Annotated in this window: 50 protein-coding genes, 1 tRNA gene and 6 pseudogenes (2 of these 57 running past the window's edge); 25 read left to right on the forward strand and 32 right to left on the reverse strand. The window is 40.6% G+C overall.

The annotated features are described in order from the left end of the window. A protein-coding gene (hisIE, locus tag WA1_RS04510) for a bifunctional phosphoribosyl-AMP cyclohydrolase/phosphoribosyl-ATP diphosphatase HisIE (RefSeq protein ID WP_017743246.1) crosses the window boundary here: on the reverse strand, positions 1–374 show its 5' portion. 277 nt of this gene lie to the left of the window's left edge; 374 of the gene's 651 nt are visible here — the first part of the coding sequence; the start codon lies at positions 372–374; its stop codon lies beyond the left edge, outside the window. Between the two features lie 168 nt (positions 375–542). Next, positions 543–728, reverse strand: coding sequence for a ChaB family protein (locus WA1_RS04515; RefSeq protein WP_017743245.1), 186 nt, complete (start codon positions 726–728; stop codon positions 543–545). A 103-nt stretch (positions 729–831) separates the two neighbouring features. On the opposite strand from WA1_RS04515, the gene hemL reads away from it, so the two are divergent. Both hemL and WA1_RS04525 read left to right on the forward strand, forming a co-directional pair. Next, complete coding sequence (hemL, locus tag WA1_RS04520) at positions 832–2,130, forward strand: glutamate-1-semialdehyde 2,1-aminomutase (protein WP_017743244.1); 1,299 nt, start codon at positions 832–834, stop codon at positions 2,128–2,130. Between the two features lie 819 nt (positions 2,131–2,949). Next, on the forward strand, positions 2,950–4,566 hold the full coding sequence (locus WA1_RS04525) for a serine/threonine-protein kinase (protein WP_026134632.1): 1,617 nt from the start codon (positions 2,950–2,952) through the stop codon (positions 4,564–4,566). A 664-nt stretch (positions 4,567–5,230) separates the two neighbouring features. Here WA1_RS04525 and WA1_RS62065 read toward each other — a convergent pair. The 3 genes from WA1_RS62065 to recA all read right to left on the reverse strand — a co-directional run bounded on the left by WA1_RS62065 (position 5,231) and on the right by recA (position 8,286). Next, entirely contained in the window at positions 5,231–5,629 is a 399-nt protein-coding gene (locus WA1_RS62065; protein WP_017743242.1) for a hypothetical protein, read from the reverse strand. 27 nt (positions 5,630–5,656) lie between these two features. Beyond that, the gene (locus tag WA1_RS62070; protein WP_017743241.1) at positions 5,657–6,265 is read right to left on the reverse strand and encodes an IS1634 family transposase; all 609 of its coding nucleotides are present in this window, start codon (positions 6,263–6,265) and stop codon (positions 5,657–5,659) included. Positions 6,266–7,200: 935 nt separating this feature from the next. Further along, positions 7,201–8,286 (reverse strand): recombinase RecA, encoded by a 1,086-nt coding sequence (gene recA / locus WA1_RS04535; RefSeq protein ID WP_017743240.1) that lies wholly within the window; start codon positions 8,284–8,286, stop codon positions 7,201–7,203. 274 nt (positions 8,287–8,560) lie between these two features. On the opposite strand from recA, the gene xseA reads away from it, so the two are divergent. Then, the gene (xseA, locus tag WA1_RS04545) at positions 8,561–9,796 is read left to right on the forward strand and encodes an exodeoxyribonuclease VII large subunit (protein WP_017743238.1); all 1,236 of its coding nucleotides are present in this window, start codon (positions 8,561–8,563) and stop codon (positions 9,794–9,796) included. A gap of 37 nt (positions 9,797–9,833) precedes the next feature. After that, positions 9,834–10,046, forward strand: a complete 213-nt coding sequence (gene xseB, locus WA1_RS04550; RefSeq protein ID WP_017743237.1) for an exodeoxyribonuclease VII small subunit — start codon at positions 9,834–9,836, stop codon at positions 10,044–10,046. A gap of 87 nt (positions 10,047–10,133) precedes the next feature. On the opposite strand, the gene WA1_RS04555 is transcribed toward xseB, so the two are convergent. Next, complete coding sequence (locus WA1_RS04555) at positions 10,134–11,834, reverse strand: sensor histidine kinase (RefSeq protein ID WP_017743236.1); 1,701 nt, start codon at positions 11,832–11,834, stop codon at positions 10,134–10,136. A gap of 176 nt (positions 11,835–12,010) precedes the next feature. Between WA1_RS04555 and WA1_RS04560 the strand changes: the two are divergent. The 3 genes and pseudogenes from WA1_RS04560 to WA1_RS56600 form a co-directional block, all read left to right on the forward strand. After that, positions 12,011–12,295, forward strand: a pseudogene (locus WA1_RS04560) (HAD family hydrolase); the annotation flags it as partial. A gap of 376 nt (positions 12,296–12,671) precedes the next feature. Continuing rightward, positions 12,672–16,124 carry a phosphorylase family protein gene (locus WA1_RS04565; RefSeq protein WP_017743234.1) on the forward strand — a complete coding sequence of 1,151 codons (3,453 nt, stop codon included), beginning with the start codon at positions 12,672–12,674 and terminating at the stop codon, positions 16,122–16,124. Positions 16,125–16,258: 134 nt separating this feature from the next. Beyond that, a complete protein-coding gene (locus tag WA1_RS56600) occupies positions 16,259–16,420 on the forward strand; it encodes a hypothetical protein (protein WP_158516594.1) in 162 nt (53 codons plus the stop codon). A gap of 525 nt (positions 16,421–16,945) precedes the next feature. Here WA1_RS56600 and WA1_RS04570 read toward each other — a convergent pair. Further along, on the reverse strand, positions 16,946–17,698 hold the full coding sequence (locus tag WA1_RS04570; protein ID WP_026134631.1) for a sucrose-phosphate phosphatase: 753 nt from the start codon (positions 17,696–17,698) through the stop codon (positions 16,946–16,948). 563 nt (positions 17,699–18,261) lie between these two features. Here WA1_RS04570 and WA1_RS04575 point away from each other — a divergent pair. The 3 genes and pseudogenes from WA1_RS04575 to WA1_RS04585 all read left to right on the forward strand — a co-directional run. After that, a pseudogene (locus tag WA1_RS04575) lies at positions 18,262–18,867 on the forward strand (sucrose-phosphate phosphatase); the annotation flags it as partial. Continuing rightward, entirely contained in the window at positions 18,864–19,499 is a 636-nt protein-coding gene (gene ruvA / locus WA1_RS04580; RefSeq protein ID WP_017743230.1) for a Holliday junction branch migration protein RuvA, read from the forward strand. The pseudogene WA1_RS04575 and the gene ruvA, both read left to right, overlap by 4 nt. Positions 19,500–19,713: 214 nt before the next feature. Next, positions 19,714–19,938: a DUF433 domain-containing protein gene (locus WA1_RS04585; protein ID WP_017743229.1), complete on the forward strand. Its 225-nt coding sequence runs from the start codon at positions 19,714–19,716 to the stop codon at positions 19,936–19,938. A 79-nt stretch (positions 19,939–20,017) separates the two neighbouring features. Here WA1_RS04585 and WA1_RS04590 read toward each other — a convergent pair whose 3' ends face one another. From WA1_RS04590 to WA1_RS04665, 16 genes and pseudogenes are all read right to left on the reverse strand, one after another. Then, entirely contained in the window at positions 20,018–20,431 is a 414-nt protein-coding gene (locus WA1_RS04590; RefSeq protein WP_017743228.1) for a hypothetical protein, read from the reverse strand. Positions 20,432–20,444: 13 nt separating this feature from the next. After that, positions 20,445–20,753, reverse strand: coding sequence for a hypothetical protein (locus WA1_RS04595; protein ID WP_017743227.1), 309 nt, complete (start codon positions 20,751–20,753; stop codon positions 20,445–20,447). 152 nt (positions 20,754–20,905) lie between these two features. After that, entirely contained in the window at positions 20,906–21,238 is a 333-nt protein-coding gene (locus WA1_RS04600; protein ID WP_017743226.1) for an XRE family transcriptional regulator, read from the reverse strand. Next, a complete protein-coding gene (locus WA1_RS04605) occupies positions 21,235–21,594 on the reverse strand; it encodes a type II toxin-antitoxin system RelE/ParE family toxin (protein ID WP_017743225.1) in 360 nt (119 codons plus the stop codon). Before WA1_RS04605 ends, WA1_RS04600 begins: the two co-directional genes overlap by 4 nt. Before the next feature lie 211 nt (positions 21,595–21,805). Then, positions 21,806–23,329 (reverse strand): caspase family protein, encoded by a 1,524-nt coding sequence (locus tag WA1_RS04610; protein ID WP_017743224.1) that lies wholly within the window; start codon positions 23,327–23,329, stop codon positions 21,806–21,808. A 119-nt stretch (positions 23,330–23,448) separates the two neighbouring features. Beyond that, positions 23,449–24,120, reverse strand: a pseudogene (locus WA1_RS04615) (AAA family ATPase); the annotation flags it as partial. A 115-nt stretch (positions 24,121–24,235) separates the two neighbouring features. After that, positions 24,236–25,702 (reverse strand): VMAP-C domain-containing protein, encoded by a 1,467-nt coding sequence (locus WA1_RS04620; protein WP_017743222.1) that lies wholly within the window; start codon positions 25,700–25,702, stop codon positions 24,236–24,238. Between the two features lie 777 nt (positions 25,703–26,479). Next, positions 26,480–28,081, reverse strand: a complete 1,602-nt coding sequence (locus WA1_RS04625) for an SDR family NAD(P)-dependent oxidoreductase (protein WP_017743221.1) — start codon at positions 28,079–28,081, stop codon at positions 26,480–26,482. A gap of 154 nt (positions 28,082–28,235) precedes the next feature. Then, positions 28,236–28,309 (reverse strand) — tRNA-Gly (locus WA1_RS04630). A 31-nt stretch (positions 28,310–28,340) separates the two neighbouring features. Further along, the gene (gene uvrA / locus WA1_RS04635) at positions 28,341–31,238 is read right to left on the reverse strand and encodes an excinuclease ABC subunit UvrA (RefSeq protein ID WP_017743220.1); all 2,898 of its coding nucleotides are present in this window, start codon (positions 31,236–31,238) and stop codon (positions 28,341–28,343) included. 227 nt (positions 31,239–31,465) lie between these two features. Continuing rightward, a complete protein-coding gene (locus WA1_RS04640) occupies positions 31,466–31,909 on the reverse strand; it encodes a PIN domain-containing protein (RefSeq protein WP_017743219.1) in 444 nt (147 codons plus the stop codon). Beyond that, positions 31,909–32,229 (reverse strand): hypothetical protein, encoded by a 321-nt coding sequence (locus WA1_RS04645; protein WP_017743218.1) that lies wholly within the window; start codon positions 32,227–32,229, stop codon positions 31,909–31,911. The genes WA1_RS04640 and WA1_RS04645 overlap by 1 nt, the downstream gene beginning before the upstream one ends. Before the next feature lie 111 nt (positions 32,230–32,340). Continuing rightward, the gene (locus tag WA1_RS04650; RefSeq protein WP_017743217.1) at positions 32,341–33,246 is read right to left on the reverse strand and encodes an alpha/beta fold hydrolase; all 906 of its coding nucleotides are present in this window, start codon (positions 33,244–33,246) and stop codon (positions 32,341–32,343) included. A 46-nt stretch (positions 33,247–33,292) separates the two neighbouring features. Next, the gene (locus WA1_RS04655) at positions 33,293–34,327 is read right to left on the reverse strand and encodes a heme-dependent oxidative N-demethylase family protein (RefSeq protein WP_017743216.1); all 1,035 of its coding nucleotides are present in this window, start codon (positions 34,325–34,327) and stop codon (positions 33,293–33,295) included. Further along, the gene (locus tag WA1_RS04660) at positions 34,328–38,209 is read right to left on the reverse strand and encodes an ATP-binding protein (RefSeq protein WP_017743215.1); all 3,882 of its coding nucleotides are present in this window, start codon (positions 38,207–38,209) and stop codon (positions 34,328–34,330) included. Between the two features lie 233 nt (positions 38,210–38,442). After that, the gene (locus WA1_RS04665) at positions 38,443–39,075 is read right to left on the reverse strand and encodes a GNAT family N-acetyltransferase (RefSeq protein WP_017743214.1); all 633 of its coding nucleotides are present in this window, start codon (positions 39,073–39,075) and stop codon (positions 38,443–38,445) included. 242 nt (positions 39,076–39,317) lie between these two features. Between WA1_RS04665 and WA1_RS04670 the strand changes: the two genes are divergently transcribed. The 3 genes from WA1_RS04670 to WA1_RS04680 all read left to right on the forward strand — a co-directional run bounded on the left by WA1_RS04670 (position 39,318) and on the right by WA1_RS04680 (position 42,128). After that, positions 39,318–40,472, forward strand: coding sequence for an iron-containing alcohol dehydrogenase (locus tag WA1_RS04670; protein WP_017743213.1), 1,155 nt, complete (start codon positions 39,318–39,320; stop codon positions 40,470–40,472). Positions 40,473–40,527: 55 nt separating this feature from the next. Beyond that, positions 40,528–41,145 carry a Uma2 family endonuclease gene (locus tag WA1_RS04675; RefSeq protein WP_026134630.1) on the forward strand — a complete coding sequence of 206 codons (618 nt, stop codon included), beginning with the start codon at positions 40,528–40,530 and terminating at the stop codon, positions 41,143–41,145. 77 nt (positions 41,146–41,222) lie between these two features. Continuing rightward, the gene (locus WA1_RS04680) at positions 41,223–42,128 is read left to right on the forward strand and encodes an NAD-dependent epimerase/dehydratase family protein (protein ID WP_017743211.1); all 906 of its coding nucleotides are present in this window, start codon (positions 41,223–41,225) and stop codon (positions 42,126–42,128) included. Positions 42,129–42,232: 104 nt separating this feature from the next. Here the strand turns inward: WA1_RS04680 and WA1_RS04685 are convergent, their stop codons facing one another. Further along, positions 42,233–43,027, reverse strand: coding sequence for an endonuclease/exonuclease/phosphatase family protein (locus WA1_RS04685; protein ID WP_017743210.1), 795 nt, complete (start codon positions 43,025–43,027; stop codon positions 42,233–42,235). A 198-nt stretch (positions 43,028–43,225) separates the two neighbouring features. On the opposite strand from WA1_RS04685, the gene WA1_RS04690 reads away from it, so the two are divergent. The 4 genes from WA1_RS04690 to trmFO all read left to right on the forward strand — a co-directional run bounded on the left by WA1_RS04690 (position 43,226) and on the right by trmFO (position 46,861). Beyond that, positions 43,226–43,819: a TetR/AcrR family transcriptional regulator gene (locus WA1_RS04690; protein WP_017743209.1), complete on the forward strand. Its 594-nt coding sequence runs from the start codon at positions 43,226–43,228 to the stop codon at positions 43,817–43,819. Between the two features lie 72 nt (positions 43,820–43,891). Further along, positions 43,892–44,695, forward strand: coding sequence for a 3-methyl-2-oxobutanoate hydroxymethyltransferase (gene panB / locus WA1_RS04695; RefSeq protein WP_026134629.1), 804 nt, complete (start codon positions 43,892–43,894; stop codon positions 44,693–44,695). 110 nt (positions 44,696–44,805) lie between these two features. Beyond that, on the forward strand, positions 44,806–45,486 hold the full coding sequence (locus WA1_RS04700; protein WP_017743207.1) for a glutathione S-transferase family protein: 681 nt from the start codon (positions 44,806–44,808) through the stop codon (positions 45,484–45,486). A 61-nt stretch (positions 45,487–45,547) separates the two neighbouring features. Further along, entirely contained in the window at positions 45,548–46,861 is a 1,314-nt protein-coding gene (gene trmFO, locus WA1_RS04705) for an FADH(2)-oxidizing methylenetetrahydrofolate--tRNA-(uracil(54)-C(5))-methyltransferase TrmFO (RefSeq protein ID WP_017743206.1), read from the forward strand. A 32-nt stretch (positions 46,862–46,893) separates the two neighbouring features. On the opposite strand, the gene WA1_RS04710 is transcribed toward trmFO, so the two are convergent. Further along, positions 46,894–47,214, reverse strand: coding sequence for a hypothetical protein (locus tag WA1_RS04710; RefSeq protein ID WP_017743205.1), 321 nt, complete (start codon positions 47,212–47,214; stop codon positions 46,894–46,896). A gap of 301 nt (positions 47,215–47,515) precedes the next feature. Between WA1_RS04710 and WA1_RS04715 the strand changes: the two are divergent. Beyond that, a pseudogene (locus WA1_RS04715) lies at positions 47,516–47,851 on the forward strand (DNA-binding protein); the annotation flags it as partial. Here the strand turns inward: WA1_RS04715 and WA1_RS59380 are convergent. Then, positions 47,847–48,644 (reverse strand): annotated as a pseudogene (locus tag WA1_RS59380) (IS4 family transposase); the annotation flags it as partial. The pseudogenes WA1_RS04715 and WA1_RS59380 overlap by 5 nt on opposite strands. 190 nt (positions 48,645–48,834) lie before the next feature. On the opposite strand from WA1_RS59380, the gene WA1_RS56605 reads away from it, so the two are divergent. Further along, positions 48,835–48,987 carry a hypothetical protein gene (locus WA1_RS56605; protein ID WP_017743202.1) on the forward strand — a complete coding sequence of 51 codons (153 nt, stop codon included), beginning with the start codon at positions 48,835–48,837 and terminating at the stop codon, positions 48,985–48,987. Positions 48,988–49,037: 50 nt separating this feature from the next. On the opposite strand, the gene WA1_RS56610 is transcribed toward WA1_RS56605, so the two are convergent. From WA1_RS56610 to WA1_RS04735, 4 genes are all read right to left on the reverse strand, one after another. Then, a complete protein-coding gene (locus WA1_RS56610) occupies positions 49,038–49,211 on the reverse strand; it encodes a hypothetical protein (protein WP_017743201.1) in 174 nt (57 codons plus the stop codon). A gap of 29 nt (positions 49,212–49,240) precedes the next feature. After that, positions 49,241–49,786 (reverse strand): GNAT family N-acetyltransferase, encoded by a 546-nt coding sequence (locus tag WA1_RS04725; RefSeq protein WP_017743200.1) that lies wholly within the window; start codon positions 49,784–49,786, stop codon positions 49,241–49,243. Between the two features lie 72 nt (positions 49,787–49,858). Beyond that, on the reverse strand, positions 49,859–50,878 hold the full coding sequence (locus WA1_RS04730; RefSeq protein WP_017743199.1) for a CHAT domain-containing protein: 1,020 nt from the start codon (positions 50,876–50,878) through the stop codon (positions 49,859–49,861). Between the two features lie 153 nt (positions 50,879–51,031). Continuing rightward, positions 51,032–51,769, reverse strand: a complete 738-nt coding sequence (locus WA1_RS04735) for a pentapeptide repeat-containing protein (RefSeq protein WP_158516595.1) — start codon at positions 51,767–51,769, stop codon at positions 51,032–51,034. A gap of 100 nt (positions 51,770–51,869) precedes the next feature. On the opposite strand from WA1_RS04735, the gene WA1_RS04740 reads away from it, so the two are divergent. Continuing rightward, positions 51,870–52,277 (forward strand): glycine-rich domain-containing protein, encoded by a 408-nt coding sequence (locus WA1_RS04740; RefSeq protein WP_419183608.1) that lies wholly within the window; start codon positions 51,870–51,872, stop codon positions 52,275–52,277. Between the two features lie 9 nt (positions 52,278–52,286). Here the strand turns inward: WA1_RS04740 and WA1_RS04745 are convergent, their stop codons facing one another. Continuing rightward, on the reverse strand, positions 52,287–54,647 hold the full coding sequence (locus WA1_RS04745; RefSeq protein ID WP_017743196.1) for an AAA family ATPase: 2,361 nt from the start codon (positions 54,645–54,647) through the stop codon (positions 52,287–52,289). Positions 54,648–54,761: 114 nt separating this feature from the next. On the opposite strand from WA1_RS04745, the gene WA1_RS04750 reads away from it, so the two are divergent. From WA1_RS04750 to WA1_RS04760, 3 genes and pseudogenes are all read left to right on the forward strand, one after another. Then, complete coding sequence (locus WA1_RS04750) at positions 54,762–55,019, forward strand: type II toxin-antitoxin system Phd/YefM family antitoxin (RefSeq protein WP_272819066.1); 258 nt, start codon at positions 54,762–54,764, stop codon at positions 55,017–55,019. 189 nt (positions 55,020–55,208) lie between these two features. Then, positions 55,209–55,418: pseudogene (locus tag WA1_RS04755) on the forward strand (type II toxin-antitoxin system HicA family toxin). Between the two features lie 14 nt (positions 55,419–55,432). Beyond that, entirely contained in the window at positions 55,433–55,639 is a 207-nt protein-coding gene (locus tag WA1_RS04760) for a type II toxin-antitoxin system HicB family antitoxin (RefSeq protein WP_017743193.1), read from the forward strand. Between the two features lie 129 nt (positions 55,640–55,768). Here the strand turns inward: WA1_RS04760 and WA1_RS04765 are convergent, their stop codons facing one another. Continuing rightward, the gene (locus WA1_RS04765) at positions 55,769–56,065 is read right to left on the reverse strand and encodes a DUF433 domain-containing protein (protein ID WP_017743192.1); all 297 of its coding nucleotides are present in this window, start codon (positions 56,063–56,065) and stop codon (positions 55,769–55,771) included. A gap of 403 nt (positions 56,066–56,468) precedes the next feature. Between WA1_RS04765 and WA1_RS04770 the strand changes: the two genes are divergently transcribed. Both WA1_RS04770 and WA1_RS04775 read left to right on the forward strand, forming a co-directional pair. Continuing rightward, positions 56,469–56,939, forward strand: coding sequence for a hypothetical protein (locus WA1_RS04770; protein WP_272819067.1), 471 nt, complete (start codon positions 56,469–56,471; stop codon positions 56,937–56,939). Between the two features lie 287 nt (positions 56,940–57,226). Further along, positions 57,227–57,671 carry the beginning of a helix-turn-helix domain-containing protein gene (locus tag WA1_RS04775; protein ID WP_017743189.1) on the forward strand. It continues 470 nt past the right edge of the window, so 445 of the gene's 915 nt are visible here — the first part of the coding sequence; it begins with the start codon at positions 57,227–57,229; its stop codon lies beyond the right edge, outside the window.

Genomic DNA, 57,671 nt, shown 5'->3' on the forward strand with positions numbered 1-57,671 from the left:
CCCGGTGGTGGGACAATTTTCCCATTAACTTGATGAAAGCAACTACGTTCTCCCGTGTGACAGGCAATATCTCCTCTCTGCTCTACACCAACAAGTAGTGCATCACTGTCACAATCATATCGAATACTTTTCACCTTCTGTATATGCCCAGAAGTTTCTCCCTTATGCCAAAATTCTTGTCGAGAACGGCTCCAAAACCAAGTTTCTCCACTTTCCAAAGTCTTTTGTAAGGACTCCCGATTCATCCATGCCATCATCAGAACAGTGCCATCCAAATAGTCCTGAACAATAGCGGGTACTAGTCCTTTTTCGTCGTAATGAATGCTTTCTAAAGGAATGGCATTATATAATGACTTGACATCAGAAGACAACATACCAACTGCTTTTTTCTTCGGTAAATTATAGTTCTTGGCTTCACGATACCATTCAACAGCGCAGTTGGTATGCTTTTTCTAGGCTACTTTTTTCCCTGACTTTAAACAGTACTCCTGTGCAATGAGGATTGTATTACGAATCCCTGGTCACTGGTCACTGGTCACTGCTCAAACGATGTTCCTGTACATTGCCGATTGCATTTTCACTGCACTCAACGCGACTCGGTGAGCTTTTGGTGCTTCACCGTACCAGTGGATCGCCGAGTTAAAAGCAGCTCGGTACAGATCCTGGTATCCCTCAGAAAGGCGAGTGCGAATTTCCAAAGGCAAGTCTTGATTGGACTTGTATAACATATTGTTACTTTCCTGGTTCAGCTATTTTACTACGATAGTAGTTCTAGACAGTGTTTACCCCTATCCTAGGATAGAGCGTTGTTTCCTAATGTAGGTGAGAACCTTGGTAAATACAACAATTAAAACTACAAAATCACAAGAAATCTTTGCCTCTGCCCAAAATTTAATGCCGGGAGGGGTAAGTTCACCCGTGCGAGCTTTTAAATCCGTAGGTGGACAGCCCATCGTTTTTGACCATGTCAAAGGCGCGTACATTTGGGATGTGGATGGTAACCAGTACATTGACTATGTAGGAACATGGGGACCTGCCATCTGCGGACATGCTCACCCTGAAGTGATTGCAGCACTGCATGAAGCATTAGACAAGGGTACAAGCTTCGGTGCGCCAAGCGTGCTGGAAAACGTCTTGGCTGAAATGGTAATTGATGCTGTTCCGAGCATTGAAATGGTAAGATTTGTTAACTCCGGTACAGAAGCTTGTATGGCGGTTCTAAGGCTGATGCGAGCTTTTACCAAACGTGACAAAATTATCAAGTTTGAGGGTTGCTACCACGGTCATGCCGATATGTTTTTAGTAAAAGCAGGCTCTGGTGTAGCAACATTGGGTTTACCCGACTCCCCTGGAGTTCCCAAATCAGTCACCAGTCACACCCTCACAGCGCCTTTCAACGATCTAGAAGCAGTCAAAGCCCTATTTGAGGAAAACCGTGACGAAATTGCTGGTGTGATATTAGAGCCAGTCGTTGGGAATGCTGGTTTCATTACCCCTGATGCTGGCTTTCTAGAAGGATTGCGGGAACTCACCAACGACCACGGGGCATTGTTGGTATTTGATGAGGTGATGACAGGCTTCCGCATTGCTTACGGTGGTGCTCAAGAGAAATTCGGCATTACCCCCGATTTGACAACACTCGGTAAAATTATCGGCGGTGGATTGCCTGTAGGAGCTTATGGCGGTCGCCGAGATATCATGTCAATGGTTGCTCCAGCAGGTCCCATGTACCAAGCAGGAACTCTCTCTGGTAATCCTTTGGCAATGACAGCAGGAATTAAAACGTTGGAATTGTTGCAAAAACCAGGAACTTACGAGTATCTTGACCGAATTACCCAGAAATTATCAAATGGCTTGCTGCAAGTTGCCAAAGAAACAGGTCATGCAGCCTGCGGCAGTCATATCAGCGGTATGTTTGGTTGGTTCTTTACCTCAGGTCCAGTCCACAGCTACGAGGACGCTAAAAAGTCTGACACAGCCAAGTTCGGACGCTTCCATCGCGGTATGTTAGAGCGCGGTGTTTATTTAGCACCATCGCAGTTTGAGGCTGGGTTTACCTCGATCGCTCACACAGAAGAAGATATTGATCGGACACTGCAAGCTTCCCGTGAGGTCATGTCTAGTTTGTAAATTCTAAATTATGAATTATGAATTTTTGATCGTTCATAATTCATAATTTTTTACATTTCCAAGAAATAAATCATCCCAGGAATGTGGGACGGGCCGGGACGCCCGTTCCACAAGAGTGAGGTTGACTCTCGGTTGTGCTAGTTAAAGAATTATTAGCTTAGTAGGGGGATTAGCTTAGTGGCGGGCGGGGACGCCCGCACTACAAGAAATTTTGGGACATTTTTTATTTGGAAGTCCCTATGCGGCTGACTTGTCAAAAAAATAGTAATAGATTATACTAACGCTGTGCGGAGAAAACAAAACCTGCTTTCTCTTTCCTCAGCGCCCTCAGCGTCCTCTGCGGTTCAAAAAACAAGTTCACAAATATAGCGATTCAAGAATCGACGCACGTAGGGGCGCAAGGCCGCCGCGTCCCTAAAATTGGATGTATTTGACACAACTGAAAATTGCTATAGAAAATCAATAGAAAAATATCTATAGCTAAGGAAATATCTGGTCTTTCTTAAAGATAGCAAAAAGAATTTTTTCAATCAAAATAAGAACTTTCCTTTAGAGGAATAATGAAGTTTTGAAAATCCAGAACTTTGACATTTGAATTTTGAAGAAATACACCTTAACAACAAGCGGAGTATAGCTTAGTAGAGACGATCTAGTAGATATTCGTGAGTTTACGATTGCTTCACGCAACACTAGCCCAACTTTAGCAACTCTTCAATAGAAATCCAGAGAAAATGACCTGGCAAAAATGGATTTTGAACCTAATAATGAGATAAGAGTTCAACACTCATCATCATCATTCGTGTAGCGAGTTGACTGTACATGAGCTACTGCATAAATCCCACGTGTTCCAATCCCGAAAATTTAGCATATAGCGACAGGTGTCAGTCTTGTGGCTCGCGACTGCTAATGCGCGATCGCTATCGCATCATTAAAGCCTTAGGTCAGGGTGGTTTCGGTGCAACCTTTTTAGCTGAAGATGAGGCGTTACCGGGAGAACCAAGTTGCGTCATCAAGCAACTGCGTCCTTCAGGGACAGCGCCCCATATCTTGCAAATGGCACGGGAACTTTTCGAGCGAGAAGCTGTTACTTTAGGTCGGATTGGGAACCATCCCCAAATACCCCGCTTGCTGGACTATTTTGAAGACCGCGAACAATTCTACCTAGTTCAGGAATATATCAATGGTCCAACTTTACAGCAGGAGATCAAACGCAATGGAGTTTATAGCGAAGCAGGAGTTAAGCAGTTTTTAAGCGAGCTTTTGCCGTTACTGCAATACATCCACGAACGAAAAGTGATTCACCGCGATATTAAACCGGCAAACATCATTCGTCGTTCTCAAGATTGTAGATTAGTGCTGATCGATTTTGGTGCTGTTAAAAACCAAGTACAAACATTAACAAACCAATCCGAACAGACTGCATTAACGGCATATGCAATTGGCACCCCTGGTTTCGCTCCTCCAGAACAAATGGCAATGCGTCCCGTCTTTGCAAGCGATATTTACGCGCTAGGCGTGACCTGTATTTACTTACTGACTGGCAAATCTCCTAAAGATATAGATTACAATCCCACAACAGGAGAAATGCAGTGGGAACGACTTGTTTACATTAGCGACCACTTAACTGAAGTCCTGCGGAAGATGCTCGAAGTATCAGTTCGCAATCGATACCAGACAGCAGAGGAAGCACTCAGAGCATTAGCACTCGAACCTTACTTAGATAGTTTGGCACAAGGGATGGTGGTGCGATCGCAAACTGGTGTAAAAGAGCGATCCTCGAACCATTTAGAAGAAGAAAAAGTTTTTTCTAACGTTCGTTCTGCTCATACTTCTGGAGGACAAGGAGTAGCACAGATGGCAGCTGCCATTCGAGCCAGAAGAGCCAAAATGCCAGAAGGTACAGGTTTGAATGGAGTCGCAACACAAAGAGTGATGACAATGAAGTCTACCACTCTCGCTAGCAGTCATAGCGGCTCCTCTGGGGATAATAAGTCTCAAACTCCGCGTAAATTGGATACTCAGGGTTTACTTACAGCTTACATGAAAGGGAGAAGAGATTTTGCCCTGTACAATTTAAATCTACTCAACTTGCAAGGTGCTGACTTATCAGGGACTAATTTCCATAGTTCTCAATTACAAAATGTTAATTTTCAAGGAGCTAATCTTAACAGTAGCGATTTTGGACGAGCTAGCCTCAATCGAGCAAATCTTAAAGATTCCAATTTGACAAAGGCATATCTTAATAATGCCGATCTAGAAGGAGCCGATCTTCGGGGAGCAGATCTCAGCTTGGCATACCTCAACGGTGCAAATCTTCGAGGGGCGAATCTGTGTGGAGCTAATTTAACTGGGGCTAAAATTTCTGATGAGCAATTGGCATTAGCGAAAACAAACTGGATGACTGTGCGTCCCAATGGTCGGCGAGGCTTATTGTGATTTTAGATTTTATATTTTCTAATAAGCAAACACCCGGTTTTTGAAAAACTGGGTTTTGCGCCTTGTAAGAAAGCAACATCTATATAGTTATAGCAATCCTAAATCATTCGTGAAAACTTAGATCCCCGACTTCTTTGAGAAGTCGGGGATCTGGACACTACGGGCGACTAATCCCGTGAATTTATCAATAACCTCAAAAATCTGCGACTAGCCTTGCTTTCCTAAGAAAGAATTGCAGTACAGTCTCTTCTCTAGAAATAATATCGGCTGTGCCCTCCATCCCTAATTGCACAGAACACAGTTTTTCACCTTGATATAACCCCCCTTCCGCACCCTAACTGTCACAAACAGTAATTACCGAACAGATTCTTCAAAAGAAAGAATAAAATTATACTGCACTTTGAGAAAGAACAAGTGAGAAAGCGTAAAAACAGGGATTGAACACATTTAGGTCATTCTCAAGAAAAAGCAATAAGAAAAAAATTGTGATTTGCGCTCTGAGATAAGTAAAGCTTTATGGTCACAGAATTAATTGATAATTTGATTTATATATGAAGCTCTGAAATAATCTAATTAGGCATAACTATTGAGAGCTATTATATAAAGCTAAAAATAGCTCAGAAGATAAGTTATCAAAGTGAAAAACAGATTATAGAGAGAAGAGTTAGGTTATGACTTGATAGTAACGATGACAACTTTCGGGAAATAGCTTCAGAATAAAATCTCGTTCTGGTGTCCAATTAGAAACTTTGATTTCTTGATAATAGCTAACAACATGAATTGACTGAAAGTTTTGAAAAATCCACTTTAGCGTGGGATTGTATATAGGTTTTCCTAACTGATTCTTCACCGTTAATTGTGATTCGTATAAAGCCAGTCTTATTTGTCTCTGTGCTAACTTATAAACTAATAAGCATAACCCCATGACCATGGCTAGTGCCTCGATTCTTTCTGGTCTTTTCAGATAAACACTATATAAAGCACAATCTGCCACCATTAAACTCTCGAATTGAACTTGATTTTTATACTCAACAGCAATGTGTCCAAAATATGAAGAATCCACTTGATTCCCGGATGCTGACTTAAAAAATCATGGAATATCTGCATCTCCTGTACATATTAATTCTATTAAAAATTGTTTTAAATCTGGTCTATGATCTCTTGAATATCCATAAGTCACATTTATTGCTTGTTTTGATTTTGACTGCCAATTTTCTTCACCCAGTTCATTCTCTATGTTGGCATTTTCAAATATGACTTCTGGTAAAGGTGTTATGTATTTTCCATGTACGTGTATTGATGACGAATCTAGGTGTGATGTTGTTGTCTGTATTTGAAATTTCTTGACAACATTTAAGCTGACTGCTAAAAATATGCTTTCTAATCCAGTCAGAAACATTTTATCCATGACTCTGCCAAGTTTATCATCATTTAAATATTCCGCTTTGACTCCTGAACCTATCAAATGTTCACAAGGGATTGACTCAAAAAATTTAGGAAACATATATAAAGGTTGAGAAACAAAACCTAATCCATTTAAAATCATAGCTTTCACTACGTGTCCAGCACTTACTTTTTCATCTTCTTCTTTGCCCACAAGATTATTAATAATTTCTACTAATCCTATTTCATCCACTATTCCGGCCACTATCCCTAAATGGTCTAGGTTCTGTATTTTCATCTCTTCAATATTCAACATCACAACAGAATTCTCCCAATTAATTCTGTTTCAATTCTTCTACATTTCTTCTACTAAACTTCAATTTTTCTATTTCTTTTATTTTTCTGACTCCATTCTCAAGTGGAGTCAATTCCCTTGAGAATGGGAATATATCTCTATCACTCTTAGAGCTTAATGCTATTACTTCTCAACTGTTTGATTGAACTCTCTTCTCAAATTAGTTATTTTGTACTATTTTGGTTGTGGTTTTTCGTATGTGACACTTAGGGTGCGGAAGGGAGGTTGTATGGTCGTATTCTAGCAACGAATACTGCCGAGCGGTTTGTTTTCGCACGCCACTTGCTACAACTAGGGAGAATCCCCGCGACGCGGTGACTTTATTTCAAGAGACAAAATGGCACTCTACGATCAGATTGGGACGATAGACCGAAAAATTCCGCCTATTACCCGGAAAAGGGTGATAGCCAGAAAGATTCTTGGTATTTCATAGTGAGCGCTGTTTATTAAACTGTTTGCCGCATGACCTTGATGAACCAAGAAATTCATGACTGCATCGGAAACATTTAACTTAACTTGGATTGTTTTGTACAACTTTTATCACCTCTTCACTATATGTTAGCATAAATGCAAAGACATTGTAAGCGCATTTAGGAAAAATAATTCATTGCAAATTAGGTTGTCAGACAGACGAAAACATAAACTTCTTTTATATGCTGCTCAAAAAGACAAAACTATTACTGGGTTGATTGAGGAGTGGATTGATAGTCTTGTTCTTTCCCATGAAAGAGACACTGCGGACTAAAGTCCTACGAGTCGCGTTTCATCCTCCCCTTAAAAGTTGAGGAATCGACGCTTCTGTATTGTTTTGGTAGAAAAGGGGTTAAAAAGCCCCCTCTCCCAATGGGAGAGGGGGTTGGGGGTGAGGGAAGGCATCTTGCCCGCCCCACAAAAACTTACTCCTCTTCAAATTCCTCGTCTGCATCTTCTTGTTCGTCTTCACTTGGCTTACCAACTGAATTAGCAGAAACAAGAACACCCATTTCTAATTTTTCTCGTACTAGCTGTTTAATCTTTTCAGTCAATTCAGGTTTCTCTTCCATGTACTTGATAGCGTTATCCCGACCTTGGGAGATATTTTCGCCGCTATAACTGTACCAAGCACCCTTACGGATAAGAACTCCAGTTTCTTCAGCCAAGTCTACCAGACAACCTATTGTAGAAATACCTTTGCCAAAGATAATGTCAAATTCTGCAACTCTAAAAGGTGGTGCGACCTTATTTTTAGCGACTTTGACTTTGACACGGTTACCAAATTCTTCAGTGCCTTTTTTCAAGGTTTGAATCCGGCGAATATCCAAGCGTACCGAAGCATAGTATTTTAAAGCATTACCACCAGTTGTTGTTTCTGGGTTGCCATAGGTAACACCAATTTTTTGCCGCAACTGGTTGAGGAAAATAACTGTACAACCAGATTTACCAATATTACCAGTGATTTTACGTAGAGCTTGGCTCATCAATCTTGCTTGAAGACCAACGTGAGCATCACCCATTTCGCCTTCAATTTCAGCACGAGGAACCAATGCTGCTACTGAGTCGATAACCACAATGTCAACCGCAGCAGAACGAACCAATTGGTCAACAATCTCCAAAGCGGCTTCCCCTGTGTCGGGTTGGGATACTAACAAATTGTCGATATCAACACCCAATGCGCCAGCGTAGGTAGGGTCAAGGGCGTGTTCCGCATCAACATAAGCAGCGATACCACCGTTTTTTTGCACTTCAGCAACTGCATGTAGTGCTAACGTCGTTTTACCAGAACTTTCCGGACCGTAAATCTCAATGACCCTTCCCTTGGGGATACCGCCACCCAATGCCAGATCCAGGGTCAGCGCCCCACTGGAAACTGTTTCTACCCGCATACGGGTAGCATCACCCAAGCGCATGATAGTTCCTTTGCCAAAGGTACGCTCAATCTGATTGAGTACCATGTTGAGCGCTTTTTGCTTGCCAGCAGCAGCATCAGTCGTGTTAACAGCCATTCTGAGCCTCTATATTATGGATCTAGGAGTGTAGATTTGGAATTGAAATAGAACAGATATACTATTTTAAACACAAATTGCTAATTTAGTCCTTCTCTGTAAAGAAGCGTGACAAGATTCTAGCGCACTCGTTGCCTTGTTTGGCATAGACAAATAACTAAGTAATAAATTGTATAATATCAATATCAGTAAGCAGTAACCAATCCAAAATCCAAAATCTAAAATCCAAAATCCAAAATCCAAAATCCAAAATCCAAAATCCAAAATCCCCAATATGACTTTTAACCTACCTGACTCTCTCATTCCTGAAACAGCCCTGACAGTGGCAGGATTAACAGATTACATTCGCTTCCTGTTGGAGCAAGATGAGGAATTGCGGCGGGTTTGGGTGACTGGAGAAGTTTCTAGCACTAACAAGCACCGCAGTGGGTTATTTTTTACGCTCCAAGACCAAGAGGCTGTGGCTGCTATTAAGTGTGTGGCGTGGAATGGTCAATTGCCAAAATTGGCACAAATTCCCGTGTCTGGGGAGCAGTTAATTATTTTGGGAAGTCTTAAAGTTTACCGAGAACGGGGAGAGTACCAACTGACTGTTTGGCAGGCTTTTCCTGCTGGTGTTGGTTTGCAGGCACTGCGTTACCAACAAATAAGGCAACGCTTGGAGGCAGAAGGATTATTTGACCCACAAAGAAAGCGATCGCTCCCCACGCATCCCCATACTATCGGCGTTGTCACATCTCCGACGGCTGCGGCTTGGGGTGATATTCAAAAGACTCTCAAACAAAGGTATCCTGGATTACAAGTTTTGTTTTCTCCTGCAATAGTACAGGGTGACCAAGCACCTATGTCTATTATCAAGGCCATTGCACGGGTTGAAAAAGATGGACGTGCAGAGGTGCTCATTTTATCACGGGGTGGGGGTGCGGTGGAGGAATTGGCATGCTTTAATGACGAAAGGGTAGTACGAGCAGTAGCAAATTGTTCGATACCAGTTATTACGGGTATCGGTCATCAAAGAGATGAATCATTGGTAGATTTGGTTGCAGATGCTGCGGTGCATACTCCTACGGCTGCGGCGGAATTGGCTGTGCCATCTCTAGCTGAATTGTACGCCGAACATCAGCAACGAGCGATCGCTTTACAACAAAGCGTGCGTTACTCTTTTGAAAGGGCTGAAAATAAATTACAACAAATGCAAAACCGTTTGCGGCGCTTGCGGTTGGATCGGCAAGTTCAGCAGGACTTTCAAGCTTTAAGTTGGAAGCGCCAGCAATTAATAAGGGCGACAACCGTGCGCCTACAGCGATCGCTACAGTATGTAGAAATGTTACGGCAAAAGTTGGCAACTCTTGACCCGAAAGCTGTCCTGCAGCGTGGTTATGCAGTGGTGCGACTGGAAAATGGTGCGATCGCTCGTTCTGCAATTGAGTTAACTGTGGGACAGGAGTTGTCGGTGCAGTTGGGTCAGGGTGAGGTTAAAGTAAAAGTTGTGGATGTAAATGATTTTTGAACCGCAAAGGCGCAAAGAGCACAAAGGTTAAATAGGAATGGTTAAAGTTACTGATAAAGAAGGTTGGAACTACGAAGCGAAGGTTGCTGAGGTGGAAAGAATTATTGCTCGTATTGAGTCGGGTGATTTGGAGTTGCAGGAGGTGTTTGACCAATTTGCTTCTGCTGTTGAGTATTTGCGTCAGTGTGAGGGTTTTTTGCAAGAACGACAGCAGCAGGTTGAGTTGTTGATTGAGACTTTGCAGGATTAGAGGATTTTGGATTTTGGATTTTGGATTTTGGATTGGGGGATAAGGTAGAATTGTTGTCCTTGTCTCCCCCTCTCCCTTGTCTTGTCTCTAGCCCCTTGGCAATATCACGGTAAATGTGGTGCCTACATCCAGTTGACTTTCTACTGTGATTTGACCTTTGTGTAATTCAACTGCATTTTTAACAATTGCTAATCCCAATCCGGTTCCTGGAAGATGACCCGTGTTGCTACACCTAAAAAAAGAGGTAAATAGTTTGTCTATTTCTTCTTCTGGTATGCCAATTCCTTCATCTTGAATGCGGAAAATGGCACTTGTAAGATCGCAGATTAATTCAAAGTTTATCTGACCTCCTTTTGGGGAGTATTTAATAGCATTTGATAGTAAATTTGTGAAAATATGCCTTAATAGTTTCTCATCCATAACGGGAAGTTCTTCTCTCGTACAACCATAGACACATTGCTCTACAAAATTAATCTGATATTTTTCACCAACACTAAGTTGTAACTGTTCTACTAAATCCAGACAAAAACTAATTAAATCTATAGGCGCTGGGTCAAACTTTAGTTTCCCTGCTTCGGTTTTTCCAAATACTAAAATATCCTCTAATATTTGATTGAGATGTTTGACACTAGATTTAATTTTTTCAAAGTGGCGACGTTTCTTTTCTTCGGGTAATTGTTCGCCGTAATTTTGCAGAAAGTCACAAGATAGCAAAATGGTGGTCAGTGGGGTGCGAAATTCATGGGAAGCGATCGCAATAAACTGTGATTTGAGTTGACTAATTTCTCTTTCTTTTGCTAAAGCTAACCGAGTTTCTTCTGCTTGCTTGCGTTCGGTGATGTCTTGGGCAATCCCGACTCTCCGATAGACTTGTCCGTGATGGTTTTTTACCGGAAAGCTGCTATCCCAAATCCAACGAATTGTCCCATCTGGTTGCACAATTCGGTATTCATTTTGATAAGCACTATAAATATTTTCCTTCATTATGGCAGTGACATGTTCTCTATCTTCTGGATGAATAGCATCTAACCAAGAGTTGGGATTGCTATACAAACTTTCGCAGTTTCGTTGCCATACCTGTTCGTATGCAGGGCTAATATAAAGAATTTCACAACTGCGAAAGTCTCTAATCCAGAAAACTTCTTGAATGTTCTCTGCTAACTGGCGAAATTTCTCCTCACTTTGACGCAGCATTTCCTGTGTTATAAGTTTGGATGTCAGTTCTAGCTGCAACTGAGCATTACTAACTTTTAAGTTTTGTTCTTGCTGAATTAAAGCAGTCACAAGTTGACTGAGAGATGGTGATAAACTGGCAATTTCATCTTGGTCTTTTATAGCAGGAATTTTGACTGGTGTGTTACCTCTGTTGATATAATTAATAGCTTTTGCGATCGCTAACATCGGGTGGGTAATTACCGTTGCTATCAACCAACCCAAAGCTGTAAAAACAGTACCCACTATCATGTTCCAAGTAAATATTTGCTGCTGTAAATACCAGACTGGAATAAAGGCTTCATGAATGTTTTGCCTCATAAGAGTACTAATTATTGGAATGTCTTTGTATCGCTCAAACATTTCTCTGCTTGTCATGTGATAGGCTAATTCTGCTAGCAATTTACCAACATCAAGTTTTACCTGTCCGCTAGCATAATGTCCAACAATGAAACTGGCGAAGATAGCCAGTACAAAAGCAATGCTGCCAATTGTCAATCCTAAGCGGGTTCTTAGGCTATGGCGGGGGTTTAACTTGGCAGCTAAGCGATGCGACAAACTAATAATACTCACCACTATACAACGCTTCTACCTCCACAGACCGAGTCAGAATTTCAGCAAGTTATTCATCTTCCTAGTTTATCTACTCTTTTTTTAAGTACAAGTGCCTAACTTGTCTAGATCGAAAAAGATAAGATTGGTGCCAAAAAGGCATAAACTTTTTTGTGGTAAAGCTGACAAAAGAGGTTGTTGTGGCTAAATTTCTATTCGTAACCGATTTGGACAATACTTTTGTAGGTGATGACAACGCTTTGGATGAGTTGAAGGAGCGTTTACAAAAACACCGTCAGGAATACGGTACAAAGATTGTCTATGCCACAGGGCGCTCGCCCATTTTGTATAGGGAACTCAAAGAAGAAAAGAATCTTTTGGAACCAGATGGTTTAGTGTTAGCTGTGGGAACAGAAATCTATCTTAATGGTGATGACATACCTGATTCGGAGTGGTCTCAACACTTATCTTCCGGATGGAACCGCATTAGTGACAGGTTAAAGTTATGATGCATTTGTCAAGATGCCTGATGACTGAAAAATGTAATAAAAACCGTGGCAGAAAACATCTTTCATAAGATATCCTGAAAAATCAGTAATAGGATTATTTCACTACATAAAATGTACTCAATCTCTAGTAGAAATACTGTTGACAGAAACCATACTATCTCAGCTAGGCCAAATAATGGAACCGTGACCTTATAGTATTGACATGAACGCGATCGCCTAAAGATATTCTAATTCTTAGGGAATGGAAAAGATGTAGAAAGCCAATCAAGGTGGAAAAGATGGATATTGGTGGGCAAAAACCTATAAAACCGTCAAAATATGAAGATAGCAAGTTAAATAAGAGATTTAACATATGCCTTGCGCGGTTATACTGACTGCTATTCCTATAGAGTATATGGCTGTTCGCGCCCATCTGGTTGACCTCCGGGAGGAGACGCATCCCCAGGGAACAATTTATGAGCGCGGAAAATTTATTGCCAACGGTAAAACGTGGGAAGTGGGAATTGTTGAGGTTGGTGCAGGAAATTCAACAGCAGCTGTGGAAGCAGAAAGAGCGATCGCCTACTTCAACCCCAACGTGATCTTTTTTGTTGGGGTGGCGGGTGGTATTAAAGATGTTGCTCTTGGTGACGTGGTAGCCGCAACAAAGGTATACGGTTATGATTCAGGTAAAGCACAACTCAAATTTGAACCCAGACCTGATGTTGGGCTTTCTACGTACAATTTAATACAGCGAGCCAGGGCTGAGGCAAGAAAAACAGACTGGCTGCAAAGATTAAGATCTGGCACAAATACTGCTCCCCGTGTTTTCGTAGCGCCTATCGCCGCCGGAGAAAAGGTGGTTGCTTCAACCCAATCAACTATTTGGAAGTTTCTCCAGTCAAACTATGGGGATGCAGTTGCAGTGGAAATGGAGGGGCGAGGTTTACTGCAAGCGGCTCATGCAAACCAGCAGGTATATGCACTGATTGTGCGTGGTATTTCTGACCTAATTGACAGCAAGAGTGAGGCGGATGCGTCTGGTTCTCAGGAAATTGCTGCACGCCATGCAAGTGCCTTTGCTTTTGAGATTTTGGCAAAGCTTGATGTTAATAGTGCAAGTCATAATTTAGAAAAGGGCATTAAAAACGGAAAACCAGAATTAAGTGAATCAGAGAAATCGATTCAAAACTTGTCAGAGCAGTTTGATAAACTAAAAGACTCAGAACGACAACTGATGTGTGGGCTGGCGCTTGAGTCTGATGAGCATATCGCACTAGAATCTTTTAGAAAAAAACCGATCTGTCATAACTTAGAATGTCAAGATAGTTTGAACCACTTAGTAAATTTAAATTTAATTGAAGAAAAAGAAATTAATTCTACAAAAATATATTCATTGTCGTCTGAAGTCTCTGATTACGTTCAAGAAAAAACTATTACTTATATAAGTGAAGAAATTAGCAAAGGAACTTTTCAAATTTTAAAAAATTATTCAATTTTAACAACAGATGTGGAAAAATTTTTGCAGCCAATTGAACAAAAAATGTTGGCCATGGAGCAATTTAACGGAGATAAAAAAATAATTAGTGACCATTTGTTGAGTTTTTTGAAAAACAAGCAAAATTTAAAAAATAACTATGTAGCAGGTAATATTTTAAATTTGTTATTAAAGTTAAAATTAAGAATAGATTTTAGCAAATGTAATTTATCAAATATTTCTATTTGGCAAGCTGACTTACGAGATGCTGTATTAGCAGCAGTAAATTTTACTAATTCCGATCTGAAAAATTCTATTTTTCTCCAACCTTTAGGTTGTATTCATTCCATCGCGTTTCATTGTGATGGTAGTTATTTTGCTACAGGAGACGCTCATGGCTCAATTCGACTTCAAAATACAGAGAGTTTAAAACTCTACATTTTTAGCAATCCGCAACAAAGCCAAATTTGGTCAGTTGCCTTTAGTCCCAATATTCAACATCAAAAGTTTGCTTGGGGAGCAGAGGACGGAACTGTAGGCTTATGGGAGATTGTACCTGATAGTTCATCAGGTGAACCCACGATTGGCAACATAAAATATTGGCCTCTAAATAGGCGTGTTTTATCAGTAGCATTTAGTTGTGATGGTAGTATTTTAGCAGTAGGCGGAGATGGGGATAATAACGCAATATTTTTACCAGAAATTAGTAATTCAACTAATTCAAAGCAGGGCAAATATTTATCCGCTAGAGATGTAGCTTGTATAACTTTTATTAATCAAAAATTGCTTGCTAGTGGTCATCAAGATGGAAGTATTACGTTATGGGATACGGTTGCTTGTAAAAAACTTAGCACTTTGCCAGAAAAGCATACTGGTACAGTACGCTGTATTGCATTTAATGGTCTTAACACTCTAGCCACCGGAGGTGAAGACGGGAAAGTGTGGTTATGGCATAGTGATGAAACTGATAGGAATCCTCTGAAAGTCTGGCGTTCCCTTTCTCTAGAAGAAATTGAGCAAGTACGAGCAGTAGCATTTAGTCACGATGGAAATACTCTTGCCATTGGATATAGCAATCAAGATAGTCCTGCTGAGTCACGTGAATATAAGATTAGATTGTGGAGTTTAACTCAGGAACAATGGATTGGAACTTTAGACGGTCATAAACATCAGTTAAGGAGTTTAGCATTCTGTCCTCATCCCGACAAATCTAAACTTTTAGTTAGCGGTGGTGATGGTCGTACTATTAAATTTTGGGACACAAGTAAACAAAAGAAAGAGCGCAAGGATTTGAAAGGATATGCCAACCGCATTTGGTCAATAACCTTTAGTCCAGATAGTAAAACCTTTGCTTTTGGAGGTGAAGATAATAAAATTGGGGTTGGAAATTACCACGATTACTCTCGATGGAATAACTGTGACCTCAAGAATAGCGTAATTTACAGCTTGTCCAAACATACAGATTGGGTTTGGTCAGTAGCTTTCAACAAAGATGGGACACTTCTAGCTAGTGGTGATGAAAACGGACAGATTTTTCTGTGGAAGTTGGTCAATCAAAACTGGCAATACTATACTATGTTGAAAGGGCATGGAGAACGCATCCGATGTGTTGTTTTTAGTCCTCTAGAGAACAAATTGGCCGTTGCAGGTAATAGCAAATTAGTTTTTCTTTGGGAGTTAACTGATTTAGACAACCCCGTAAGGCTCAATCAAGTTATCGAGCATAACGATCGAGTGTTATCGCTAGCTTTTAGTCAAGATGGTTGTTATTTAGCTAGTAGCAGTCGAGATAAAACTATCCGTATAATGAATTTAAAAAACAATGATGATACGTTTATTTTAGGAAAGCACGATGGTCAAGCGCATTCTGTTGCTTTTAATCCAAAACGCCACAATGTTCTAGTCAGTGGAGGTTTCGATGAAGAAATAAAATTGTGGGATGTTAATTCTCGACAAGTTATTAGCAGTAGGAAGGCGGAACATAAAATATTCTCTGTTGCCTTTCATTCCAATGGTCAACTTGTTGCTAGCGCTGGACAAAAAGACATTATTAAGCTGTGGAATATAGACTCAATGAATCTCCTTAAGGAGTTTAAAGGACATAAAGGAACTGTAGAGTCTGTAGCTTTCAGCCCTGATGGAAGTAAGCTCCTTAGTAGCAGCCAAGATCAGACTGTAAAAATTTGGGATGCATCACCAGAAAAGGTTTTGGATACATCAACAATCGAGCACATTATTTCTACTTTAGAACTTAACAAACCATATAAAGATATGAATATTTCTGAAATACACAATGTGACACCAAATCAAATTAACATCCTTAAAGAACTAGGCGCTTATGAAGAGTAAAATTTTATAATTGTGTCGTACTAGACTCAATCAAGTTAGAATTGGTAGAGTATGGAAGCTTAATTTTTGAAAAATCTCGAATACTGTAAACCTTCTTCAACTCTAACCACAAACTTAGCTTTGGCGAGGTAACGATGACTGTTGAGATTAGCTTTTATCCCCCATTCCGCACCCCCTACTGTCATAATCTGTTTTTTCGGATTTTTACTAACTATAAAGGCTGTATTTTATACAAAAATGGGAAAATGGCGATGGCGATCGCTAACCCCAAATCCTCAAACGTTCAAAATTCGTAGTGTGACACTTTAGGGTGCGGAAGGTAGGTTTATATAAGGTTAGTGAGCGTCCTGTTGCATATACTATTACCGTATTCTTTTCGATTTTGTTCTAACTTCTGGTTTAGCTTTTCTAAAGCCTTTTCATCACCTACTAATGTGTGGTCTCAATCACTCACAAATAAAAATGAACTCATAATTTATTTACCCACTATGTAGGGCTTGCTGAATACAATTGGAGGCTAGGACAGATAAAGGTTTCAAGCCTTTTTTTGCCAAACAAGTGCAAGTTTATAACATCTATAGTCTCAAAAACCTTGCATTTTCGTCGGCGATCGCTGGGTAAATTTGGAAACTAAGGGACAAAACTACCATTTTGCCAGCTGTGTGGCTTCTAGATTCGCTAGAATCGACTTTTTCAGCAAGCCCTATGTAATCTAAAATTTGAAAAGACTGATATAGGTTAGACCTTTTACATCAAATTTTAATAATTTAATTTTGACTTTTAATCGTACTAAAACTGAAGATTCATGTCCCGAAAGGTGGTTACAAAAAACCAAAATGTTTTAATCCTTCCAGTATCCCACCTGCACAATATCTTTTTGCACGGTAATGATAATCGAAAACATTTTCTTGGTGCCATTGTAACAGTTCCGAACGAGCATTGCCAACAATAATTCCCCATGTTCCTGCAGCAAATAACGCAATGTCATTGCCAGAATCACCACAAACAACAGTTTGCTCTGGTAAAAATTGCCACTTTTGACGAAGAAATTGTACTGCTTGTCCTTTATCGCTATCATGGGGTATAATGTCGAGATCTTCCCCCCCACTATATATTAGCTTGACTGTCAAACCACGTCTTCGGAATTCTGAATCTAGTTGTGGTATTACTGTTATTGCTGCTTCCTCTTCAATGAAAAAGCTCACCTTGAAGGGACGTTGCTCTGATTCTTGTTGCGGCTCTAATTTAGAAAAATCACGTGCTATTTCTACTACAACGTCACGATTCCACCCGTCTGAAAGTTTCTTTGCCCATTCTGAATCGGGCTTGTTACTACCATCTAAGTAAATTTCCGTACCTACTGCCAAAACTAACGCGTCTGGTTTTAATAGTTTCTTGCTTTCTTTTAGTTCCTGATAGAGAGTGGGAGATCGACCTGTTGCATAAACAATCTTCGTCCCGTACTTTTGGTGTTCCTGTAAATATTTGCTTAACTCTTCCAGCGCTTTATCATCCTCTTCCCTAAGACCTACAAATGTATTGTCCAAGTCGGTAACGAAAAGAAATTTCGTTATCGACTTGGATCGCTCCCGACCAAAAGTTGTTAGTAGGGACTGCTCGGAAACAGGAGGACAAGGAATACTCCTTTCATCATCCGCAACTGGTGTTGACCACACACGCTTGGATTGGTAATTATCCTCCCTGTCTTTCTTCTCCTCGGAGAGAGATATTTTCATGCCAGAAGAGTAGCAATATGCTGAAAAAACTACGCTTTTTAATTTATCAGCAATCCAACGCAGGGTCAAGCTACACATTGATAGAAAGCAGGCGGTCACCGCTTATAAAAACCTACGTACCATGACGGCACTAGTAGTCCGCCACACCAACTTTGCTGGGTGATTAAAAAACCGCACTCGACGCAAAGAGCGCGAAGTAAGAGGAAAAGAAGATGAGTCTGAACATCGTTTTACCATCAAAATTAATGTGGTGAACCACTAGTCCGTAAATATGGGCAAGTGAAAAACTCAACGGTATAAGTTTGCAAACAGCACATTCCTACTGCTTGCGCTTACGAAAAGAGCGGAAGACAGCCATTTGTTTGTGCAGGAACTCCCAGTTAGAGATAGAGTAGAACGTCATTCTGTATAGGGAACTCAAAGAAGAAAAGAATCTTTTGGAACCAGATGGTTTAGTGTTAGCTGTGGGAACAGAAATCTATCTTAATGGTGATGACATACCCGATTCGGAGTGGTCTCAACACTTATCTTCCGGATGGAACCGCGATCGCATAGTATCTGTAACTGACAATTTTCCGGCTTTAGTTCCCCAACAAGACTCAGAACAACGCCCTTTTAAGGTCAGTTTTTTACTTCAGGATGAAGAAGCAAGAAAAATTATACCACAACTTGAGTCAGAGTTTCAGAAATGTGGTTTAATAGTCAAATTAATTTACAGCAGTGGTATAGACTTGGACATTGTCCCTCCTCACAGCGATAAAGGTCAGGCAGTGCAATTTCTCCGCCAAAAGTGGAACTTTGTACCAGAGCAATCTGTTGTTTGTGGTGATTCGGGAAATGATATTGCTTTATTCGCTGCTGGTAAAGAACGGGGAATTATTGTTGGCAATGCTCGTCCAGAGCTACTTCAATGGCACAATGAAAATCCCGTTGACTATCACTACCTGGCACAAAACTTTTGTGCGGGTGGCATTCTAGAAGGATTGAAATACTTTGGATTCTTATGATTAGTTATCTCAAAGGAATTGTTGCTGCTATCCAAAACAATGGCGCTCATCGTCATATCCTGACTCTTGAAGTCAATGGTATGGGGTATGATTTGCAGGTTCCATCCCGACTGGCAAAGCAATTGCCGGAAATTGGTGGTGAGGTGCAAATTTTTACCCACTACCAAATTCGTGAAGAAGTACCTATGCTCTATGGCTTTGGTTCACCAGGAGAACGAGACGTGTTTCGGCATTTATTGGGTGTGAGTGGTGTGGGGGCGGCTTTAGCGATCGCACTTCTCGACACCTTAGAACTACCCGATCTCGTCCAATCAATTATCACAGCGAATATTCAACTTCTTATCCAAGCCCCTGGCGTTGGCAAGAAAACTGCCGAACGTTTGTGTTTAGAACTCAAAAACAAGTTGATAGAGTGGCGCAAGTCCGCAGGCTTTTTTGTCGCCACAGGTGGTCCTGCGCCCGGAATTCTGGACGAAGTGCAAATGACTCTGTTGGCATTAGGTTATACTGCGGGTGAAGTCAGCCATGCCTTGCACGTAGTGAGCGAAAATATTGGGCTGCCAAAAGATGCTTTTGTGGAAGATTGGATTAAACAAGCGATCGCCCATTTAAGTAGCGAGTACAGTCAGTAAGTTATCAACAATATCTTGAGCCGCTCCTCGCTCTAAAGAGACGAGGATTCTGGCTAGAAGCTAATTTTTGTAGCTTGGTCTTTATATTATGCGCTTAATATATGACGGCATCAAATTTTGAAGGTATGACACGGGCAGCATTAGGGTTGTTAGCCCTCACTTTAACGAGAACCCATTAGAATTAGGAAAACAGTTCTCACAACTTAGCAGAAACATGGATAGAATCACTGTTAGTCCTCAAGTTCATTTTGGTAAACCTTGTGTCGCTGGCACACGTATCACCGTACAAAGCGTTCTTGAGCTTTTGAATGAGGGGCTTTCGTTCAACGACATTATTCAGGATTACTATCCTGATTTGCAGATTGAGGATATTCGTGCTTGCTTGCAATACGCGATCGCGTTAGTGGTAGCTGAGGATATTTACCTTGTATCAGCTTAGGTATGAGATTTCTAATTGACCAAGATGTATACGCTGCGACAGCAAAATTTCTTGTTGATAGCACGAAAGTAGTGGGCTACTATTCTTGTAAGGCGTGTTGAATATCTAAATAAGGAGAATCAATATCTAATTGCCAATTCTCATCTATGAATTCTAGATTTTCATCATAAATAAGCTCCAAGTCGCCAATAGATTGTCTATTATTAGGGCTTAAATTATCTTCAACACCATTTCTAGAAACTGTGAGAATAAATTTCAATTGGAGAAAGCGCTTATTATGTGTTATGCCAATCGAACTACTAGTTAATTCAGCTTCGAGAGTGCGTGGTAGGGTAATTTCTTCATAATATTTATCCTGCTCATCCCAATAACCGCACACTTTATAATTACATAAAGAGAGATGTTCTTTAGCAAGTGTGTTGGCATCTATATTTTGTAATATTTCACTCAAATCATGCCAAACTGGGTGATTTTTTAATTCAATGCTAGTCATATCTGATTTGGGATTAATGTTCTGTTGCTAAACCAGGAAAGTGTAAAACTCCATCTATAAATCTGGCATGAAACCGACGGTCGCCGCCTTTTCCCATTACTTTCGATTTCAAATCGAAACCTTCTTCTTGAGAAGGAACAAGACCAATACTACCGCGTGAAGGAACTGGACCTTTCTCAATAGCTTTTAAATGTTTACTATTTTGGTCATATTTTATTCCCAGTTTAATTTGTTCTTGACTAAAAGAAATTAGTAAATCACTCGTGTTTTGATATACAGTATCAGGCTGAATATCTTCCCAATTATTGGGTAGCGGTTCCATTTAATTGATTCAGTTGTGAAAGATAAACCTAACCTACTACGGTTGAAATCATACAGATGTACTCTATCAAATTTTGCTTATTGCTCTCAGAAGAAAGCTGCATCTTAGATTTTATCACCGCCATCGCTTTATGATTTCGGATAATTCAGATCCTAATTCTCAATCTCCATTTCCAAATCTTTAAAATTAGTAATTGACACTTCAACATCAGGAAATTTTGCTGTTATCTTCAATTCTCCTCCCATTGCTTCAATAACTTGTCGTAAATGACTTACATATATATCAGTATGATTCTCTAATCTAGAAATAGCATGTTGTCTAAACTGTAATTCTTCAGCTAATTTAGCTTGAGATATTTTTAAAGCTTGACGTAATTCAGCCAGTGCCATTTCTTCTTTTAATTTTGCTGTTTGAACAGCAATTTTTGCTTTTCTTTCAGGAGAAAAATCTTTAGTTAGTTTGCTAAATTTGTGGTGTTTTGTCATATCAAACCCTCCCTAGTAATTTCTTGAAGATACTCTTCATAAAGACGATCTGCTATGGGAATATATTTATCATAAAATTGGTCATCTCCTGTTTTATCTCCACCGATAAGTAAAATTGCAACTCGTCGAGGATCGAAGGCATAAAATATTTTAATTGGGTTACCACAACTTTGAATGCGTAATTCTCTCAGATGAGAGTGCTTTGAACCTTTAACACCAGATGAATAAGGAAAAGGCAATTGTGTACCCTTTTCTTCTAGTAATTGAACAACACTGACAATATCATCTTGTTGTTCTTCGCTAAGAGTTTGCCACCAAATTTCAAACTCATTGGTATACTCTATTTCCCAATTCACTCTCTATTTTATTAGATATAAATAATATATCATAAACCCAGTTGGTCAATATCTACAACCAGTGATGCTTTTTTGAAGAATATTGTAGTTTAACTTTAATTTTATAACTCCTTACAGGCAGGTTTTACCAATGGCTCTGAACTGGGTTAGATGGTGAAGTCAGGACACGCTTAATTTAACATCAGGTTGTAGAGTTGTTGATTCAGATATTTTAATTTCTACCACTTGGTGGTTTAACCAAGGTTAATTTGACTTCCTTAGTCATCCAGTTGTCAGGTTTCCGACGCAGTGCTGAACCATCAGAAGGTACGTATTCTATATTTTCATCTTGCCATCGCTCTGATTGACGAGAATAAACGTTGTCCATTGAACGGTTGGGCGCACCAGATAATGCTGTAGAACGAGTAGAACGAGTGACAGGTGGAGCATCAAGTCCTTTTTGTGCAAGTAAACTCGCATCAAAATCTTTGTCACTGACAATTAACTTGAAAATATCATTGTATTCGGTGACTCCACTATTTAAATACGCTCTGGGAATGACTAGATCTAATGTCTCACTTGTTGTGCTTGATGGTATGAAGCCATCACTTGATTTCTTCGATAAAACTATACTTCCTCTCTCCGTGAAAAATTCAGGAATACTTATTGAATAATTACCTGCTAATTCTACTATTTGAAAGTAGATGTCTTGCTTGCTGTGATTGGTTACTTTGAGTTTTATCTCTGGTGGTATCCACCTATTATTCTTGAAAGTGTATTCGCCACGCAAATCAGCAGTTATTTTTGAAGAATACTCTCTACCATCAGAGATAATAATAACTTCTAGATCCACATCACCTGGTTGGATTTGGCTAGTCTGTGGAGTTTTCAATTCTAGAACATTCGTCCAACGTACAACGTGTTCTAAACGTTTGATGATTTGGACTGCACGCTGTTGAGTATATCCTTGGTTATCGGGAACGAGTGGAATTGGTGCGACTATTGAGCGTTGATCGCTCGCTTGATTAATCCAGTATTGACCTTGATGTGCTTCTAGCTCGTAATAAGCATTTTCAGATGATTCGGCTTCTTGAATAAACAAAGATGGTTTGCCCTCATTAGGCCCTGTTAGAGCCGTTCGAGCAAGTTCTATACCTTGCTCGTCCCCTACAAAATTCACTTTCATTTGAGGAATAGGTACGCTGATGATAACTGCCCAGTAAGGCTCATCTAAAGATAGTAGAGAACTATCAGTTATGAATTCAACTTTGCTACTCTCTAATTGTACCCTAGTTACGACAGCCTGACAAATGGCATCAGAAATATCGCTCAACTGTTCTGGTTGAGTTCCTTGTGGAAAAATTGCTAATACAGTCTCTCCTTCAGTTGTTGGACGAATACCGTGTAAAGCACCGCCGTTAATAACCCAATCACTGTAAACTTTAGTGTTATAAGTGAGAGTAAAGTGATTCAACCGTTCGCCTGCTCCACCTCCCAAGAAGGTTTGTGCTAAATCTTCTGCAAGTGCTTCTATTTGAGGTGATTGATCGGTGACTTTACTGAGGATTAAAGCATGGACATCTTGGAATAAATCAGCATAGGATAATTTACCATTGGTGCGTTGCAATGCTTGAGTGAAAAAGTAAGAGAAAGCACCACGTCCTTTACCATCTTCACCTGTTTGCTCTTTTGCTGTTTGATGGGAACGACAAGCAGCGATCGCAATATGCCTTGGTGGCTCATAGCTCGCGCTCAAACGGTATTTCAGCCATTCTTCTGGAAAAATAAAATCTTGTAAATCTCTGACTAGTCTATCTGTAGAGATTTGACGTTCCGCTACAGTTGAATCTCGCGGTGCCGCACCAGAGTGAGAGCAGTCCGTACTGTAACTTTTTGGTCACTTAGCTTTTTAGATAAGCGAGCTAGCTCTGGAATTTCAAATTCCCCTTCTTCAAATAAATTCAGCAAATCGTTGGGTAGATTAATATCACTTTTGTCTATTTCATCAATGAGAAGTACTCGTGGAAAATTAGAAGGTAAAAACGCTGTACCGACAGAGTTAAGCTGAATGTATTCACCTATGTTTTGGCTATTATTACTATCTTTATCTGCTAGTTGTGCATCTTGAAGTCGTGCGATCGCATCATAGCGATAAAGCCCTTCTTGTAAAGTTGAGCGTGCGGTAATAGGCCAAAGTAGTACTGGACCGAGCTTAAGTTCATAAGCAACAGCATAAGCAAGGGAAGTTTTACCACTTCCAGGTTTACCAGTTACTAGCAATGGTCTTCGTAAATAAAGAGCAGCATTAACAGCGTCTACAACATCGCTGTGTTGTTCTGTCTGGATACGAAAATTCTTACCTCGTTCCTGGTTTCTTGTATTTTCTTTGTCTATTTCTTGAAATTTTTGCCAATGAGCGTCGATTTTACCACGAGCTACAGCACTTTTATCTATATTACTGAACTTGCGCCAGTTAGGTGGATCGGGAAGGTCTTCAATTGCATTGTGCTGTTCCCTATTGCCTTGAAAAATTCTCCACTCTGTCAAATCTCCCATTTTGCTAACTCCTTGTAGCTTACATTTCAATATAAAGGATTACTTCGGAAACCTACGTTGTTGATTTTGCTGTATAACTGCAGTTTCTAATTCTCCTAAATAAGTATCAGGTAGGACTTGTCAAACACGAGCTTATATCCCTTAAAAAATCTGGTTCTAGCACTGGTTCTTCAAATAAAATACCTAGATTATATCCATATCTTCGTTTTTTCTGCACCTCTTGAAATAAAAGATTGAAGTCAGCTAATGATTCAAATGTAATAATTTGTTCTACTGCATCTTGTAAATTAGGCTTGGTAATTTCATTAGCTCTTGTCCATATAATGATAGGAATTCCAGAGCTAATAATATCTATAGCAATAGCTTGAAGTATCCCTCTACGTTCTTCATTGGAAACAGATTCTGAGCATATTAGCTTTAATCCTATTTTTTCTTGTAAGTTATGTTTAAGATTGTTACAGTTAGTGTCATTAATTTCATTCAAATATTCAAATGCATCTTCAAGAATCTGAGAATTGAAGTCTTCGCGTAATTTATTCAGTCTCTCGATGCCTCCTCTTAGCGAATTGCGTAGTTTTGGCAATATAAGTCGTTCATAAGAGCGCACTACAACTTTATATTCTTCTCCAATAAAAGATTTATTTTTATGACCACCTAGACCTGAAATATTATCTAATAAAAGTGAAATAGTCCATTTTTCTATTTCTTCATACCAGTACTTGTAAGGCAGAAAAAATTCAATAGTCAATTCGTAAAATTCATTTGTCTTCCGCTCAAGTATTTCTTCACTTTTACGGATAAATAACTCTACTGGTATTTCGAGTTTATTAAATTCAACTTTACCTCCTTTTTGTGAATCATTTATATCAATAGGCTCGATCTCCCACTCGTTATCATTCAATCTTTTATAATATAGGTATCCCTTAATCATGCATTCAGCATCAATTATAATCAAAAGATAAGGGAGAACTTTGTTATTTATTTGTTTTTTTGAAAATTTTGAAAGTTGTACCTTATGTTGTTGTGCTACCTTCTCAACATTGTTTTTTAATTCTTGTCTCACTGAAGTTTCTACTTTTTCTTCTTCTAATAACGAGTAAGCAAAATTTAACATTATTGAATTTTCTGGATAATCTATAAAAAATATTTTTGCTAAACTCTTTATATCTTTAATATTGCTAGTAGTATGATGTATCTCTGCTTCATAAGGTAAAATTTTGCAACATAAGTTTTTACATATTTCAAAGTTATTATTCTTTTCAAAATTCTTAAGAATAGGCATTAGATATTTACAAAAAAAATCAGCTAGTGGGAACAATTCTTTGGCAAATTCAATTAGTTTTTTGTTTCCAGGATTTGTACAAATAGCACCTAATATGAGGTCAATAGTCCATCCTTGACTTTCTGCTGTCTGAATTAATTCAAATACTAAATCGTTTAAGTTATTGGGTATAGTTATCTCATTTAGGTTTTTCTCACATTCATAAAAAACAAGTTGTTGAAAAGCATTGAGACTTGGAAAAGCATCCTGCAAAGCTTCTGATAGTTTTTTACGATAACCAGGAATTGACATAATTTTTTCTACAAGGATTTGATGTGTTTATTAATAAGTTAACCGATATTTTTTCATTATTAATGCTCTTATTGATGAATTCTATACAAACAATATAGAGAGATCATATGATAAGAACATTCCTTTAGTGATTACCCACTTATAAATTTATTTTTATTCCACAAATAGAAGTTATTATACGATACAATAATATCATCATTGGCTTTGCTAAGCAATTAGTAAATTAAATTACTCAAAATTGCAGCAAACTTAATAGTAGCAGTAACCGCAAACCATAGAATACCGATACAGTAGTCCAACAAGAGGAAAATCTAGTTGTTTTTTGTTGGACACCTTAGTATCTTATATCTCCACTCGAACAAACTAGTTTTTTGCGATCGCTGTGTAAAGTATTGCTGTTAATGACCAACTCATCATAATCTTGAGTGTTATGGGTGGAGTAAAGTAATTTAAATACTCATCTGCTATACCTCCTAAGAAGGTTTGTTCTCAATCTAGCGTAAGTTTTTTGAGCCATAGATACTAACCTTCTAAAAGCTTCTAGATTGAAAAAAACAATTTTCTTTATATATTAGGTGTCAGCAACTTTAACTTATGCACAAGTAGTATTCGTAAATTCAAGTTACGTAAAATTAATAAGCTGATTTTAATAAAATGTAATATTCTGATACATATATAGCAATATTATTATATTTATGAAACACAAATAGGGTAGAAAATACTTAAAAAAATGGATGTTCTGCAAAAAATATGTAGTGGAAAAATGACTATTCGCGACTAAGATTTATTCCGATAAACGCTACGAATCAAGGCAAGATCACGGGTAACAGCTAGATTGCTAGAGACACCAAAAGTCAAATTGCGTTGAAGTAGTGCTGTTATCCGCGCATCTTGTCGCCCATCTAGAAATAGTTGGCGAAGTGTCATATTCTGTTCTAATCCTGCGATTAACAAAAGCTTTCCACTTTCAGTTATGCTGTTCCCTTGTAAACTGAGTTTGAGTAAAGTTGAATTTTGTCTCAAAAGCTTGCCAATAGCTTCAGCCCCAGTATCTCCTATAGAATTACTGACAGCATTTAAGACTCGTGTAGATGCACTGTAACCAAAGTCAACATTGATTAATGAAGGATGTTTTTGAATTACTTCTATCAACGGGACTCCCCCACTTGGCGTAATACCGTTACTTGCTACCCCTAGTTCAACAAGCGTCTGATTTTTGTGTAATGCTTCAGCTAATGCGATCGCTCCCCTATCCCTTAAATGATTTACATTGAGTAGAAGTGCCTTTATATTAGGGTTCCTCTCAAAAACACGATTAAATTGCCCTTCCATAGCTGAAACATTAATAATAAAACGTCTGTGAAATGCCGATTTTAGTAGTAATGGCTTGAGTTTGCTATTTAAAATAAAAGGTGCAATAGCATTGACTAAATTAACTTCTAGCATTTCCACCGTGCTCACTTCATCTAACTTAAGTCTCCAACTATTAACCGGACGTGTGTCTAGTTGTTGTCCGTCAGCATCAAATGTATTCTCTGGAAAATATACATTGTTTGTGAGTAAATGACCTGGATATTGAGTTTGGGTTTCTAGTAGAATTGAGTCGGGTTTAGAAGTTATTAAACTATTGGCTTCAAATGGTATAGTTTCTCGATCGTTATTTTCTTGAGACAACAGGTGTTGATAAAATTCTAACGGACGCTTAATGGTTTGATCGGCATTGTTGATAATGATATCGAGTGTGGGTTCGGTGTTCAGAAGATAACTGACAAATGCTTCGACATTTCCAATATGCCTTAAATCTAACCCATGAATTTGGAGATGCGATCGCCATTGAGCAAAATCCGGTTCTAGACTAAAGTGGCGAGCACAATCGCGAGGAAACCTTGTTGTTACAATAACTCTAGCACCATCACGTAACATCCGTAACGCTATTTGATAGCCAATCTTAATACGTCCCCCCGTAACCAATGCCACGCGATTTGTTAAATCCGTCCGTTGGTAGCGCTTACTATAATTAAGTTCCGCACAAGTCGGACACAACCTATGATAAAAGAAATGGATTTCCGTGTAAAGTTGCTTGCAAATATAGCAATGATTAGGTTTGACAAGCTGGTTTTGGGTAGCTATAGAATTAGGCAAAGTTACAACTGGTTGCTTTTGAAGTTGGCTTTGCACAATCGCTGTCATTGCCTTTAACTTTTGAGCTTCCTCTTTTTGCTGTTGCTGAAGAGCGCGACGCGATTCTTTCTTACCATTTTTATAGATTTTTGCAATCAAACTTTTAAAGCGATGATGAGAATCTATAAGAGTTGGCTCTTCCGATATTTGCTGCAAAACTTTAAGACAAATTTCCACTTCTTCAGGCGGAATGTTCATGATACCATTTTGGATTTTAGATTTTAGATTTTGGATTGAGAAAGACTTGCTTAAAGTTAATTTAACGTAATAATTTATCTGCGTTCATCAGCGTTCATCTGCGGTTAATTATTTCTTTCTGTACTTCACAGAAGTGGAAATTGCTATATTAAGGTGGAGATTGGGAGGAATCGAACCTCCAGTCTTGAGTTTGGAGAACTCCTGCTCTTCCATTAAGCTACAACCTCCACAAACCAGTGTACTGCCTTCTGGTCACTGCTCACTGGTCACTGCTCACTGTCAACACCTGCTTCAAATATTGTCCGGTATATGACTTTGTATTCTCCGCCACTTCTTCTGGTGTCCCCACAGCAATCACTTCTCCTCCTTTATCACCGCCTTCCGGTCCTAAATCTATCAGCCAATCCGCACAACGTATCACATCTAAATTGTGTTCAATGACTAAAACTGAATTGCCTTTATCTACTAAACGTTGCAAAACATCTAACAATTTATGAACATCATAAAAAGATAAACCTGTCGTTGGTTCATCTATTAAATAAAGTGTTTTACCCGTAGCACGACGTGATAGTTCTGTTGCTAATTTCACCCTCTGTGCTTCACCACCAGATAAAGTTGTTGCAGGTTGTCCTAGTTGAATATATCCCAATCCAACATCAACTAAAGTTTGCAATTTATTCACAGCTTTGGGAATGTTTGTAAAAAATTCTAAAGCTTCCTCTACTGTCATATTAAGAACATCAGAAATAGATTTATCTTTGTACTTCACTTGTAAAGTTTCACGGTTATATCTTGCGCCTTTACAAACTTCACACTGTACATAAACATCGGGCAAAAAGTTCATTTCAATGACATTGACACCTTGTCCGCTACAAGCTTCACAACGCCCCCCTTTAACATTGAAAGAAAATTGTCCGGGTTTATATCCCCTGGTTTTTGCTTCAATTGTTTCTGAAAAAACGTCTCGAATAATATCAAAAACGCCCGTGTATGTTGCTGGGTTAGAACGGGGTGTTCTCCCAATTGGTGATTGGTCAATAACTATGGCTTTGTCAATGGTATCTAATCCCTGAATGCCATCTATCTCTTTAGGAAAAGGCACTTTCCGCGTCAGTTGATGTTGCAGCGCCGGGTAGAGTAATTCGTTAATAAGGGTAGATTTTCCAGAACCAGAAACACCAGTGACAGAAACAAGTTTTCCTAACGGTATTTCTACATTAATGTTTCTTAAATTGTTGCGATAGGCATTTTTAATAACCAAACTTCGCCCGTTTCCTTCCCTACGTATTGCGGGAGTTGCGATCGCTCTGCGTCCTGATAAATAAGCCCCTGTCAGAGATTCTTCCGAGTTTAGCAATGCCTGCAAATCGCCTTGAGCAACGATTCTACCCCCATTAACCCCAGCAGCCGGACCAATATCAACAACATGGTCAGCCGCACGAATGGTTTCTTCATCATGCTCCACGACAATCAAGGTATTACCCAAATCCCGTAACCTAATTAAAGTTCGCAACAATCGTCCATTATCTCGTTGATGCAAACCAATACTGGGTTCATCCAAAACATACAAAACCCCAGTCAACCCAGAACCAATTTGAGTTGCAAGACGAATTCGCTGTGCTTCTCCACCCGAAAGTGTCATTGCAGGACGGTCAAGAGTGAGGTAATCTAAACCTACATCCAGCAAAAATTGCAATCTCGCTTTAACTTCTCTCAAAACCAAATCGGCAATTTGTAACTGGCGCTGACTCAATTGTAATTGGTCAACCTTTTTCCGAGACTCCCGAATAGAAACCCCCGTGAAATCTGTAATCCGGTACTGTCCCAACCGCACCGCCAACGCCTCCGGTTTCAATCGCTTCCCCTCGCACACCGGACATCGCTGATCGACTAAATACTGTTCTAACTTTTGCTTAATTAACTCCGAACCCCCCTCATATTGCTTCTGTAAAATCGGCAAAACTCCTTTATATCCATCCCTCTGCTTCCTCTGCGTCTCTGCGGTTTTTTCCTCTCCATTCAGAATTATCTCCCTTTGTTCCTCAGTCAACACACTCCAAGATGTCTGCAACTCAAAACCGTGTTCTTGTCCTAACTTATACAACAACTCCAAATAATAAGTATTTTCCTTTTCCGACCAAGGAGCAATAGCAGAATACACTGGTGCTTCAGGGTCAGGAACAACCAGCTCAGCCGAAAATCTTCTTAAACTGCCAATCCCGTGACAGTGAGGACACGCACCATAAGGAGAGTTAAACGAAAACAAGCGCGGTGATAATTCATCCATCACCGCCCCGTGTTCCGGACAGGCGAAGTTTTCTGAAAATACTAATTCTTGGTCATTTGTCTTTGGTTGTTGTTCATCACTCTTGTCAGATGAAGGACTAATGACAACGACTGCAATTCCATTAGATTGACGCAAACAGGTAGAAAGCGAATCAAACAAACGCTCCTGCAAACCAGGTTTTTTAACTAATCGGTCAATAACAACTTCTACGGTGTGAATAACATTTTTATCTAATTCAATGGCATCAGAAAGTTCTCGGACTTCGCCATCTACCCGAACGCGGACAAAACCTTGGGATGCTAAACTTGATAGTAGCTTGCTATGTGTCCCTTTTTTGCCCCGAACAACAGGCGCAAGAATTTGAAAGCGAGTGCGATCTGGTAGTTCCATAATCCGATCGCACATCTCATCTATGGTTTGGGGGGCAATACAGCGATCGCATAGGGGACAGTGAGGTTCACCTGCGCGTCCAAACAGAAGTCGCAAATAATCGTAAATTTCCGTCACCGTTCCTACAGTAGAACGGGGGTTATGAGATGTTGACTTTTGGTCGATAGAAATAGCTGGGCTTAATCCCTCAATCGCCTCAACATCAGGTTTATCTACCTGTCCCAAGAATTGCCGTGCATAAGCGCTAAGGGATTCCACATAGCGGCGCTGTCCTTCTGCAAAGATAGTGTCGAATGCCAAGGAAGATTTGCCAGAACCAGAAACGCCAGTAAAGACAATCAAGCGATCGCGAGGCAATTCCAGATCGATATTTTTCAGGTTGTGCTGTCTAGCACCCCGAATGCGGATAGTGTTTTGGCTGTTTGGGTTTGTGTGAGGAAGTTGCCCATTTAAGGATAGCGATCGCTGGGTGTCTAACATATGAACGGGGTGAGAGAAACAGCTCTAGTGCGAAACAGTTCTTAATATTATCATTGTCTCCAGTAACATGATAGAACAATCGTACTGCATTGGCAGTGACCAGTGACCAGCGATCGGTTAATGTGCCACGTCAGATATTTTTGATCTACGTAACCGAGGCAACGAGTTATACAACGTTCTTCACAGACTTCAACACCTCAGTAAAATATGTATCCAATTGTTGTAAATCAAAGCCAAGATTCCACCGAAAAGGTTATCACCTGTTGAATTCGCAAAAAGTCACTATCTTTTGAAACGACAGTTAAATTATTCTGCAAGGCAATAGCAGCTATCCAAATATCATTTTCATCAAAACCTAAATCAACAATTTTAGTTTTTCGCTGCTTGTTTTTATCTTTGGGTGCAAATTTCTTGAATAAATCTGCTTTAATTTTACCGTAAATTGTTGCTGTTTCTTCTGTTATATGATAAATCCGAATATCTTCTAAAAATTCTGCTAACCTAGCCAGATTGGTTTCCTGGCGTTGAGATTTTTCCATCATGAATGTCAGTTCACCCTGGACAATTACGCAAGTGGCAAGGTTATTTTCTCCAACTTCTCTGACACTACGGATAACATTTGGTTCACCTAAAATAATGGCACTACAATGATTTGTATCTAGTAAATACATTATTCAAATGGGTTTTCGTCATCAAATTTAGCTTTACCACGGGTAGCATATACTGATTGAAGGCATTCCTCAAAGTCATCACCTTCCCAAGTACCAGCATGCCGTAGGATGGAACGTCCGGAAGCAGGACGGTATGTAAGCTGCTCTTTATCGCCAGCAGTTTCTGTAGAATCAGTTACAGGGATAAATTCTTGCTGGACTGGTTCCAACTTGTTTTTTGTATAGTTAACCGTCAGAGACCGAATCAAATCGAGTGCTTCTGATACTAACTCTGGTGGTAAAGTTTCTATTTCTTGGATTAATAATTCTTTGCTGGTCATCTTTTACTTTTAATCATTCTCCTTTTATTATAATGAAACTGGAGAACAGCACTCAAGAGAAGCTCGACTTCTTTAACAAGTCAAGCTTCTCTTGAGAAGCGCATGAATCGTTCAATAGCTACAATAATTTTTCAATGAGAGCCAATTTATAATGTGTTGATTGACGACATCTGGCACTTCATCATGAGGACAATGACCGGCACCAGGAATGGGAACAATTTTGATATCTTTACCATTGTCCCGTGCTTGTTCGTAAAGTTTTGCACCAGTAATTGGAGTCCAAGGGTCTTCAGCACCCCAAATCACCAACAAGGGACGTTCAACAGTGGGTAATAATTCTGCTGGAGAGGGACCGGGAGGTGCTGTGAGGATCGCGGCAAAAACTTGTTGTGCTCCTAGATCGCAGGAAGGTGTATAAAGTAGGTCTACCAGTTCATCGGTGACGGCTTCTCGAGCGCGGTAAACCTGATATAGAGTGCGGCGAATTTGAGCTTTCTGACGAATGCGATTGAAAACGAACGCCCCTGTAATTGGGGAACTCACAAATCTGTTGAAAGCTGCCATGACAATGCGTAGCGGTGGATTCAGTTCGTGGGGACGATGACTTAAACCGCCTGCACTGTTAATTAAAACGCCACCTGCAGCGATTTCTGGATGTTTTGTCACAGCGATCAAACCGATCAGTGCGCCAATGGAATTGCCTATAAATACTGCAGGTTCTTGTATGTGTACTGTCCAAAAATCTTTGAGGAGTTCTACCCAAACTTCTACAGCGTACTTTAACGGTGGTTTATCAGAACCGCCAAACCCTAACAAGTCGATAGCAAAGACTTGGTAACCTGCGGCTGCTAATACAGGGATGTTTTTTCGCCAATGTCCAATAGATGCGCCAAAGCCATGAATGAGTACGAGGGGCTTTCCTGTTCCCATGACGGTATACTGGATTTTGTGGCCCTGCCAAGTCCAAAAGTATTTTTCAAAGGTGCTTTGTGGTATTTGTTGTGGAGTGACTGTCATTATTAAGATTCGTAAAGTATTTTTCTATATCTTAATATTTTTTAACCTAATCTTTTTCTAACCAAGCTAAAATACTGTCCCTACTCTCTGCTAAACCTTTATAAATTAATGACTCTGGTGTCATCGATTGAAGGGCGGCAAATAATTTCAACCGCAAGCTTGTATCTTTTTTGACAGCATTACAATCCCTAAAATAGGTGCGGATGGTAAACAGTACTGCGTTATGTTCTGGTAGACCCCAAATGACTTGTCGTTCTATTCGCAGGAATAATTTGGGGTTGTCCGGGTTAAAACTTCTACCATACCACTCCTCTGGTGATACACTTGGAGGTGGTTCGGGATGGTGATTGAGGCGAGTATCAGTACTCAAACCCCAAGCAAAGCGTACCATTGGTTCGTGAAGAATCATTGTGTTAACGATCGCACTCGCCCGTCGGTTAATTGTCTCGATTCCTGCTACGGGTTCATGAATCTTGGCAAAATCCTTGCCAATTTTCTCCTCAGCTGACCAATGATTGGGGTAGCACAAATGAACAGCACTCAACCAGTTACTACCGTCAGCACTATGGCTCATCACGGTTAAGTCTTCCTGCACTTGGGTGGCTAAAGCATCCAGGGTGGAAGCATAGGGAGGAAAAACGGGTTGACCTTGAGTTTGAACTTGTTGCAACCGCCATTTTTCATCTATGTAAAGAGTTTCTCCAGTGAGTTGGTTGTGGAAGGATAAACCATCACTTGTTGGCTGACAGCAGAAGTATTGGGGATATTCTTGAGAGAGACGCTCAATAATGAGACAAGCGATCGCATCTGCTACAGCATCAGAATAATTATAGGTTTGGTAATATTTGCTTAATTGTTCGGCACGAGATAGAAGCTTAACATGATGGTAGTGAGCAAAGTTGCCATCAAATTGAAAGACCCGTTTGTCAGCCTCACCGTTGCCTAAAGATTTGCCCAGAGGAATAAAACCAGGTTTGACCTCATACCGCCCGTTTTCCAGGGGAAAGTACCAAGCACTGTTTTCAGATGCTTCCACGGTTTTGGCTTCTAGAAATAAATTTGGTGGAGGCAATTGTATCATTTATTTAAAGCCTGTAATCAGTGACGCGATCGCTCTTACCAATGCTTCTGGTTCCACAGGTTTAGGAATATGCTTCTGGAATCCCGATTTAAGAGCTTGTTGCTGGTCATATTCCCCAGCATAGGCGGTGAGGGCGATCGCCGGAACCAATCCACCTTGTTCGGGAGATCGACTGCGAATTTCTCGCATCAGCATATAGCCATCGGTTTTTGGCATTCCAATATCACTAATGAGGATATCGGGTGGTTGGCGATTGAACAGCATCAGTGCTTCAGCCGCAGAAGCAGCAGCAGTCACTTGCGCCCCCTGTTGTGCTAGAATGATTTGCACCAAATCTCGCATATCTTCATCGTCATCCACTACTATAATTTGTAGCTGGCTAAAATCAACAGATTGAAAAGTGTTTGTCATTTCCTGGTCTGACTCGGCTGTAACAGTCATCAGGGGTAGCCGGACTGTGAATGTCGCTCCTTGCCCTTCCCCAAGGCTCTCTGCATGAACTGTACCTCCATGCAGTTCTGTCAAATGACGAACAATTGCCAAACCTAAACCCAGTCCACCAAACTTGCGAGTGGTTTTACCATCTTCTTGTCGGAAGTAGTCAAAGACATAGGGTAGAAAATCAGGACTGATACCCTTTCCGGTATCCTTTACCAGGATTTGGGCATAAGTACCGATTTGATTTAAGCAAACTTCGACACTTCCTTCATCTGGTGTGAACTTAACAGCATTGGACAGTAAATTCCAGACAATTTGCTGCAATCGAGCCGAATCTCCTGCAACTTGACGCTTATCAAGGGTCAAAGCGGTTTGAATTTGAATGTGTTTCGCCTCTGCAGCCAATTGCACTGTCTCCAGTGCGGATTCAACTACAGTCACTAAGTTGACAGGGCAAATGTTCAACAACATTTTGCCACGTAAAATTCGAGACACATCCAGCAAATCTTCAATCAGTTGGGTTTGCAGTTTGGCATTGCGTTCGATTGTTTCTACCGCACGGCGACTTGCTTGTGGATCTAATTTGCCTCCCTGGAGCAGCTTAGACCAACCTAGAATCGGATTGAGGGGCGATCGCAACTCATGGGACAAGATTGCCAAAAATTCATCTTTTATCCGGTTTGCTCGTTCGGCTTCGCCCCGCGCTGCTTGTTCCCGTTGCAACAACCGTTCCCGCTCGGCTTCTGATTGTTTGCGATCGCTAATATCGGTAACAAAAACCGTCAGCGCATCAGCAGAAGGGTAAACACGGTACTCAAACCAACGGTTCCAGGTAGGATAAAAGTACTCAAACTGGGCTGGTGTTTGCTTAGTCATGGCTCGGTAGAATTGGACATATAATTCAGTGTCTACAACATCTGAAAACACATCCCAAATACTGCGACCTAACAATGTTTCTCGCGATTTCCCCATCATCTTGCACAGTTGGGTGTTAACGTAGGTGTAACACCAGTGACGATCCAGTACCAAAAAACTATCGCTGATACTAGAGAGAATGGTTTCGACATTTTGCTTTGCTGCCTCTGCTTCTAGCCGCAGTCTTTGCTCCCTTTGCTGTGCTTCTTGTCGCAGTTGAGCGAGCTTCAAACTTGCTTCCACTCGTGCCAGCAATTCACGAGCCGAAAAGGGTTTGATCAAATAATCATCTGCTCCTGCTTCCAGCCCCTCTACACGAGCTTCTTCCCCAGCACGGGCAGAAAGCAAAACTATCGGAATGTCTCTGGTTTTTGGTGCTGCCCGTAGTTCCCTTAATAGTCCGAAACCATCTAAGCGAGGCATCATCACATCCGTTAAGACGAGATTGGGGATTTGTTGTTGAATAACAGCTAACGCCGCCATGCCATCTGGGGCAGTCTCTACGTTATACCCCTGGCTTAACAACAACCGCTTTACATAGCTTCGCATATCGGTGTTGTCATCTACAAGGAGAATTTTGGATTTTGGATTTTGGATTTTGGATTTTGGATTGTCCGTTTTCCAGTTAGATTCAGGATGGTTAGATATTATACCTGAACCCTCCCATTGAAAATTCACGGGCGATCTCAAATCCTCATCAGGTAGCCAGCGCAAGGCTTCTTCTAAGTAAGGGGCAACACCTAATGCCGTTGAAGCGACGGTTTGTCTTGACTGAATTCGATCTGATGGTAGATGAGCCGTTCCGGAGGGAACAGTTACGGTGAAAGTTGTACCCTCTCCCTCAGTACTTTCAACCTGTACCTGCCCCCCATGTAGCCGTATCAACTCTTGCACTAGTGCCAAACCGATTCCAGAACCTTCCTGAGTTCGTCCCCGCGATCCTTCAATACGGTAAAACCGTTCAAACAAGCGAGGTAATTCCGTTTTTGGAATGCCAATCCCGGTATCACGCACGGTTAATTCAATCTGGTTGTGTACTTTACGGAGCGTGAGTGAGATTGCGCCTGAAAAGGTGAATTTAAACGCATTCGAGAGTAGGTTGAGGATAATCTTTTCCCACATCTGTCGATCCACGTACACGGGTTCAGACAGAGGTTCACACGCGACGATAAACTGTAATCCTGCTTGCTCGATCGCGGAACGAAACACACTTGCCAACTCTGCTGTAAATGCTCCTAAATCGGTTGGTTCATAAACCGCCTGTACCCGTCCGGCTTCGATCCGTGAAAAATCGAGTAGGGTATTGACCAGTTTCAGTAAACGCAAAGAGTTACGATGGACGAGTTCAAGTTGCTGCCGTTGCTTATAGGGAATTGCACTGTCTGCTGCTAGCACCTCTTCTAATGGACTTAACATCAGCGTCAGGGGGGTGCGAAATTCGTGAGAGATGTTACTGAAAAACGTGGTTTTAGCGCGATCGAGTTCTGCCAAGGCTTCTGCCCGTTTGCGTTCTTCTTCGTAGGCGCGAGTACTGGCGATCGCATTAGCAATATGTCCCGCCGTCATTTCTAAGAAATTATAGTGAGCTTTATCCAATGCTTGATAGGGATTCACTCCGAGCGCCAGTATGCCTACTACCATTGAGTCCTGGGTTGAAGCGCGAATCGGCAAAACCATTGCTTGCTGAAGGGGAATTTGCGATCGTCCTATCGGAAATTTTCCCCACTGTTGCGCTAGATTCTCTAATAATGAAGGTTGACCGCTTTGAACAACTGAAGCGAACGATTGCGTAAAGGGATTGTCATGCAGTGTTAGGTCTAACTCAACAGGCGCAATGAGCGGATGAATATTGAATGGAGTTTGTTTTTGTAAAACTGCTTGTGTCCCCTCAGAATCCAGCTGATAAATTAAGGCAAGGGGAATGTCGGCTGAATTTTCTGAGAGAGTTTGCATCGCCATTTTATAGGCTTGCTCAACGGTTTTAGACTGTCCGGTCTGAGCCGCTAAATTCCGTAACGTAGCTAATCGACGTTCCCCTATCACTCGCCGTGTTGTTTCCGCAACTGCGGTGAAAGCTCCCCCAACTTCTCCTGTTTCCAAAAAGATAGGGCTGTAAGAGTAAGTGAAATAAGCTTCCTCGGTATAGCCATACCGATTCACCAATAATAACTGGTCATCAGACCAAGTGGCTTTACCTGTCCTTAGAACGCTACGAAGTTGCGTCCCAACGATGTCCCAGATCTCTGACCAAACTTCTTGTCCGGGTTTGCCTAATGCTTCTGGGTGCTTGTTACCCAGAATAGGTTGCCACGCATCATTATAAAGTAGGGTCAACTCTTCGCCCCACCAAATCACCATTGGAAATCGAGAGTTAAGGCAAATATTAACGGCAATCTTCAAACTCTGTGACCAATGCTCAACAGAACCGAGAGGCGTTTGCGACCAGTCGTGCGATCGCATCAACGACCCCATCTCGCCGCCATCGACGAAAACCTCTTCAGCGATTGTCCCTAACTGCCCTGCACTCATGATTTTGGCTTATCTTCCCAGGAATATTTTGTTTGCAATGCATTCCCCCTCATTCATCAGAAAACTTTTCTTGCCATAGGTCCACCGCTTGCCCCAGTTCTCGAACAAGTTTGCCGATATCGAGTTGTTTGACTCTCCGTCTCTTTAATTTTAATAAGAGATATTTCAGCCGACAAGCTTTAGGAGTTTGACCTATTTAATCTTGACTAGTCACAGATTAATGTCTATCTATCCTAAGATAGAGGTTTAATTTTGTAATCATCTGCTTGTGAAAAGGATATTTGTTGAAACTCATTTTTATTTAAAGCATAAAAAGCTATTTTTCGGTCTGATGGTTGCAGGTTTGGTAGCTGACTTTCTGTGAAAGCAAACTCTTTTTCTAACTTTAATCCTACTTTTTCCATAACCCGAGTAGATGCTTTGTTTACTGTCAATGCCCATGCCACAATTCTTTGAACGTCCCATTCCATAAAACCCTTATTGATCAATGCTTTTGAGGCTTCAGTGGCATATCCTTTTCCCCAAGTGGATTGGCACAATCGGTAACCCAACGCAATTTCATTGCTGTTAACTATTTGTAACTCCAAGGCAAATTGATGTTCAACAGCAGGATAGAAGTGAAACCACCCAATAAACTCATTGCTTGATTTTTCTACAGTCGCCCAAAATCCAAAGCGATCGTATTTCTGATAGTATCCTAAAAATCTAGGCAACACTTGTTCTTTAATAATGTTGTATTCTGTTGGCTTTCCCCCGTTAATAAAACGCATAACTTTGGGATCGCTATCGAGTTGAAAAAGGTTTTCAGCATCTTCTGCTGTAAAGGAACGCAAAATCAATCTTTCTGTTTCTAAAAAGACTTTCATGACTATCTCAGGCACAAAGATATAGCTAAAGCAAAGTTGTAGGCACATAGAATTCGCTACTACACAAACAAAGCCCGCCTGCGCGGACTACGAAAAACCCAAGTTTTCAAACCCACGTAGGTGGGTTTCGCCTGTATAGTCGCGATTTCTAATCGCCAAGGTAACAGAGAGTTAATTCTATTACAATAGAAGTGTCACAAGCGAATGTCTTAGTCTTATAACTTTCCACTCTAAGGTGCTGAATGGATAACTTTAGCTTCTACAATCCCGTAAACATCTTATTTGGCAAAGGTCAAATCGCCAGTATTACAGCCGAAATTCCTGCAAATGCCAAAGTTCTTGTCACTTATGGAGGAGGTAGTATCAAGACGAATGGTGTTTACGACCAGGTCGTGTCTGCGTTAGCTGGACGACAGGTGATGGAGTTTGGCGGTATTGAACCTAATCCCCGTCTGGAAACACTGATGAAAGCGGTGGAACTGGTGCGAACTGAGGGGATTGACTTTTTACTTGCTGTTGGTGGCGGCTCTGTTATTGATGGTACAAAATTTATCGCTGCGGCTGTTCCCTTTACGGGCGATCCCTGGGATATTCTGGCAAAAACAGCACCTGTGAAAGATGCTTTACCTTTGGGTGTTGTACTGACGATACCTGCAACTGGTTCGGAAATGAATACATTTTCAGTAGTGACCAAATGGGAAACTAAGGATAAATTAGTTTTTAGCAGCCCCTTGGTGTATCCCCGGTTCTCGGTTCTCGATCCAGAAACAACTTTCTCTCTACCTCAAAAGCAAATTAGTAATGGTATCGTTGATGCTTTTACTCATGTCATGGAACAGTATTTGACTTATCCTGCTCATGCACCTTTACAAGATCGAATGGCGGAGTCCATCTTAAAAACGCTGATTGAAATAGGACCAAAAACTCTGGCAAATCCTAAGGACTATGATGCACGAGCCATTTTTATGTGGTGCGCTACTATGGCTCTCAATGGGCTGATTGGTGTAGGAGTCCCGCAGGATTGGTCTACCCATAATATAGGTCACGAATTAACTGCTTTACACGGATTAGACCACGCTCAAACTTTGGCGATTGTGCTACCCAGTACCATGTCAGTTAGGCGCAGTAGCAAATGGCAGAAGCTGTTACAATATGCCGAACGAGTTTGGGGTATTGTGAATGGTACTGAGGAAGAACGGGTCAATGAAGCGATCTCTTCAACTCGCAACTTCTTTGAATCTGTAGGTGTACGGACTCGTCTCTCAGACTATGGTATCGGACGCGAAACCATTCCGGTAATTGTTGAGCGTTTGGAGAAACGGGGACAAGTTGCTTTGGGCGAACAACAGGATGTCAATCCTCAAGTTGTTGAAGAGATTCTGCAACTTTGTGCTTAGAATTTATCATCAATGATTTAGGATTGCTATGGTGGCAATCGAGAACGTTGAACCTATGACCCAAGCTCAAACTAAACAAGTAACCTTTGAAGAATTTGCCGCTTGGCGTCCAGAAAACGGACGTTATGAACTACACAATGGGGTCATTGTTGAAATGGCGCAACCTTTAGGGGGACATGAAAAAGTTACGGGATTTTTAGCTCGTAAGATAACCGTAGCGTTTGATAAATTAGATCTCCCTTATTTTATTCCTAGAAAAGTATTAGTAAAACCATCTGAAAATGAATCGGGTTATGAGCCAGATGTGCTAGTAATCAACGAAAAAAATCTTGTAAATGAACCGCTTTGGGGAAAAACATCAACTGTAATGTATGGGGCGTCAATTCCGTTGATTGTAGAAGTTGTATCAACCAACTGGGATGATGACTACTACATGAAGCAGGGAAAATATGAAAATATGGGGATTCCTGAATACTGGATTGCTGACTATCTGGGATTGGGTGCAAAAAAGTTTACGGGGAATCCAAAACGACCTACTTTCTCAGTTTATCAGTTGATAGATGATGAGTATCAAGTAAGGCGGTTTCAAGGCAATGACCGTATAGTTTCTCCAACTTTCACTGAGCTTAATATCACCGCACAGCAAGTTTTTGATGCAGCCAATGCTGATTGATGTGAATATAGTTGAAGGGCGGAGTATATCTTAAAAATGCTGCTAAAGAAAGCTGAGTTTTATCGGAGGGGAGTTGGATGATTTTGGTCACCGGCGCAACAGGTATGTTGGGAAGTTTTGTTGTACGAGAACTACAACAACGCGGACAGCACATTCGCATACTAGCTCGAACGAACTCAGAACCTGCCATACAAAAGACAAATGTTGACGTAGTTCTTGGCGATCTTGCTAACACTGATAGTCTTTGCCGTGCTGCACATCAAGTAACAGGCATTATTCATATAGCTTGTACATTCACACATCCTGAAGTAGATATTGCTGCAATGGAAACGTTACTCAAATGTTGGGAGCGAGGAGCGTTTGTATTTATAAGTAGTGTAGATGTGTATGGTTATGCTCAATGGATTCCGATCGCTGAGAATCATCCATTAAATACGACTTATTCATCCTACAGCTATGGCAAAGTGTCCTGCGAAACGTTATTAGAAGAAGCAGCCCGAAAGAGAAAGCGCAGTGACTTTAGTATCCTTCGACCACCACATATTTGGGGTCCAGATCCGCGTTGTCTTACAAAAAAAGGTTTATGGACAACGAATATCTACGAAAAAGTATATAGGAGTGAAGATATCATCTTGCCTGGGGAGACTCAGGACGAATGGTCACAGTTTGGTGATGCTTGGGTAGATGCGCGAGAACTAGCTTGGGCATCAGTTGAATGTTTGAAGAAGCCACTAGGACTGGCAGCTAATGTTATCAACAACAATTTTACGTGGCATGACTTCTGCACTGAATTAATTCACATTACTAGAAGCCGCAGTGCTATTAGGCATAGTAACTCTGGAAGTAGTTTTTTCGCGCAATACTGGAAATACAGTGGTGAAAGATTACAACAACACTTAAACTTTAACCCCATCTACAGGTGGCAGGATACTCTTGCAGAGATGGTTACTCTAACTGGTTCTTTTCAAAATAATTCTCAATGAATTTACGCTCGGTGTTTATTGACAACCGTTAGCTTGAACTTCAATGTACTGCTCTAGTTCTCTTTGGGCAATGGTCTGCTCGTCAATCTTGCGATAGCAAACAGCTAACTGCCTGATATTTCTACAACAGCAGCAATGCCAAAGTGGTCAGAGGGGTATAAAGTAGGGCTATGGGGTGCAGGTTGATTAAGAATAATATATGCATCTTGCACGCGGATGTGCTGGTTAACAAAGATGTAATCTAGTGTGCCGCGCCAAGGACGTAAAGTACGGTTGGATATCCAATCCCTTATCATTAGGCGCAGTGCTTTTTTCCATGTACGGCGAGCCAGCGGTGTAGGACAGGTGTACTCTGGTTCATGACCGTGATGTGCAGCATAAGCTGAGAAGAAGTGCGATCGCATCAGTGTAATGGCACTCGTTTCGGGTGTGCCGTTGAAATCACCGACTGCTACAATCGGCATCCCTTCTGGCAGATGACTTAACCAGTCAAGCAGCAACTGTACTTGCTTATCCCGCTCTGGATGCGAGCCAGGATACCAGTAATAGTGTCCATTGCAAAACACCAATGGCTGGTTGTCTATGACAACTTGAACGTACTGAGCAACACGTCCTTGACTTTGTAAATCGAGTACTTCTTGCAAGACAAATGGATGGCGACTCAGAATTGCAATTGTATGAGTCCTTTCGAGCGAACCTAATTTTTGCTCTTGCACTAACTGCACGTAAGGCATACCAAGCTGCTGTGCAAGCTCACCCGCTGTATTTTCTGGTAGCTTAACTTCTTGTAAAGCAATTAGGTCAGCTTGCTCTGGTGCCAGTCCATCGACTAACAGACTCTTTCGCTGCTCCCACTCTTCTAGATCGTACAAAATATTAATTGTGACTAATTTAACCATATTGTAGTTCCATCGCCAATCTGTCTTTAACTATGCCAGACTCAATGTCTACAATGTAACATCCCCTTCAGGATCGCCACTTAAAACTTGAGACAACTTTATAGCGATGCAGTTCATAAAATTTCTCGTAACCATTGCTTGACTTAGGACAACTTAATCGGTTTAAATAAAAAAGACCAAGTGGTCGGAAACAGCAAAATGTCCAAAGGCGAAGAAACTAAAGAGAAAATTCTCCAACAAGCAGCTGAACTGTTTAATCAACAGGGTTATGCTGGTGCGTCTATTGCGGATATCATGCGTGTCACGGGATTGCAGAAAGGAGGCATATATAATCATTTTCAAAGCAAAGACGATCTCGCATTACAAGCGTTTGATTTTGCGATCGCTCAATTTAAAGAGCGTTACAGAACTATACTGCGTAGCAAGCATCATGCTGTGGATAGATTGCGAGCGATCGTAGATATTTTTCGCAGCAATATAGATAACCCAATTATCAAGGGAGGGTGTCCCATACTGAACACAGCGATTGAGAGTGACGACACGCACCCTGCTTTGCGAGAACGTACTAGACAAGCAATGGACTCTTGGCGGGAAATGGTATCTCAAATTATCCAAAAGGGGATCGAAAGGGGTGAAATTCGTCCGACGGTTAACATTGATGAAATAGCTACCATCATGATTTCTTCACTTGAGGGTGCTGTGATGATGAGCAAGCTATACGGAGATCTGATTTATATAGAAAGAGTCACTCAGCATTTAAACGAGTATATAAAGAGCCACTTGCAAATCTAGAGCAATTAAACTGTATTTAAGATTACTCTTCTATAAAAACAGACCTATTGGTCGGAAATGGTCAAGGTTCCCATGAAAAAAGACTCATCTTACTTGCTGGCGAAAAAGCGGAATCATCAAAAAATTGTAGCCCTGACAGCGTATGATTATCCCACAGCGCTGTTGGAAGATAGGGCTGGAGTTGATGTCATTTTTGTTGGTGACAGCGTAGGCACAAATATACTTGGGTATGATAGCGAACAAGAGGTTACGGTAGATGATATTGCCCATCATCTTAAAGCTGTTCGACGAGGAGTATCCCAAGCGTATATTCTTGGTGATTTGCCCTATAATTCCTATGAAACTCCTGAACAAGCACTCGATAATGCCAAAAAACTTTTAGCACATGGAGCAGATATTGTTAAATTAGAAGGTGTTCGAGAAAAAGTCATCAAGCATCTGATCGAACATGATATAAAAGTTTGCGGTCATCTTGGTTTACTGCCACAAACTCAACCGCAGAAGAGGGTACAAGGAAAAAGTTTTGAACAAGCGAATGCAATTATTGAAGGTGCGATCGCGCTGGAAAAAATTGGTATATCAATGCTTGTTTTGGAACTGATTCCTGAAGAACTCGGTCAAATCGTGACTGAAAAACTAAGTATCCCCACCATTGGAATTGGTTCTGGTAGGTTTACGGATGGGCAAGTTCTTATTGTGAACGACATATTAGGAATAACACCCCGCAAGCTAAAACTGGCAAAACAATATCAGGATTATCAAACTTTGACGGCTCAAGTCATACAACAATACAAAGAAGATGTCGAACAAAGTTTATTTCCAGCAGAGGAAAATGTTTGGCATATGGCAGAGGAAGAATTAAAACATTTCCGTTAATGCCTAGTTTGCGAGAACCATAAGTGTTTGATACAACGAAATATCTTCGTATGTCAAATAAAAGACCGAATGGTCTGATTAAAGTGTAACATTATTAGGAGGAATTTTTCATGCTTGAGTTTTACTACAATCCTCGATCCCCAATGGCGCGTCGTGTATGGATAACTTTACTAGAAAAAGACATTCCTTTTGAGCCTATTTTGCTAAACTTGAATGGCGACCAAATGGCAACAGAGTTTTTAGCAATTAACCCTTTTCATCACGTTCCCGTCATCATTGATAATGGGTTTCAGGTTATAGAATCTTTAGCAATTATGGATTATTTAGAAGCTAAATATCCAACACCTGCAATGTTGCCTAAAGAAGCCCAAGCATTGGCTACAGTAAGAACAGTACAAATGGTAACTAATAATGAGCTTTTACCTCAGCTAATTACACTAATGTACGAAGATGCAAGCTCTCCTAAATTTGTGCAGGCGAAGGAACACGTAAATAAAGTTTTCAACTTTTTGACAGAAATTTTAGGAGAGAATTCTTATTTTGGAAGCGATCGCTTAACCTTAGGAGATATCGTTGTAGGAGGAGCCATATCTTTATTGGTGAAGTCTGGTGAAAATCTTAACGATTACCCCAAGTTAAATGACTGGTTTGAAGGCTTAATGCAACGAGAAGCATGGAGCAAAACAGAATTGAGCCGGGAAGAGTTTGAGCAATTTAAGCGGGTTCTCAACATACTCCGCAAGCGCAAGTGGAGCCAAGCCAGATCCCAGATTGTTACAGCCGTTACCTAATATACCATGTATACTTGATATAGGTGTGATAAACTCCGCCAATTGTTGTCGTTTAATGAGTATGGAAAAACAACCGATTCAAGTTATTGGAGGTGGACTAGCTGGGACAGAAGCAGCGTGGCAAATAGCCCAAGCTGGGATACCTGTCATTCTGTGGGAAATGCGTCCAAAACAATTGAGTGGTGCTCATCATACGGAACATTTGGCAGAATTGGTATGTAGCAATTCATTTGGGGCAATGGCAAGCGATCGCGCAACGGGTCTGTTGCATGAAGAGTTGCGCCAACTTGGTTCTATCGTAATATCAAAAGCCGATGAACACGCAGTCCCTGCAGGTGGAGCGCTTGCTGTAGATAGGGGACAATTTAGCTTTGATTTAACAGAAACCCTAGCTCGCCATCCCTTGATTGAACTGCGTCGGGAAGAATTACGTGCTATACCGGAGGACATTGTTGTTTTAGCAACAGGTCCTTTAACCAGCCCAGACTTGGCAGAAGATTTGCACCGCTTCACCGGGATGGAATACCTCAGCTTTTTTGATGCTGCCAGTCCGATTATTGTGGGAGAATCGATTAATCGCGATATTGCTTTTCTTGCCTCTCGTTACGACAAGGGTGAAGCCGCATATCTCAACTGTCCGATGAATAAAGAGCAGTACTTGCGGTTTTGGCAAGAACTTTGTGCCGCCGAACAAGTGGAATTAAAAGATTTTGAGAGGGAAACCGCAAAATTTTTTGAAGGTTGTTTGCCAATTGAAGAAATGGCAAGACGGGGAGAAGATACCATGCGTTATGGTCCCTTGAAACCCGTAGGGTTGTCAGACAGTCGCACTGGAGAACGTCCCTATGCCGTGGTACAGTTGCGGCAAGAAGACAAAGCCGGACAGCTTTGGAATATGGTAGGATTTCAAACTAATTTGCGATGGGGTGAGCAAAAACGTGTTTTTCGGTTGATTCCCAGTTTGGAAAATGCAGAGTTTGTACGGTTGGGAGTGATGCACCGCAACACTTTTATTAATGCTCCCCAGTTGATGCTCCCTAATTTGCAATTTAAACAGCGCCCGACTTTGTTCGCTGCGGGACAGCTCATTGGAACTGAAGGTTATACCGCAGCTGCTGCAGGTGGCTGGTTGGCGGGAACCAATGCAGCTCGCGTTGCTTTGGGTAAAGAACCTTTGACTTTACCCAATACAACAATGATGGGGTCGCTGTTTGAATTTATTAGTTCGGCTTCACCCAAGCATTTCCAGCCAATGCCACCTAACTTTGGTATACTGCCAGACCTGGGAGAGAAAATTAAAAATAAACAGGAGCGTTACGGGCGTTACCGCGATCGCTCTCTGGCTGATATCCAAAAATTCGCAATTCATAACTAGTCACTTAATAATTACGAATTACGAATTACGAATTATTTTGAGGCTTTCTTTTGATCTTGGATTGTCTCATCTTTGGTAGTGGCAATTCCATGAATGCCTATCGCTGCGATCACTGCACCAATAAATCCCCAAGTTCCATTGGATAGTGCGTTTATGCGGTGAACTAGATTGCGATGATAGGCAATATCCAACTGTCTTTCATTGTTTCTTCCTTCCCTAACCAACCTTTCTACGTACCTTTCGGTTCTTTGCATGGCTAGATAATCAAGATTGAAAGAGTAAAGTGATGAACCCGTAACCAACACACCAGGAATCACCAGAGTAATTAAGAGAATTGCTCTGCCTAAGCTCATAAAACCTCATCAGGCGACATTTCTGACTCAATGCTGACATGAGTAGCTTTTTGTGATAGTATCTGGCGAACAAATTAGAAATGATGGGTTATGTTGAAAAATTTAGACAATTGACCGAGTGTGGTAGGAAAACATAACATTATTTTGTTCTAATGTGGTAGCTGTGCGTTCGCTCCAATTTATGACCTTGGAATTCCCAATCCTGCTTGTCACTCAAGAAGCTTATGCAGCATCCTCAAATGAAACAATCCATTCTTGAAATAAACTTTCACAGGCTACTTACCTTGAGGGAAACATTACCTTGAAAACACCAAAAACACTGTTTTTAGCTTGGCAAGACCCCTTTAGCCGCTTTTGGTTCCCCATTGGTCGCTTAACATTTGATGGGGGTATCTATCAACTTGTCTATACTCAAGGTGTAAAAGAAGCTGAAGAGAAATGTGCTTTTAAGCCTTTGTCTTCGTTTCCGCGCTTAGATAAAATTTATACATCAACTTATTTATTTCCAGTGTTTGCGAATCGGTTAATGTCGCGATCGCGTCCTGATTATTCAAGTTTTATTGAATGGCTGAATATTCTCAACGATGAAAAAGACCCAATTGCAATTTTAGCTCGTAGTGGTGGGGAACGAGAAACATTTCTTCAATATTAAAGCGTTTTTTATAGGACTTAATAGCTGATTCTAGAGAATCTAGATTGGTCAGGATAAACCATCCTTCTTCTGGCGCTATTCCTAAATATTTTCGTTTCCATTTACAGGCTATTTTAAATCCCTCCAACTTCAGAGATTTTGTTATCTTCATTCCTTGTAAGTAGAAAGAAACTCCTGGCTTTAAACCTAAATCATCTAACTCTTGCCAAATCCCATCTCCCCGTTCAATAAATGTATCTTTTTTTAAACGTAAACAAAAATAAACTTTCTGCTCCTGTAGCCAGTTTCCGAGTTTTACCGAACAAAATTATCTATCCCCTAAAACCACAGTTTTATAATTTTGAAAAAGTGACAAGACTTTTAGTAAAGCTGCTTTTTGTTCTTCCAAATTACTGTTTCCTAACTTAGGTAAGAGTTCAAAATATATCGGAATCCCTCTTTTATTCCAAATCAAGCTAATCATTAATAGATTCACTTTTCCCCAAGTTGTCCGGTCAATTGCTAGATAAATAACTTGATAGCTTTGTAGCTGTGTTTCTAGCCACAAGGTCAGAATCGGAAACCAAATTTTTTCAATCCTTAAACAAGGCAAAGACAAGAATCTTTGAATTTTCTTTCTTCTACTCTCAAATAAAATCGGAAATGGGAGTGCTGTTGCTAGGGTTTCTAGACTTACCTTTTTAATCGATTGTAACAAGCTAATTAAGAGTTGAAGCAATAAATATTCAGCAAGACCCAGTTGACTCTTCAAGTGGCTCTGGTATAATTCTGGTAACATTTTCATTTGATAGGTCTTGTTGACATAAGTAGACCTATCTTTTTTTACCACAAAACGCTACACTCTTTGCTGAATAAGATTTTTAGGCTGTATTGTCGCCCCGTCAGAACGATTAGACACTCAATTAAACGAAGAAGTTTGCACGAAGTCAGCTATTTTTATAGATGCAGATACTGATACACCTTACCGCTTGCATTTTTTTGAAGTTCAGGTAGCCGGACAGCAACGCCAAGGTAAGGATGTCGTTATCAAAGCCCAACTATATGCTGTTAAAGGAACAGCTATTAAGAACCTTGTTTATGCTCTCCGGTTCCAGAGCGAAAAAATTGTGAATTTGCGGTGATTGAATATTGGTGTCATAGCCAACAGCTAATAGCTATTAGCCATTAGCTATTAGCCATTATTCTTAGCCTTGTGCTTCCTGGCTTTAGCCCTTGCTAACAGTGTATCAATCTTCTGCTTTTGCTCATCAGGTGTCCCAAGTCTACCAGTTGAGCAGTTCTGTTCGAGTTCTAAAAGTCGTTCTTGTTTTTTGATGATTTCCTCATCAGTTAATTGTTGAGTCATATCAAATCCCGCTCTTACTTACTACAACTCTACTTCCTTCCAGTTTGCCTAAACCGTCTTTGCTCCTCCAAAAACCTTCCAGCCGCTTCTGGAGTTAGCTCCCAGTCTCCTTCATTGGTTTCTACAAAGCCAATATTTGCATAAAATTGTCTAGCTCGTGGAATAGCATACAGTTTCAAGCGACCTCCAAAACCTAAGTCTCTGCTTTCCTTAGTTAGCTCTTCTATCATCGAAGTACCAGCACCCTTTAGACTTTCCGGCTGATTTCGCAAGATATTCCAAGGTGCTGTTGCCATGAAGTCAACTTCTAGGTAATCTCTTTCTTGCCGAATAATGGCTGCTGCTTGTAACCTACCCTCTTTATCTCGCACACCTCTAAAAGTTTCTGGATCTATCACCACATTTTCGGCAATATCGGCAATAATTGCTAGATTATCACCAAACTGCGTACCATACACACGCTCTATTTGATTATCGAAAAATTCGTTCACATAATCATCAGCCTTGTCCTCCCAATAAGCAATGTCTTGCTGAACTTGTGCATCTGCTCCTCTAACGACATCAAACTCGTTCACTCCTTCCTCCCTTGTCAGTGGTTTCCGCCTCTCAAATGCTGAGATCTCTCACAGTGTCCTGCATGACATCTCTTATTTAAAATCTTGTAGTTCTTGCCAGAATGGGGGAATTTGTGATGGATTCTGAAAAATCACGGGTAGCCAAGTTGCACATGGAAATCTATTTTCCCAGTGCTGTAACTGTTCGCGTGCATTACGTACTGATTGATAAAGTGAATTTCCACTTACAAATGCTTTCAAGAAGTTTGTTAAGAACTCTTGGGCAACTTCATCTGGCACAAACTCGCGCATGACAATCATCTGTGGAATCTGTAAGTTGGCTAAATTGAACGCTAATCCTAAACCATCACAAGAGTTAAAAATCGCTAGCTTTAAACCATTTTCAATTGTCTTTTCCAGAGCATATTTTAGATCGGAAATGGTCAAATTATCAGTTTTATTTATGCATAAATAACCGATTTTGGTATCCGTACTGCTTAAACTATGACCGGCAAAATAGAGAACATCCCAAGTTTGGTTCCAAAGTTCCTCCTGAATCTCCTGTCGCGTTGGCTCTATTAAATATTTAATTTCTGTGTTATCAGTCAATTGTTCTAGCAAAACTTTGTCTTTTTGAATATTGATTCCACAGCTATCACCCAGAATTGCTAAGATTGTGACTTGAGATTTAGAAGATATAGAATGTTGAATTTTGTTACGATCGCGCGCTCGATAGACTGTGTTACTCATTGCAACTTCAGCTTTTGAATAGCGCTCACAAAAATCCCAGAGATGCCAAGGTAGGCGACGAAGTAACTCATTTTCTGTTTGCAAGATTATCCGAATTGAATCGACTGGATTTAGTTCTACGAGCATTTGCTCTTTGACAGGGCGAAACTCCTCGGAATTGAGCCATAAATTGAAATGTTTTTTCAGACTCTGGGCCATTTCACAGCATTCCGTATAAAAATGACTATTGCTAAAATTAGTAATTTGCGTTTCTGGAACGTCCAAGCGAAAGGCAGCATTGACGCTTTTGCGATAAGCTAATTGCCACTTATTGTAACACTCTGGAATATACAAATCTGGAGGTAGCTTACCCTTACACTCCACTGTTGGGTGTTTTTTTTCTTCTCCAATCTGGAGCGTGACTGGAAAACCAGTGTTAAAGTCTCCTTCACCTAACTTGATAATAACAACTTTGCTCTTAATTTTGATACCATGGAGTGGGTTGAAAATTGAGTCAAGAAGCTTATATAATTTCTCCTAATCTTGACGCTCTCTGGCTGTTTCTTCCTCTTTACTATCCAATAAAGCTCGATATTTATCTTCTATAGTTGTTTTGAGAGCAATCTCATAATTTTGAAAAAAGCTAGTATGAATTTTCTCTTTGTCAGTTGTAGGTGGCACATGAACTTTAACAAGAACTATATCATCTCCTTTCCGTTCAATACCTTTGATATCTAACTTTATTCCTTCATTTTCAATATATAATTGCTGCCATGAGTAAATAAAGGCTTCTTTATTAATACTGTTATGAAAAATCAGATCGACAGTATTGATAACTTCTTGAAATAGTTTCTCGAAATCTCCAGGGGCAAATTTGCCACTACTCGGATAACGTTCTTGTTCGTTCTCCTTCAAATAAACATAATCGCATAAGGATTCTTCAAGTAATGTGGTATCATCTATAGTCCATGACTCTATACAAGCAGCTGTAAGCTTCGCTTCACAAAATACTGTACTTAGGGCTAAGGTTTTTGACAAGTTTGCACGTTGTAGATTGGCTTTTACAAAAGTGGCACGGCTCAAGTCGGCTTGAGTAAAATTAGCATTGATAAGCGTTGCTCCAGCAAAAGTTGCATAACTTAAGTTCGCTTTTGTAAAATTTGCATTCACAAGTTCTGCTTCAGCAAGATTTGCACCTTGAAAATTTAATCCCATAAAAGATTCATAATTGCCTTTTCCAGAAACCAGTACTCCCCGTACTTGTGAGTTGCTCAAAATAGTCCCATCCACCTTAGCCCACTCCAGCTTACAAGCTTGAGACCAACGAGTGCGAGTGATATTAGCCCTTTGAAAATTGGCACTTTTCAGTTCTGCTCTGGTAAAGTCAGCTTCTGTTAAATTTGCATCACGAAAGTTCGTTCCTCCAATACCAGCAAAAGCGATCGCTCGCTACAAAATGTTTCTGCATTTAATCTACCTCTACCCTAATAGTACAATTGTCCCTACCTGCGAAATCGATATTGTCTGGCATTACCACATCTTGGACACTCGCAAATACGCCTGGGATTGCGAGTGGTTATTTGGTTACTTTGTGCATCACAACCCCAACTTAAATTCTAGGAGTGAGATAGACCAACGAGCTTTAGAAAGAGCAATTTCTGACACCAAAACATTGTTGGCAGAACATTTTGGCGTACTCTTAATTGAGGAAGTCCAAAAATCTCAAAGTTTTGTCCTCCCTAACAATAAATTACAGCAAGCAAGTGCTTGTGCAGACCTGTAACCATATTCATCAATTGACACCTCCAATATTCTGGAGCAAGGTTCTCATTTCCGTTGCTTCCGGTATCATTTTCAAACTCTCAAAACTAAAAGCTGCTTCTTTAGCCCAGTTACGAGCTTTTTCCAAATTTCCTTGTCGCTGTGACAGGTAAGCATAGGAACGCTGGTGAAAGGCAATCGAATGCTTATCTTTGTTATGCTCTGCTAAAGGGAAACCGCGATCCAAGATTTGTTGAGCAACCTCTAAATTTCCTTCCTCAATTGCTATGTCGGCTAGCCAGTTTTGAATGGCAATCTCTGCCCGTTGCCATCCTATATCCTTGGCTTGTTTTAGTGCCTGTTGGTAAAGTTTTTTTGCTTGAATATAATCCTCATTAAGGAAGAAAATTTTAGCTTGATAATAAAGGGTTTGAATGTGCTGTCGCTGACGTTCTAACTCTTCTAACCCAGACTGTTTCAGCATATTTTGCTTGATTTTCATCCAGTCATATGCTTCGTCAAATTTGTTTTGATGGATGGAGAGAACAACCATCCTAGCTACCAATTCCACTTGGAAGGTGATGTCTTGATGATTTCGTAACTCCCAAGCCAGTTGTAAAAGTGCGCTTGCTTCTTCCAAACATTTTGGCTGTCTTGTCAAAGTGAGCGTCCAACCTTTGTCATACAGGATTTCCGCTAATGTCGATCGCTCGCCCCGTTCTTCTGCAGCCTCAAGCAACCAATCCGTCCACACCAAGCGGTCATCCCAATATCCTCGCACGTGAGTATATCCTTTAATTTGTCGCCAAAAACTGAGGAGGTCGTCATATTTTCTCTTTTCCCTGCACCATTTCATCACATCTTGAAGATTCTCCCATTCCAAATCTAAGTGGCTGTATTCGGAATACCATTTTTTTTCATCGATGTTGCCATATTCCTGGGAGAATTTTAAATACCACTTTACCCACTGCGATCGCACGGGCTGTTCAAATTCAGGATTGGCTGTGAGTTCGGCAGCCGCATACTCGCGAGTCAAAGGGTGTAAGCTATAACGTGCGTCCTGCTGACGAACTAGCGAAAGTTGTTGAAGTTTGGCTAATCCTTCATCAGTATGAATCGAGTCCTCCATAGCAATTGCTGCAATGGTTTCTCTCTCAACTGGTTTGGAGAATAACGATAGTGTCATGAGTATTCTGTGAGACGGTTTTCCTCGCAAAGGTTCCACAGAAGTCTTGAAACAGAAGCGAGCGACATCACCGTCTGCGCTTTTTAATTTTGTCAGCACATAGTCCAGTGTATATTTTGCTGCTAACTGACCAACAGTATAAACGATTGCTGCCGGGATACCATGGGTGTTCTCATACAGTAACTGAATTTCATCGGGCTTTAGCTCTACCCCTTTTTCTTCTGCTTGGTATGCGATTAAGTTTAAAGCATCTTCTTTCCCTAGCGATTCCAAACGGATTGGGACAAACAGAGCCTGTTCGCGTGTAGTCAGGATAACTTTAACTGTACGTGGCAAGTCGTATACAAAGCTTAATAATTCCTGTTTATCTTCGATAGTTTCCAAATTGTCTACAATCAGCAAAGTTCGCTGTTGCTTTAAGCTATCTCGAATCAAGTCAAGCTGATCCTCTGGAGATCTGTAGCTAATTTCAGGGCGTTCTAGGGTATGAGCGATCGTTCGGTATATATCTCGTAAATTACGTTCGCGTTTGAGACGAGGCAAAATACGTAAAGCTTTCAAATACTGCTGTTTAGCTGATGTAAAAATAATTGCCTCAAAAGTTGGTATAGTTATTTCCTTAAAAGTTAGCACTCCTGAACCGGGAGTACTAGCCTTGAGGCAAAGATGAGCGGTTTCCAAGACAAGTGTTGTCTTTCCCACACCCCCAACACCATCAACACTAATCAAATGAGCTGGATGCTCGAAAGAAAGCAGTTCTAACAAGCGAGCCAATTCTTGACGGCGACCAATAAAATTAGTACATTCTCGCTTGGGTAAGTTTTCGTAGATAGGTGATGAGGTAGTTCTACTTTCTGTAACTTGATGGACTATAATTTCAGGAGAAACCATAGTCATAACGGGAGGATCTTGAGGAGTTTCTGTAAAAGTCGTTGACTCTAAAGACGATTGTGTTACACCCTGTTGTAGTTGCTCGACAAGAAAAATTCGGAGTCGATTCTCTTTACCGCGACTGCTACCACTCACTTTAAACTTGTTGTACACCTGTCCCATCCGCTTCAAGCAAGCGCCTTCAGATGTATTTAACTTCTTAGCGATATCGTGATAATTCAGTTCCTCGCCGTAGCGAAGCAGAAAAACCTCCTCCTGCTCTTTAGAGAGTTCATAGTTACGAGCCATTTGCGCCAGAAAGTCGCGTGGGAACATCCGCCTTTCCTCCTATCATCCATATACTCAGTTTACATAGAAATTCAGAGCCTTCTGGAGTAATACAGAGGGGAATTAAGAATTCTGATGATTTAGAGCTAATGGATTATAATTATGAGTTCAAGTGGGCAAAAGTCACTTATAGTTATGCATACAGTTTATCGTCTAAATGCTAGTGAATTAGACCAAAACTTTATCAATGCATTGAAAGCTGCTTATCATGATAAAGAAATAGAGATTGTTGTGTATGAAGTTGATGAAAGTGCTTATTTGATGGCTTCAGCAGCTAATCGAAAAAGATTGTTGCATGCGATAGAAAACGTTAAGAATGGATCTAATTTGATTGAGGTTGATGTAGAAAATATGGAATGAATAGAATAGTAGTAGTAGAACCGACTGCATTTGAAGATTTTAATGAGTGATCTAAGTTAGGGAGGATATATAGTGTCGTATTATTTGTTTTCTGTCGCTTACGCCACTTAATTTAGAGTATTACTTGCTAGCAATATTTGGGTTAGCGGGTTGGGCGATCGCTCTAGTTGCTTTGTTATATTCCGTAATATGCCCAAAAAAGTTAGAGAATTGAAACAGATGTTGCAGAAAGCAGGATTTACACTGTTGCCTAAACGGGGGAAAGGCAGTCATTCCTACTGAATTCATCCACTTTTGCCAAATCCTGTAGTCCTTTCTGGTAAAGATGGCAAAGATGCAAAATCTTACCAGGAAAAAGATGTAATAGCAGCACTAGAAGAACTAGAACAGTTAGAGTAAGGGAATGGATAATAATGAAATATAGCATTTTGATTCAGTGGTCTGAGGACGATCGGGCTTATGTTGCTAGTTTACCGGAATGGGGGAAATACGCCCGGACACATGGGGAAACTTATGAAGAAGCACTTGAGAACGCTAAGGAAATTTTAGAAGATCTGGTGTATGCCTATGAGCAAATCGGTAAGCCTTTACCAGAGCCTTCTACACTACAGATAGCGTAAATTTATAGCTCTTTCAGTTATTTATTCCCCTATCCAAGTGCTAAGAAACTCTACTTGGTTTTCCATTTCCTCCGCTGATTTAGCTGCAACTAATCTCAAAATATTGGTTCATATACAAACGAATTCGACTCATGACTGTCTGCTAGCTTTATGTAATGACTCTATCCGGTCAGCTTCTGCTTCTTCTTCAGCAATATCATTATCAATTTCTTCTCGATTTATATGATAATACGTTAATGCCGCATAAACTTGTGCAATGCTTAAATGCCCAATCCGTGCAGCAATCTCTTCTGCTCTCAAACCTTGTTTATACCAAATAGCAATTCGTCGCACTGTGACACCAGTTTCAGCAATAATCGGACAGCCCCCATGAATTCCAGGGTGACGGGTAATGAGAGTACCAATATCAGTAATAGTAGTTGACATAGTTGATTATAAGCGTTGCCTTGTTATCTATCTTAGTAGAAGAGAAGATGAGAAATTACGGCTACACAAACAGAGTCCGCGTCGATGGACTACTTCTTAGCCCGGTTGTCAAGCTTTGTTTATCCCTTAGACCCAGGTTACATACTGATTCTGAGTTTTTCAGAGCAATACAGAGGTATATTTGGAATTCTTATCACTCAGGTAGTTGCCGAAACAAATATTTTGGTGTAATTTCTTAAATGTAAAGTTTCAGAGGTTATCAATTTATCAGAGTTTTTCTGCCTCTGAATTAAATTGATAGTGACAGCAACGGCGATCGGTTCCAAATTTTGGAGAACACATGAAAAGATTGTTGTTAATAGTACTAGGCTTCCTTACGTTTATTGTATGCACTGCACTGACCATGCAACTGTCTAAAGCAGCGACACCAATTTTAGGTTGGTCAGATTACACAACAGCAACAGCAGAAGCTTATTGTTTAGCGAAGCACCCTTATCAGACGAACTATACAGGTACATATACACCAGACGGCTTTGAGATTGCTACTGCTCCTGGACTCGTTGGCGCTGTTCGTCGAAACTTTGTGTATGACAGAGGCTCAACTACCTTAGATCGAGGAAACGGGCAAAGTTGTTCTCAGGCTTGTGGAGAATTTGGAAAATTTTACCCTGCCTTGAAAGGAAAATCACTGATACAGAAGGTTGGTGAACGAACGTTCGCAAGTGGTATAGGAGATATTGCTTCATTGACAGCTCAAGACAAGGATTTTTATTTAGACAAGACAATAATTGCAGGTATATGGGCAAGATCGAGTACCTTTCAAGAAGAGGATGTTGCTCAAGCGGATTTCTGTTGTTGCCAAGTTACTAACTAACTGTACAATTTTGGATTTTAGATTTTAGATTTTGGATTGAGTCAACCGTGCTCGGACTTAATCTCAATCAACTATTTGTCGCATCCTTGTTTCAACTTAGTATCAGTTTCATTGTATGCGATCGCTCAAGGAGCATTATCTTGCAAAGTTCTTGAAGAGAGCTGCTCAAAGGGCGAGCGCCAAAACATCTATAAATTTATCCGCGTCCATCAGCGTGCATCTGCGGTTAATTATTTACCTTTTTAGACTTTTGCAAGAAGTGTAATCAACTCGTAGAGGAGAAAGCGATGTCAGAGCAGGCTTTGGTTATCGATCATTTGCAGAAAGATTCGACTTTACCAGTTATGCCAAACCCGCCTCTTTGGACAAGTCATGATTCGGGATGGAACAATATTCATGTAGCACATTTTCGTCAGCCAGCTTTGGAATTACCAGAATTTACTAGTCTGCAACACATTATTACTGCTGTAGTTCCGCCTCAAACAGTAAAAGTAGAATTTGTTTTCGAGGGTCGTTTACAAACGGTGCAGTATTATCCAAGCGACTATATAGATAACTGCGTTGAAATATTTCCTGCAAGCCAAGATTGTAAAATTTGTTGGGATAAAGAGATTGAGTTCACTCATTTCTATCTTGAGCCTACATTTGTTTCTCATGTTGCTCACGAGGCAATCGATCCGGATTGCGTTGAAATTTTATTTGAACCAAAGATACAGGATTTCCTAATTTATC

This window comes from Scytonema hofmannii PCC 7110, assembly GCF_000346485.2.
In the GTDB taxonomy this organism is placed as follows: domain Bacteria; phylum Cyanobacteriota; class Cyanobacteriia; order Cyanobacteriales; family Nostocaceae; genus Scytonema; species Scytonema hofmannii.

Bases quoted from the DNA above. Each gene is read 5' to 3' on its own strand.
- WA1_RS04515 (WP_017743245.1), bottom strand. From the start codon at position 728: ATGTTATACAAGTCCAATCAAGACTTGCCTTTGGAAATTCGCACTCGC.
- WA1_RS04525 (WP_026134632.1), top strand. From the start codon at position 2,950: ATGAGCTACTGCATAAATCCCACGTGTTCCAATCCCGAAAATTTAGCA.
- WA1_RS62070 (WP_017743241.1), bottom strand. From the start codon at position 6,265: ATGTTGAATATTGAAGAGATGAAAATACAGAACCTAGACCATTTAGGG.
- recA (WP_017743240.1), bottom strand. From the start codon at position 8,286: ATGGCTGTTAACACGACTGATGCTGCTGCTGGCAAGCAAAAAGCGCTC.
- xseA (WP_017743238.1), top strand. From the start codon at position 8,561: ATGACTTTTAACCTACCTGACTCTCTCATTCCTGAAACAGCCCTGACA.
- xseB (WP_017743237.1), top strand. From the start codon at position 9,834: ATGGTTAAAGTTACTGATAAAGAAGGTTGGAACTACGAAGCGAAGGTT.
- WA1_RS04565 (WP_017743234.1), top strand. From the start codon at position 12,672: ATGCCTTGCGCGGTTATACTGACTGCTATTCCTATAGAGTATATGGCT.
- WA1_RS56600 (WP_158516594.1), top strand. From the start codon at position 16,259: ATGACTGTTGAGATTAGCTTTTATCCCCCATTCCGCACCCCCTACTGT.
- ruvA (WP_017743230.1), top strand. From the start codon at position 18,864: ATGATTAGTTATCTCAAAGGAATTGTTGCTGCTATCCAAAACAATGGC.
- WA1_RS04585 (WP_017743229.1), top strand. From the start codon at position 19,714: ATGGATAGAATCACTGTTAGTCCTCAAGTTCATTTTGGTAAACCTTGT.
- WA1_RS04590 (WP_017743228.1), bottom strand. From the start codon at position 20,431: ATGACTAGCATTGAATTAAAAAATCACCCAGTTTGGCATGATTTGAGT.
- WA1_RS04595 (WP_017743227.1), bottom strand. From the start codon at position 20,753: ATGGAACCGCTACCCAATAATTGGGAAGATATTCAGCCTGATACTGTA.
- WA1_RS04600 (WP_017743226.1), bottom strand. From the start codon at position 21,238: ATGACAAAACACCACAAATTTAGCAAACTAACTAAAGATTTTTCTCCT.
- WA1_RS04620 (WP_017743222.1), bottom strand. From the start codon at position 25,702: ATGTCAATTCCTGGTTATCGTAAAAAACTATCAGAAGCTTTGCAGGAT.
- WA1_RS04625 (WP_017743221.1), bottom strand. From the start codon at position 28,081: ATGAACATTCCGCCTGAAGAAGTGGAAATTTGTCTTAAAGTTTTGCAG.
- uvrA (WP_017743220.1), bottom strand. From the start codon at position 31,238: ATGTTAGACACCCAGCGATCGCTATCCTTAAATGGGCAACTTCCTCAC.
- WA1_RS04640 (WP_017743219.1), bottom strand. From the start codon at position 31,909: ATGTATTTACTAGATACAAATCATTGTAGTGCCATTATTTTAGGTGAA.
- WA1_RS04645 (WP_017743218.1), bottom strand. From the start codon at position 32,229: ATGACCAGCAAAGAATTATTAATCCAAGAAATAGAAACTTTACCACCA.
- WA1_RS04650 (WP_017743217.1), bottom strand. From the start codon at position 33,246: ATGACAGTCACTCCACAACAAATACCACAAAGCACCTTTGAAAAATAC.
- WA1_RS04655 (WP_017743216.1), bottom strand. From the start codon at position 34,327: ATGATACAATTGCCTCCACCAAATTTATTTCTAGAAGCCAAAACCGTG.
- WA1_RS04660 (WP_017743215.1), bottom strand. From the start codon at position 38,209: ATGAGTGCAGGGCAGTTAGGGACAATCGCTGAAGAGGTTTTCGTCGAT.
- WA1_RS04665 (WP_017743214.1), bottom strand. From the start codon at position 39,075: ATGAAAGTCTTTTTAGAAACAGAAAGATTGATTTTGCGTTCCTTTACA.
- WA1_RS04670 (WP_017743213.1), top strand. From the start codon at position 39,318: ATGGATAACTTTAGCTTCTACAATCCCGTAAACATCTTATTTGGCAAA.
- WA1_RS04675 (WP_026134630.1), top strand. From the start codon at position 40,528: ATGACCCAAGCTCAAACTAAACAAGTAACCTTTGAAGAATTTGCCGCT.
- WA1_RS04680 (WP_017743211.1), top strand. From the start codon at position 41,223: ATGATTTTGGTCACCGGCGCAACAGGTATGTTGGGAAGTTTTGTTGTA.
- WA1_RS04685 (WP_017743210.1), bottom strand. From the start codon at position 43,027: ATGGTTAAATTAGTCACAATTAATATTTTGTACGATCTAGAAGAGTGG.
- WA1_RS04690 (WP_017743209.1), top strand. From the start codon at position 43,226: ATGTCCAAAGGCGAAGAAACTAAAGAGAAAATTCTCCAACAAGCAGCT.
- panB (WP_026134629.1), top strand. From the start codon at position 43,892: ATGAAAAAAGACTCATCTTACTTGCTGGCGAAAAAGCGGAATCATCAA.
- WA1_RS04700 (WP_017743207.1), top strand. From the start codon at position 44,806: ATGCTTGAGTTTTACTACAATCCTCGATCCCCAATGGCGCGTCGTGTA.
- trmFO (WP_017743206.1), top strand. From the start codon at position 45,548: ATGGAAAAACAACCGATTCAAGTTATTGGAGGTGGACTAGCTGGGACA.
- WA1_RS04710 (WP_017743205.1), bottom strand. From the start codon at position 47,214: ATGAGCTTAGGCAGAGCAATTCTCTTAATTACTCTGGTGATTCCTGGT.
- WA1_RS56610 (WP_017743201.1), bottom strand. From the start codon at position 49,211: ATGACTCAACAATTAACTGATGAGGAAATCATCAAAAAACAAGAACGA.
- WA1_RS04745 (WP_017743196.1), bottom strand. From the start codon at position 54,647: ATGTTCCCACGCGACTTTCTGGCGCAAATGGCTCGTAACTATGAACTC.
- WA1_RS04750 (WP_272819066.1), top strand. From the start codon at position 54,762: ATGAGTTCAAGTGGGCAAAAGTCACTTATAGTTATGCATACAGTTTAT.
- WA1_RS04760 (WP_017743193.1), top strand. From the start codon at position 55,433: ATGAAATATAGCATTTTGATTCAGTGGTCTGAGGACGATCGGGCTTAT.
- WA1_RS04765 (WP_017743192.1), bottom strand. From the start codon at position 56,065: ATGTCAACTACTATTACTGATATTGGTACTCTCATTACCCGTCACCCT.
- WA1_RS04770 (WP_272819067.1), top strand. From the start codon at position 56,469: ATGCAACTGTCTAAAGCAGCGACACCAATTTTAGGTTGGTCAGATTAC.